The 54,092-nt window shown below is 62.4% G+C and carries 59 protein-coding genes (2 of these 59 cut by a window edge); 24 read left to right on the top strand and 35 right to left on the bottom strand.

From position 1 onward, the window contains the following. On the top strand, positions 1–476 hold the 3' portion of the coding sequence (locus tag ACX3VQ_RS04860; protein WP_462579810.1) for a VOC family protein. Its footprint begins 91 nt before the window's first position; only the last 476 of its 567 coding nucleotides appear in the window; the start codon falls outside the window, past its left edge; the stop codon is at positions 474–476. A gap of 12 nt (positions 477–488) precedes the next feature. Here the strand turns inward: ACX3VQ_RS04860 and hemN are convergent, their stop codons facing one another. The 10 genes from hemN to ACX3VQ_RS04810 all read right to left on the bottom strand — a co-directional run bounded on the left by hemN (position 489) and on the right by ACX3VQ_RS04810 (position 10,583). Then, positions 489–1,799, bottom strand: a complete 1,311-nt coding sequence (gene hemN / locus ACX3VQ_RS04855; protein WP_462580688.1) for an oxygen-independent coproporphyrinogen III oxidase — start codon at positions 1,797–1,799, stop codon at positions 489–491. A 244-nt stretch (positions 1,800–2,043) separates the two neighbouring features. After that, a complete protein-coding gene (gene ccoS / locus ACX3VQ_RS04850) occupies positions 2,044–2,211 on the bottom strand; it encodes a cbb3-type cytochrome oxidase assembly protein CcoS (protein WP_462571227.1) in 168 nt (55 codons plus the stop codon). After that, the gene (locus tag ACX3VQ_RS04845; protein ID WP_462571228.1) at positions 2,211–4,355 is read right to left on the bottom strand and encodes a heavy metal translocating P-type ATPase; all 2,145 of its coding nucleotides are present in this window, start codon (positions 4,353–4,355) and stop codon (positions 2,211–2,213) included. Before ACX3VQ_RS04845 ends, ccoS begins: the two co-directional genes overlap by 1 nt. After that, on the bottom strand, positions 4,328–4,777 hold the full coding sequence (locus tag ACX3VQ_RS04840; protein ID WP_462571229.1) for a FixH family protein: 450 nt from the start codon (positions 4,775–4,777) through the stop codon (positions 4,328–4,330). Before ACX3VQ_RS04840 ends, ACX3VQ_RS04845 begins: the two co-directional genes overlap by 28 nt. Then, complete coding sequence (gene ccoG, locus ACX3VQ_RS04835; protein ID WP_462579808.1) at positions 4,774–6,324, bottom strand: cytochrome c oxidase accessory protein CcoG; 1,551 nt, start codon at positions 6,322–6,324, stop codon at positions 4,774–4,776. The genes ACX3VQ_RS04840 and ccoG overlap by 4 nt, the downstream gene beginning before the upstream one ends. Further along, entirely contained in the window at positions 6,311–7,231 is a 921-nt protein-coding gene (ccoP, locus tag ACX3VQ_RS04830) for a cytochrome-c oxidase, cbb3-type subunit III (protein ID WP_462571231.1), read from the bottom strand. Before ccoP ends, ccoG begins: the two co-directional genes overlap by 14 nt. Next, positions 7,221–7,385, bottom strand: coding sequence for a cbb3-type cytochrome c oxidase subunit 3 (locus tag ACX3VQ_RS04825; protein WP_462571232.1), 165 nt, complete (start codon positions 7,383–7,385; stop codon positions 7,221–7,223). The genes ccoP and ACX3VQ_RS04825 overlap by 11 nt, the downstream gene beginning before the upstream one ends. Further along, the gene (gene ccoO / locus ACX3VQ_RS04820) at positions 7,382–8,143 is read right to left on the bottom strand and encodes a cytochrome-c oxidase, cbb3-type subunit II (RefSeq protein WP_462579807.1); all 762 of its coding nucleotides are present in this window, start codon (positions 8,141–8,143) and stop codon (positions 7,382–7,384) included. The genes ACX3VQ_RS04825 and ccoO overlap by 4 nt, the downstream gene beginning before the upstream one ends. Before the next feature lie 11 nt (positions 8,144–8,154). Then, positions 8,155–9,810, bottom strand: coding sequence for a cbb3-type cytochrome c oxidase subunit I (gene ccoN, locus ACX3VQ_RS04815; protein ID WP_462571235.1), 1,656 nt, complete (start codon positions 9,808–9,810; stop codon positions 8,155–8,157). 11 nt (positions 9,811–9,821) lie between these two features. Beyond that, positions 9,822–10,583, bottom strand: a complete 762-nt coding sequence (locus tag ACX3VQ_RS04810; RefSeq protein WP_462571236.1) for a Crp/Fnr family transcriptional regulator — start codon at positions 10,581–10,583, stop codon at positions 9,822–9,824. A 164-nt stretch (positions 10,584–10,747) separates the two neighbouring features. On the opposite strand from ACX3VQ_RS04810, the gene ACX3VQ_RS04805 reads away from it, so the two are divergent. After that, the gene (locus ACX3VQ_RS04805; RefSeq protein WP_462579806.1) at positions 10,748–11,425 is read left to right on the top strand and encodes an OmpW/AlkL family protein; all 678 of its coding nucleotides are present in this window, start codon (positions 10,748–10,750) and stop codon (positions 11,423–11,425) included. A gap of 18 nt (positions 11,426–11,443) precedes the next feature. On the opposite strand, the gene ACX3VQ_RS04800 is transcribed toward ACX3VQ_RS04805, so the two are convergent. After that, entirely contained in the window at positions 11,444–12,151 is a 708-nt protein-coding gene (locus ACX3VQ_RS04800; protein ID WP_462579805.1) for a Crp/Fnr family transcriptional regulator, read from the bottom strand. A gap of 122 nt (positions 12,152–12,273) precedes the next feature. Between ACX3VQ_RS04800 and acs the strand changes: the two genes are divergently transcribed. Continuing rightward, positions 12,274–14,211 (top strand): acetate--CoA ligase, encoded by a 1,938-nt coding sequence (gene acs, locus ACX3VQ_RS04795; protein ID WP_462579803.1) that lies wholly within the window; start codon positions 12,274–12,276, stop codon positions 14,209–14,211. Positions 14,212–14,285: 74 nt separating this feature from the next. Here acs and ACX3VQ_RS04790 read toward each other — a convergent pair whose 3' ends face one another. Both ACX3VQ_RS04790 and ACX3VQ_RS04785 read right to left on the bottom strand, forming a co-directional pair. After that, complete coding sequence (locus tag ACX3VQ_RS04790) at positions 14,286–15,422, bottom strand: M14 family metallopeptidase (RefSeq protein WP_462579802.1); 1,137 nt, start codon at positions 15,420–15,422, stop codon at positions 14,286–14,288. Beyond that, positions 15,419–16,039 (bottom strand): DUF4136 domain-containing protein, encoded by a 621-nt coding sequence (locus tag ACX3VQ_RS04785; RefSeq protein WP_462579801.1) that lies wholly within the window; start codon positions 16,037–16,039, stop codon positions 15,419–15,421. Before ACX3VQ_RS04785 ends, ACX3VQ_RS04790 begins: the two co-directional genes overlap by 4 nt. Before the next feature lie 141 nt (positions 16,040–16,180). Here ACX3VQ_RS04785 and galE point away from each other — a divergent pair, with 141 nt between their 5' ends. The 3 genes from galE to ACX3VQ_RS04770 all read left to right on the top strand — a co-directional run bounded on the left by galE (position 16,181) and on the right by ACX3VQ_RS04770 (position 18,123). After that, positions 16,181–17,194 (top strand): UDP-glucose 4-epimerase GalE, encoded by a 1,014-nt coding sequence (galE, locus tag ACX3VQ_RS04780; RefSeq protein ID WP_462579800.1) that lies wholly within the window; start codon positions 16,181–16,183, stop codon positions 17,192–17,194. Between the two features lie 85 nt (positions 17,195–17,279). Beyond that, positions 17,280–17,405: a type B 50S ribosomal protein L36 gene (gene ykgO / locus ACX3VQ_RS04775; RefSeq protein ID WP_007165381.1), complete on the top strand. Its 126-nt coding sequence runs from the start codon at positions 17,280–17,282 to the stop codon at positions 17,403–17,405. Between the two features lie 100 nt (positions 17,406–17,505). After that, positions 17,506–18,123 (top strand): HAD family hydrolase, encoded by a 618-nt coding sequence (locus tag ACX3VQ_RS04770; RefSeq protein ID WP_462579799.1) that lies wholly within the window; start codon positions 17,506–17,508, stop codon positions 18,121–18,123. A 106-nt stretch (positions 18,124–18,229) separates the two neighbouring features. On the opposite strand, the gene ACX3VQ_RS04765 is transcribed toward ACX3VQ_RS04770, so the two are convergent. Beyond that, positions 18,230–18,574, bottom strand: a complete 345-nt coding sequence (locus tag ACX3VQ_RS04765) for a CC_3452 family protein (protein WP_462571244.1) — start codon at positions 18,572–18,574, stop codon at positions 18,230–18,232. Between the two features lie 166 nt (positions 18,575–18,740). Between ACX3VQ_RS04765 and ACX3VQ_RS04760 the strand changes: the two genes are divergently transcribed. Continuing rightward, entirely contained in the window at positions 18,741–19,292 is a 552-nt protein-coding gene (locus ACX3VQ_RS04760) for a winged helix-turn-helix transcriptional regulator (RefSeq protein ID WP_462571246.1), read from the top strand. 35 nt (positions 19,293–19,327) lie between these two features. Here the strand turns inward: ACX3VQ_RS04760 and ACX3VQ_RS04755 are convergent, their stop codons facing one another. Both ACX3VQ_RS04755 and ACX3VQ_RS04750 read right to left on the bottom strand, forming a co-directional pair. Beyond that, positions 19,328–19,777: a hypothetical protein gene (locus ACX3VQ_RS04755; protein WP_462579797.1), complete on the bottom strand. Its 450-nt coding sequence runs from the start codon at positions 19,775–19,777 to the stop codon at positions 19,328–19,330. 62 nt (positions 19,778–19,839) lie between these two features. Beyond that, entirely contained in the window at positions 19,840–21,348 is a 1,509-nt protein-coding gene (locus ACX3VQ_RS04750) for a YifB family Mg chelatase-like AAA ATPase (protein WP_462579796.1), read from the bottom strand. A gap of 233 nt (positions 21,349–21,581) precedes the next feature. Here ACX3VQ_RS04750 and rpmH point away from each other — a divergent pair, with 233 nt between their 5' ends. From rpmH to yihA, 5 genes are read left to right on the top strand one after another with little or no spacing between them, the layout of a single operon-like run. Next, positions 21,582–21,716 carry a 50S ribosomal protein L34 gene (gene rpmH / locus ACX3VQ_RS04745; RefSeq protein ID WP_119514694.1) on the top strand — a complete coding sequence of 45 codons (135 nt, stop codon included), beginning with the start codon at positions 21,582–21,584 and terminating at the stop codon, positions 21,714–21,716. A gap of 32 nt (positions 21,717–21,748) precedes the next feature. Continuing rightward, positions 21,749–22,144 carry a ribonuclease P protein component gene (gene rnpA, locus ACX3VQ_RS04740; protein ID WP_462571249.1) on the top strand — a complete coding sequence of 132 codons (396 nt, stop codon included), beginning with the start codon at positions 21,749–21,751 and terminating at the stop codon, positions 22,142–22,144. Then, positions 22,141–22,350 (top strand): membrane protein insertion efficiency factor YidD, encoded by a 210-nt coding sequence (gene yidD, locus ACX3VQ_RS04735; RefSeq protein ID WP_462571250.1) that lies wholly within the window; start codon positions 22,141–22,143, stop codon positions 22,348–22,350. The genes rnpA and yidD overlap by 4 nt, the downstream gene beginning before the upstream one ends. Positions 22,351–22,410: 60 nt before the next feature. Continuing rightward, positions 22,411–24,177, top strand: coding sequence for a membrane protein insertase YidC (yidC, locus tag ACX3VQ_RS04730; RefSeq protein WP_462579795.1), 1,767 nt, complete (start codon positions 22,411–22,413; stop codon positions 24,175–24,177). 8 nt (positions 24,178–24,185) lie between these two features. Next, a complete protein-coding gene (gene yihA, locus ACX3VQ_RS04725; protein ID WP_462579794.1) occupies positions 24,186–24,857 on the top strand; it encodes a ribosome biogenesis GTP-binding protein YihA/YsxC in 672 nt (223 codons plus the stop codon). A 151-nt stretch (positions 24,858–25,008) separates the two neighbouring features. Here the strand turns inward: yihA and ACX3VQ_RS04720 are convergent, their stop codons facing one another. From ACX3VQ_RS04720 to ACX3VQ_RS04710, 3 genes are read right to left on the bottom strand one after another with little or no spacing between them, the layout of a single operon-like run. Further along, positions 25,009–25,314: a GIY-YIG nuclease family protein gene (locus tag ACX3VQ_RS04720; protein ID WP_462579793.1), complete on the bottom strand. Its 306-nt coding sequence runs from the start codon at positions 25,312–25,314 to the stop codon at positions 25,009–25,011. Between the two features lie 41 nt (positions 25,315–25,355). After that, a complete protein-coding gene (locus tag ACX3VQ_RS04715; protein WP_462579792.1) occupies positions 25,356–25,775 on the bottom strand; it encodes a VOC family protein in 420 nt (139 codons plus the stop codon). A gap of 50 nt (positions 25,776–25,825) precedes the next feature. Further along, positions 25,826–27,094, bottom strand: a complete 1,269-nt coding sequence (locus tag ACX3VQ_RS04710; protein WP_462579791.1) for an OmpP1/FadL family transporter — start codon at positions 27,092–27,094, stop codon at positions 25,826–25,828. A gap of 193 nt (positions 27,095–27,287) precedes the next feature. Between ACX3VQ_RS04710 and ACX3VQ_RS04705 the strand changes: the two genes are divergently transcribed. Next, positions 27,288–27,953, top strand: coding sequence for a glutathione S-transferase family protein (locus ACX3VQ_RS04705; protein WP_462579790.1), 666 nt, complete (start codon positions 27,288–27,290; stop codon positions 27,951–27,953). Continuing rightward, on the top strand, positions 27,953–28,834 hold the full coding sequence (locus ACX3VQ_RS04700; RefSeq protein ID WP_462571260.1) for a S1/P1 nuclease: 882 nt from the start codon (positions 27,953–27,955) through the stop codon (positions 28,832–28,834). The genes ACX3VQ_RS04705 and ACX3VQ_RS04700 overlap by 1 nt, the downstream gene beginning before the upstream one ends. On the opposite strand, the gene ACX3VQ_RS04695 is transcribed toward ACX3VQ_RS04700, so the two are convergent. Next, positions 28,831–29,298, bottom strand: a complete 468-nt coding sequence (locus tag ACX3VQ_RS04695; RefSeq protein WP_462579788.1) for a cupin domain-containing protein — start codon at positions 29,296–29,298, stop codon at positions 28,831–28,833. The genes ACX3VQ_RS04700 and ACX3VQ_RS04695 overlap by 4 nt on opposite strands. 29 nt (positions 29,299–29,327) lie before the next feature. On the opposite strand from ACX3VQ_RS04695, the gene dapE reads away from it, so the two are divergent. Further along, positions 29,328–30,476: a succinyl-diaminopimelate desuccinylase gene (dapE, locus tag ACX3VQ_RS04690; RefSeq protein WP_462579787.1), complete on the top strand. Its 1,149-nt coding sequence runs from the start codon at positions 29,328–29,330 to the stop codon at positions 30,474–30,476. Between the two features lie 131 nt (positions 30,477–30,607). Then, on the top strand, positions 30,608–31,843 hold the full coding sequence (locus ACX3VQ_RS04685) for a dicarboxylate/amino acid:cation symporter (RefSeq protein WP_462579785.1): 1,236 nt from the start codon (positions 30,608–30,610) through the stop codon (positions 31,841–31,843). Positions 31,844–31,882: 39 nt separating this feature from the next. On the opposite strand, the gene ACX3VQ_RS04680 is transcribed toward ACX3VQ_RS04685, so the two are convergent. Genes ACX3VQ_RS04680 through dapB form a run of 3 tightly spaced genes read right to left on the bottom strand, consistent with a single transcriptional unit; the run spans position 31,883 to position 33,731 of the window. Further along, positions 31,883–32,287 carry a hypothetical protein gene (locus tag ACX3VQ_RS04680; protein ID WP_462571266.1) on the bottom strand — a complete coding sequence of 135 codons (405 nt, stop codon included), beginning with the start codon at positions 32,285–32,287 and terminating at the stop codon, positions 31,883–31,885. Between the two features lie 33 nt (positions 32,288–32,320). After that, entirely contained in the window at positions 32,321–32,992 is a 672-nt protein-coding gene (gene nth / locus ACX3VQ_RS04675; protein ID WP_462579784.1) for an endonuclease III, read from the bottom strand. 10 nt (positions 32,993–33,002) lie between these two features. Continuing rightward, on the bottom strand, positions 33,003–33,731 hold the full coding sequence (gene dapB, locus ACX3VQ_RS04670) for a 4-hydroxy-tetrahydrodipicolinate reductase (protein WP_462579783.1): 729 nt from the start codon (positions 33,729–33,731) through the stop codon (positions 33,003–33,005). Between the two features lie 97 nt (positions 33,732–33,828). Between dapB and ACX3VQ_RS04665 the strand changes: the two genes are divergently transcribed. Beyond that, complete coding sequence (locus ACX3VQ_RS04665; protein WP_462579782.1) at positions 33,829–34,524, top strand: NAD-dependent deacylase; 696 nt, start codon at positions 33,829–33,831, stop codon at positions 34,522–34,524. On the opposite strand, the gene ACX3VQ_RS04660 is transcribed toward ACX3VQ_RS04665, so the two are convergent. The 4 genes from ACX3VQ_RS04660 to mutM all read right to left on the bottom strand — a co-directional run bounded on the left by ACX3VQ_RS04660 (position 34,521) and on the right by mutM (position 38,489). Continuing rightward, positions 34,521–35,288, bottom strand: coding sequence for a HesA/MoeB/ThiF family protein (locus ACX3VQ_RS04660; RefSeq protein ID WP_462579780.1), 768 nt, complete (start codon positions 35,286–35,288; stop codon positions 34,521–34,523). The two genes, ACX3VQ_RS04665 and ACX3VQ_RS04660, sit on opposite strands and share 4 nt — an antisense overlap. Positions 35,289–35,384: 96 nt before the next feature. Beyond that, positions 35,385–36,851 carry a chromosomal replication initiator protein DnaA gene (gene dnaA / locus ACX3VQ_RS04655; protein WP_462571273.1) on the bottom strand — a complete coding sequence of 489 codons (1,467 nt, stop codon included), beginning with the start codon at positions 36,849–36,851 and terminating at the stop codon, positions 35,385–35,387. A 433-nt stretch (positions 36,852–37,284) separates the two neighbouring features. Continuing rightward, complete coding sequence (gene rpsT / locus ACX3VQ_RS04650) at positions 37,285–37,545, bottom strand: 30S ribosomal protein S20 (RefSeq protein WP_462579779.1); 261 nt, start codon at positions 37,543–37,545, stop codon at positions 37,285–37,287. A 128-nt stretch (positions 37,546–37,673) separates the two neighbouring features. Then, the gene (gene mutM, locus ACX3VQ_RS04645; protein WP_462579778.1) at positions 37,674–38,489 is read right to left on the bottom strand and encodes a bifunctional DNA-formamidopyrimidine glycosylase/DNA-(apurinic or apyrimidinic site) lyase; all 816 of its coding nucleotides are present in this window, start codon (positions 38,487–38,489) and stop codon (positions 37,674–37,676) included. Positions 38,490–38,589: 100 nt separating this feature from the next. Between mutM and ACX3VQ_RS04640 the strand changes: the two genes are divergently transcribed. Together ACX3VQ_RS04640 and ubiB are read left to right on the top strand one after the other, a co-directional pair. Further along, a complete protein-coding gene (locus tag ACX3VQ_RS04640) occupies positions 38,590–39,321 on the top strand; it encodes a class I SAM-dependent methyltransferase (protein ID WP_462579777.1) in 732 nt (243 codons plus the stop codon). 1 nt (position 39,322) lies between these two features. After that, positions 39,323–40,882 carry a 2-polyprenylphenol 6-hydroxylase gene (gene ubiB / locus ACX3VQ_RS04635; RefSeq protein ID WP_462579776.1) on the top strand — a complete coding sequence of 520 codons (1,560 nt, stop codon included), beginning with the start codon at positions 39,323–39,325 and terminating at the stop codon, positions 40,880–40,882. Here the strand turns inward: ubiB and ACX3VQ_RS04630 are convergent. Next, entirely contained in the window at positions 40,879–41,274 is a 396-nt protein-coding gene (locus ACX3VQ_RS04630) for a DUF4345 family protein (RefSeq protein WP_462579774.1), read from the bottom strand. The two genes, ubiB and ACX3VQ_RS04630, sit on opposite strands and share 4 nt — an antisense overlap. 200 nt (positions 41,275–41,474) lie before the next feature. Between ACX3VQ_RS04630 and ACX3VQ_RS04625 the strand changes: the two genes are divergently transcribed. Continuing rightward, positions 41,475–43,196: a bifunctional phosphopantothenoylcysteine decarboxylase/phosphopantothenate synthase gene (locus ACX3VQ_RS04625; RefSeq protein WP_462579772.1), complete on the top strand. Its 1,722-nt coding sequence runs from the start codon at positions 41,475–41,477 to the stop codon at positions 43,194–43,196. Beyond that, on the top strand, positions 43,189–43,650 hold the full coding sequence (gene dut / locus ACX3VQ_RS04620) for a dUTP diphosphatase (RefSeq protein ID WP_462579771.1): 462 nt from the start codon (positions 43,189–43,191) through the stop codon (positions 43,648–43,650). Before ACX3VQ_RS04625 ends, dut begins: the two co-directional genes overlap by 8 nt. 18 nt (positions 43,651–43,668) lie before the next feature. Here dut and ACX3VQ_RS04615 read toward each other — a convergent pair whose 3' ends face one another. The 4 genes from ACX3VQ_RS04615 to secB all read right to left on the bottom strand — a co-directional run bounded on the left by ACX3VQ_RS04615 (position 43,669) and on the right by secB (position 47,676). Then, a complete protein-coding gene (locus tag ACX3VQ_RS04615) occupies positions 43,669–44,355 on the bottom strand; it encodes a DUF4136 domain-containing protein (RefSeq protein ID WP_462572553.1) in 687 nt (228 codons plus the stop codon). A gap of 148 nt (positions 44,356–44,503) precedes the next feature. Further along, positions 44,504–45,529, bottom strand: a complete 1,026-nt coding sequence (trpS, locus tag ACX3VQ_RS04610) for a tryptophan--tRNA ligase (protein WP_462579770.1) — start codon at positions 45,527–45,529, stop codon at positions 44,504–44,506. Between the two features lie 22 nt (positions 45,530–45,551). Then, complete coding sequence (gene murJ / locus ACX3VQ_RS04605) at positions 45,552–47,117, bottom strand: murein biosynthesis integral membrane protein MurJ (RefSeq protein ID WP_462579768.1); 1,566 nt, start codon at positions 47,115–47,117, stop codon at positions 45,552–45,554. A gap of 31 nt (positions 47,118–47,148) precedes the next feature. Further along, positions 47,149–47,676: a protein-export chaperone SecB gene (secB, locus tag ACX3VQ_RS04600; RefSeq protein WP_462571283.1), complete on the bottom strand. Its 528-nt coding sequence runs from the start codon at positions 47,674–47,676 to the stop codon at positions 47,149–47,151. A gap of 251 nt (positions 47,677–47,927) precedes the next feature. Between secB and ACX3VQ_RS04595 the strand changes: the two genes are divergently transcribed. From ACX3VQ_RS04595 to ACX3VQ_RS04585, 3 genes are read left to right on the top strand one after another with little or no spacing between them, the layout of a single operon-like run. Beyond that, positions 47,928–48,593: a Tim44/TimA family putative adaptor protein gene (locus ACX3VQ_RS04595; protein WP_462579766.1), complete on the top strand. Its 666-nt coding sequence runs from the start codon at positions 47,928–47,930 to the stop codon at positions 48,591–48,593. A gap of 34 nt (positions 48,594–48,627) precedes the next feature. Further along, complete coding sequence (gene mltA, locus ACX3VQ_RS04590) at positions 48,628–49,797, top strand: murein transglycosylase A (RefSeq protein WP_462579764.1); 1,170 nt, start codon at positions 48,628–48,630, stop codon at positions 49,795–49,797. Then, entirely contained in the window at positions 49,794–50,345 is a 552-nt protein-coding gene (locus ACX3VQ_RS04585; RefSeq protein ID WP_462579762.1) for a Smr/MutS family protein, read from the top strand. The genes mltA and ACX3VQ_RS04585 overlap by 4 nt, the downstream gene beginning before the upstream one ends. On the opposite strand, the gene ACX3VQ_RS04580 is transcribed toward ACX3VQ_RS04585, so the two are convergent. From ACX3VQ_RS04580 to aroC, 3 genes are all read right to left on the bottom strand, one after another. Continuing rightward, positions 50,329–50,946, bottom strand: a complete 618-nt coding sequence (locus ACX3VQ_RS04580) for a Pr6Pr family membrane protein (RefSeq protein WP_462579761.1) — start codon at positions 50,944–50,946, stop codon at positions 50,329–50,331. The two genes, ACX3VQ_RS04585 and ACX3VQ_RS04580, sit on opposite strands and share 17 nt — an antisense overlap. Before the next feature lie 122 nt (positions 50,947–51,068). Continuing rightward, entirely contained in the window at positions 51,069–53,276 is a 2,208-nt protein-coding gene (gene katG / locus ACX3VQ_RS04575) for a catalase/peroxidase HPI (protein WP_462579760.1), read from the bottom strand. Positions 53,277–53,448: 172 nt separating this feature from the next. Further along, a protein-coding gene (gene aroC / locus ACX3VQ_RS04570; RefSeq protein ID WP_462579758.1) for a chorismate synthase crosses the window boundary here: on the bottom strand, positions 53,449–54,092 show its 3' portion. It continues 439 nt past the right edge of the window; the window shows 644 of its 1,083 coding nt (coding positions 440–1,083); its start codon lies off the right edge, out of view — the gene reads right to left on this strand; it ends in the stop codon at positions 53,449–53,451.

The following is a 54,092-nucleotide window of genomic DNA, read 5'->3' as shown; positions in this document are numbered from 1 at the left end:
GCATGGAATACACCACTGCCTTTGCCGAGGATAATGTGCCCTCGACCGGCGAGTACGATCCTTACATGCATGTCTTCCTCGATGCGGGGAATGGCAACGTCCTCGCCTTTTTCGAGCTTCCGAACCAGCCGCAGATGGGGCGGGACGGAAACACGCCGCAATGGGTCCAGCACCTGGCCTTCCGGGTCGCGTCGGAAGACGAACTGCTGGCCGCCAAGGCGCATATCGAGGCCCAGGGCATCGATGTGCTCGGGCCGACTCACCACGGCATCTTCAAGTCGATCTATTTCTTCGATCCCAATGGCCACCGCATCGAACTCGCCGCCGATATTGGCACTGATGAGCAATATGCAGAGCTGAGGCGCGTTGCCCCGCTGATGCTCGAAGAATGGAGCCAGACGAAGAAGGCGCCGCGCCATGCCGACTGGCTGCACCAAATTGCTCGCGCCGAGCAAGGGCTGGAAAACCGCGACTAACCTCGCGGCGGTTTACACTGCCGAGCTGAAGCGCCGCTGCGAATCCTGGCGATAGGGATCGAACAGCGCGGCCACGCTGCGTGCATAGGGCAACCCGCCTGGTTCGATTTGCAGAATTGCGCCATCGAGTGAAGCCAGCCCCGCATCGAGGAACGGTGCGAGCCGCGGCTTCGCCTCGCGCAATAGCGCCTGTGGCAAGTCTGCCGCGCCTTGGCACAACAAGGCCTCGATCACCTTGCCGCGCGCCTGGCCATCGGCGCTGCGTTTGATCCCATGGGCGATCGGTAGACGGTCCTGCGACAATTGCATGCGATAGCGGCCGCTGTTCTTTTCATTCTGCACCAGAAGTTCGGGAAAGCTGCTGATCGCCGAGGCGCCAATCCCGATCAGCACCGGCGCCGTATCATCGGTGAAACCCTGGAAATTGCGCCGCAGCGAACCATCGCGTGCCGCGATTGCCAGCGGGTCTGCGGGCAGGGCGAAATGATCGAACCCCACCGGCGCATAACCACGCGCGGTAAGATATTCATATCCGCGTGCAGCCATTTCGAAGCGTGCATCGAGACCAGGCAAATCGTCCGCCGGGATCACCCGCTGACGCGGGATCAGATGCGGCACATGGGCATAGCCGAACAGTGCGATGCGGTCCGCACCCAAGGCGCAGCTGCGTTCCAGCGTGTCTTCCAGATCGCTCCACTCCTGGCCGGGCAGGCCATACATCAGGTCATAATTGAGCGAGGTTACCCCGGCCTTGCGCAGCCAGGCAGTGGTTTGTTCGATCATGTCGGGCGGCTGGACCCGGCCGATGGCAGCCTGGGTTTCGGGCGCAAAGGTTTGCACCCCCAGGCTGGCGCGGGTGATGCCCGAACTTCCGATAACTTCGGCCCATTCCCTGCTCATCGCGCGCGGATCGACTTCGATCGAAATATGCGGGCTGGCAAGCCGGAAATGGACCGTGAGGCAGCTTAACAGGCGTGCAAAATCGAGCGGCGATATGGCATTGGGGCTGCCTCCGCCAAAGGACAGGCGGCTGACCGCTACATTTGGCGGCAAATGGTCAGCCAGCAGTGCCGCTTCGCGCTGGAGCGCGTCGAGATAGGTTTCGAGCCGATGGCGCCGGCCTGCCGCGGCAGTGTTGCAGCCACAGTAATGGCAAATCTTCTCGCAGAACGGGATGTGGACATAGAGTGAGATCTCGCTTGCGACCTGTTCGAGTTGCTCGATGAAGAGGTGCGCGCTGACAGGGCCGAATTCCGCCGCCGTCGGAAAGCTGGTGTAACGCGGGACGGGCGTCGCAAGCAGTTCGGGATGATAGGGCCACATGCCGATCATGAATGGCAGATCGGCAAAGGAATTCATTGAGATCGATCAATTTGCTTTCGGCAAGTTCCGGCATGGCATGCCTTGGCTGGGCAGGGGACAGGCGGCTGGGGCTCCTCATCATCGCCCAGGGGGATCGCTATGCTGCTGCCGTCGCAGAGCCGGGCGGCGATCGTGGCACCTTGAGCGGAGGCCGGTTGCAACGGCAGCGTGCCGACCAGCAGCGCCAGGGCGGCGGTCCGCGCGATCAACATTTCTCGTCCTCATCCTGCTCTTCGTCTTCATCGATCAGAATGCGTTGGGCAGCGCCGTCGAGGTCTTCGAACTGGCCGTTCTTCATCGCCCAGAAAAACATGGCAAGGCCCAGCGCACCCATCCCCAGCGCTACCGGAATAAGGAACATCAGCCCCGTCATCAGGCGGCCCTTGCAAGTCGCAGCGAATTGCCGACCACGATCAGCGAACTCAGCGACATGGCGATGGCGGCGATCAGCGGGGTGACGAGGCCCGCCAGCGCCAGCGGCACGGCAAGGATGTTGTAGCCGATTGCGAGCGCGAAATTCTGCTTCACGATGCGCATCGTTGCTCGCGCCACTTGCACTGCCTTGGCGACCGGCATCAGGCGTTCGCCGATGAACACCGCATCGGCGGCCTGCTGGCTGGCATCGCTGGCACTGCCCGGTGCAATCGCGGCATGCGCGGCGGCGAGCGCTGGCCCATCGTTAAGCCCGTCACCCACCATCAAAGGGTAATGTCCGTCCGCTTTCAGGCGGTTGAGCAGGTCAAGCTTGTCAGCCGGTGAAAGCCCGCCTGCGCCGGGCAGATTGAATTGACGGGCCACGGCCTCGACAGCGTCCTTGCGGTCGCCCGACAGCAATTCGGCATGCAAGCCCATCAGCGCGAGTTGGTGCAGTGCTTCGGCAATATCCTCGCGCAGTGGGTCAGCGAAATGGATGGCGATTCGCCGATCGCCTATCCTCAACTCGCTCATCGGATGGTCCGAAGCCTCCGAGGGTCGGGCGAGCGCGACTTCGGAGCGGTCGAACAGTGCAAAGATGCCTTCGCCGGGGCGCTCTTCCACATCGGTAAGCGACGCGGGCACAACGCCATTGGCCAGCAGCGCCTGTGCCAGACCCTTGCTGAGCGGGTGACGCGAATTTTGTGCCAGTGCCAGCGCGATCGCCCTGGCCTCCTCATCGAGGCCGCGCAAATCCGGGCGCGGCTGGCCCAGCGTCAGCGTGCCGGTCTTGTCAAAGCGTACGCAATCGACTTCCGCCAGCCGCTCGAGCGCGGTGCCGTCTTTCACCAGCAGGCCCTGCCTGAGCAGCGCGTTGCTTGCCACCACTTGCGCAGCGGGAACCGCCAGCCCCAGCGCGCAAGGGCAAGTAATAATCAGCACCGCAATCGAGATCAGCAGCGCTTGATGCCAACCAGCGCCCGCCAGCATCCAGCCGACAAAGGCAAGCAGCGCCAGAGTGTGCACCGCCGGGGCGTAAATGCGCGATGCGCGATCTGCAATGCGGACATAGCGGCTGCGCGATTGGCCCGCTTCGTCCATGAGCCGCGCAATCTCGGCCAGCTTGGTATCGCTCGCCACGGCCTTGGCGCGCACGCGGATCGGGGCCATGACATTGATCGATCCGGCGTGAACTTCGCTGCCCGGTCCGGCGGATTCGAGCCGGCTTTCGCCGGTCAGCATCGAATTGTCGATCGCACTGGCGCCCTCGATCACTTCGCCGTCTGCGGCCAGCGATTCCCCGGCCGCGACCAGCATCACCATGCCCGGCCTGAGCTGTTCCGCCGCCATTCGCTCGATGGTGCCGTCTGCGCCAAGCACCGAAGCGCTCCTGCCCATGCGCCCAAGCAGTGCGCCGATCCCGGCGCGGGTCTTGCCGCGCATCATGGCATCAAGCGCGCGTCCGGTAAGCAGGAAGAACAGCAGCATGACCGCGCTGTCGAAATAGGCATGCGCCCCGCCGGTCAGCGTTTCGTAAAAACTTAGTGCTGTCGCCAGCAGCACGCCGATCGAAATCGGCACGTCCATATTGGTGCGGCGGTGGCTAAGCGCCATCCAGGCGGAAGCGAAGAACGGCCTGCCCGCATAGGCGATCACGGGGATGGCGATGATTGCCGAAAGCCAGTGGAACAGCTGCTTGGTGACGCCTCCCGCGCCCGACCACACGCTGACCGAGAGCAGCATGATATTCATCATGCCGAAGCCCGCCACCGCCAGCGCGCGCAGCAGCAGCCTGCGATCGGCATCGTCCTGACCCAGCGGATTGTCGGCGACCCGCTGCGCCTCGAAGCCCAGCGCTTCGATCGCTTCGATCAGCCGGTCTTCGTCAAGTTCCGGGACATGCCGCAGCGCCACCCGCTTTGCCGAGAAATTGACTCGCGCATCTTCGATACCCTGAACCTTGGGCAATTCGCGTTCAAGCTTGGCTATGCAGCCCGCGCAGCGCATCCCCGGCACGGTGAAGCGGGTATCGACCAGCTCCCGCGCTTCGTCGGCGGGGATGGTTTGCGGCGCATTCACGGCAAGTGCTCTTCCCGCCGCCATTCCTGCCCGCCGGCATCGATATACAGGCGAATGATCCAGCGCCCGTCAGCCACCGGTTCCGGCGTGGTAAAGGCATCGGCGCCGTCAGGGACCAGCTCAAGCTCGGCCAATTCCGGATCCCCCAGCGGGCGGCGGATGTCTGCGCGAAGCGTGGCAGAGGCCGGTACCCCGCTGGTTTCGACGCGCAAGCGGCCATCTTCCGCTCGGGCAAGCTTTGCCTCCCAGCCCAGCGCCTGCTGCCTTTCAGCCTGCGCCAGCCAGCCGTTGAAATGCTGGCTCGCGACATAGCTGTTTTCGACGACCACGCCGCTGAAACCGCGCGCGGCGAGGCTGGCCATGAAGAAGTTGACCGCCACCACCACGCCGAAGCCGGCGACCAGCACGATCAGCATATGCCGACCGGTGAATTCGCGCCTCATCATTGGCCTCCTGGAGCGTTGAAGAGGGTTTCCTCGCTGTCGCTCTCAGCCTGCTCGTCTTGCGAGGTCAGGACGAAAGTGAAGTTCTGCTCGCCGGTTCCCGCAGGCGCGGCGACATAGGCGCGCACTGTCTGCGTGAGATCGGCGGGAACTTTCACCACCTGGCTGCGCGCGGCCGAACCCTGCGGGATGGTGTCGGTCCACAGTACCGCGCCGGGCAGACCTTCAAGCGCGATTTCCATCGCGCGCGGGCGGCCTTCCATGTTGCGCAGCTTGAGCGTGTAGGCATTGCGAACCGAACCATCGCGCAGCAGCATGAAGGGTGGATTGCGATCGGGAGAGACTGTCAGATCGGTGCGGTTGCGTGTTCCGAGCGCAAACAGCAGTGCGAGGCCGATCGAACCCCATATAGTGAAGTAGACCAGAGTGCGCGGGTGGAGCAGCGCCTTCCACGCAGGGCGCGGGGGCTCGCCAGCCTGTTCGGCCTTGCAATCATCCAATGTAGCATAATCGATCAGCCCACGCGGCCGACCGATATCCTTCATCACCCGGTCGCAGGCGTCGATACACAGCGCGCAAGTGATGCAGCCGATCTGCGGGCCTTCGCGAATGTCGATCCCGGTTGGGCAGACCGCGACACATTGCAGGCAATCGATGCAATCGCCGAAGGCCTCGGGATTCTTCTCCGCCTTCTTCAAGCTGCCGCGTGGTTCGCCGCGCCAGTCCTTATAGGTGACGATCAGCGACTTCTCATCGAGCATCGCGGTCTGGATGCGCGGCCAGGGACACATATAGATGCATACCTGTTCGCGCATGAAGCCGCCCAGGGCAAATGTGGTCGCGGTCAGGATCGCTACCGTGCCATAGGCAACCGGCGCGGCCTGAAGGGTAAAAAAGTCCCGGAACAGAGTTGGCGCGTCAGCGAAATACAGGATCCAGGCGCCGCCGGTTGCAAAGGCGATGGCGAGATAGATGGACCATTTGAACAGCCGCCGCGCAAATTTTGATGCAGTCCAGGGCGCATTATCAAGCCGGATGCGGGCGTTTCGATCTCCGTCAATGAGCCGGTCGATATGCTGGAACAGGTCGGTCCACACGGTCTGCGGGCAAGCATAGCCGCACCATGCGCGGCCCACCGCACTGGTGACCAGGAACAGCCCGATCCCGGCCATGATCAGCAGGCCCGCGACGAAATAGAATTCGTGCGGCCAGATCTCGATCCCGAACATGTAGAAGCGGCGATTGGCGAGGTCGATCAACACTGCCTGGTCGGGTGCGTAGGGTCCACGATCCCAGCGGAGCCACGGCGTAACGTAGTATATGCCCAGAGTAATCAGCATCACCAACCACTTGAAGCGCCGGAATGGCCCGTCGATCCGCTTGTTATGGACGGTCTTGTGCTTCTCGTAGAGCTGGTCGGCGGCGGCGGGTGCGGATTTGCGCGGTGCAGATGTGTGGGGGGCTGCTGTTCCCCCACCACCGCCCGGTACCGCCTTGGCCCAGCGATCCTGTGTGCCGCTTGCCGATGGTCGATCGTCAGGGTTGGACATTATCTTCCGTTACCGGTTCCGGCGCCATCGCCGGCACCTGTTCGCCGCCGCCCAGCGAGTGGACATAGGCGGCCAGCATCTTGACTGTAACCGGATCGAGCCGATCCTGCCAGCCTGGCATTACTCCGTGGCGGGGCCTGAGGATCTGCGTGCGGATATTGGCTGCGTCGCTACCATAGAGCCAGATCGCGTCATTGAGCGCGGGCGCGCCCTGCAATCGGTCGCCGCCCCCGGCCGGGCCGTGGCAGGCAAGGCAGTTGTCAGCGTACAACTGCGCGCCAATTGCGTTCGATTCGCCTTGCCCACTGAGCGAGCGGACATGGCCTACAAGGCTGGTGACCTGGGCATCGCTGAAGATCCCGTCAAATCCAGGCATCAGGCTGGTGCGACTCTGGCTGTCACCGTCCCAGCGGATACCGTGCTTGATGGTGAACTCGATCGCTTCGATATCGCCGCCCCACAACCAGTCGTCATCATTGAGGTTGGGATATCCGGCAGAACCTGCCGCGCCAGAGCCGTGGCATTGTACGCAATTGACCTTGAAGGCCGCCGCGCCCCCGGCAACGGCTTTCTGCATCAATTCCGGATTGTCTTGCCACTTGATGATGTCAACGGCGGCCAGTTGTTCCTTGACCGTTTGATGGGCTGCATCGGCGGCGCCCATTTCCTCCATCAACTGGCCGCGGCTGGTCCAGCCCAGCACGCCCTCTGTGGCCCGGCTGAGCATCGGCCAGGCGGGATAGGCAACCGAATAGGCCAACGCCCAGACGACTGTGGCGTAGAAGGTCCAGAGCCACCATCGCGGCAGCGGTGTGTTGAGCTCTTCAATACCGTCCCATTCATGCCCGACGAATTCGGTGCCGGTGGGCTCGTCAATGCGATTGGGCGTGTTCGGATCATTCGCCATCGTCTTGGTCCTTCAGGATCGAGTGGGCGGCTTCATGGTTGCGAGCTCTTGCTCCGGGCCGGAAGGGCCAGGCGCACAGTGCCAGGAACAGCACGGTCATTGCCAGCAGCCCATAACTATCTGCGAAATGGCGCAAGGTGTCGTAATCGCTCATCGCCCCTTCTCCTCGGCCAGCTCCTGCTGCGCGGCAGCACTGCTGACATCAACCAACGTGCCCAGCATCTGGAGATAGGCAACCAGCGCGTCCATTTCGGTGACGCGCCTGGGATTGCCGTCGAAATCGCGGATCTGCGCCTTGGGATAGCGCATTGCCAGGTCGCCCGGATCGACATCGGGATTGGCCTGCGCGATGAGGTCCGCCTCGGCCATCTCGATATCGGTTTCACTATAGGGCACGCCGACCCGGCTGAGCGCGACAAGCGTGCCTGCCGCATCGGGCACATGCAGCGTGGTCTCTCCCAGGAAGCCGTATTGCGGCATGATGCTTTCAGGCACCACGCTTTGCGGATCGGTGAGGTGCTGGACATGCCATTCATCCGAATAGCGCCCACCAACCCGCGCCAGATCCGGCCCGGTGCGCTTCGATCCCCATTGGAACGGGTGGTCATACATGCTTTCCGCAGCCAGGCTGTATGGGCCATAACGCTCGACCTCGTCGCGGAATGGGCGGATCATCTGGCTGTGGCAGACATAGCAGCCTTCGCGGACATAGATGTCGCGCCCGGCTTGTTCGAGCGGGGTATAGGGGCGCATGCCCTCAACCTTCTCAATCGTGTTGTCGAGGTAGAACAGCGGGGTGAGCTGCACCAGCCCGCCGATCGCGACCGTTACCAGCGTGGCGACCGCCATCAGCGTGATATTGCGCTCCAGCTTCTGGTGGCGCGTCGAGGTTTGGTTGTTCGAGTTGCTCATGGATCGCGCTCCTATTCGGCCGGAACTGCGGCAATGGGACGGTCGGCAGCTTCATTATGCGGGGTCTCGGTCATCGGAGCTTCCTCGCGCAGATTGCCTGCGATCGTCATCCAGATGTTGTAGCTCATCACGACCGCGCCCGAGAGGTAGAGCAGGCCCCCGAAAGCGCGCAGGGCGAACATCGGCTTCAGCGCTGCGACAGTGTCGACGAAGCTGTTCACCAGATAGCCGTCAACTCCGTATTCACGCCACATCAGGCCCTGAGTGATCCCGGCCACCCACATGCTGCCCGCGTAGAAGACGATTCCCGCACTTGCCAGCCAGAAGTGCCAGTTGATCATCCGCAGCGAATACATCCGCTCGCGTTGCCACAAGCGCGGCACCAGGAAGTAGATGCAGGCAAAAGTGATCATTCCGTTCCAGCCCAGCGCGCCGGAGTGAACGTGGCCAATGGTCCAGTCGGTATAGTGGCTCAGGCTGTTGACCCATTTGATGCTCATCATCGGGCCTTCGAATGTGCTCATCCCGTAGAAGGCGAGCGCCATCACCATCATGCGGATGATCGGATCGGTACGGACCTTGTCCCATGCGCCATTGAGCGTCATCAGCCCGTTGATCATCCCGCCCCAGCTGGGCATCCACAGCATGATGCTGAAAACCATGCCCAACGTCTGCGCCCAGTCAGGCAGGGCGGTGTAGTGCAGGTGGTGCGGCCCGGCCCAGATATAGAGGAAGATCAGGCTCCAGAAGTGAATGATCGACAGGCGGTAGGAATAGACCGGCCGCTCGGCCTGCTTGGGCACGAAGTAGTACATCATCGCCAGGAAGCCAGCAGTGAGGAAGAAGCCCACCGCGTTGTGACCATACCACCACTGCGTCAGCGCATCCTGCACCCCGGAAAAGGCGCTGTAGCTCTTCGCGCCGAGGAAGCTGACGGGCACCGCCAGATTGTTGACGATGTGCAACATGGCAATGGTGATGATGAAGGCGAGGTAGAACCAGTTGGCGACATAGATATGCGGTTCATTCCGGCGCACGATCGTGCCCATGAACACGATGAAATAGGCGACCCAGACAATCGTCAACCACAAGTCGACATACCATTCCGGCTCGGCATATTCGCGCGACTGGGTAACACCCAGCAGATAGCCGGTGGCCGCCAGTACGATGAACAGCTGGTAGCCCCAGAACACGAACCGCGCGAGCGTGGGGAAGGCCAAAGTGGCGCGGCAGGTGCGCTGCACGACATAGAAACTGGTGGCGATCAGCGCATTGCCGCCAAAGGCGAAGATCACCGCTGAAGTGTGCAGCGGGCGTAGCCGGCCGAAATTGAGATAAGGCTCAAAATTGAGCTGGGGGAATACCATCTGCAGCGCGATGAACAGCCCCGCCGCGAAACCGGCCATGCCCCAGAATATGGTCGCAATCACGCCCCAGCGGATCGGATCATCATCATAGCGCGATGGCCCGGCTGGCATCCGGAACATGCTCTGCGCCTTGGCCAGCGGATCGTAATTTCTTGCGGTGAATACGATCAAGAGAAAGGCGGCGATCGCGACGATCGTCATGTGAACGGCAAAGACCGTGTCCTTCGCAGCCACAATCGCCATGATCGCGGCGAGCAGGACGACGGACCAGATGCCGATGCGGCCAAGTACTGCTTGCATTGTATGTTCCCCTAGTCTGCCGCTGCGATAGCGCCGGGCCGCAGGCCACTCTTTGATTCAGCGCAAATTTTGGCTTGTGTGTTTGAGCGCGAAACATGGCCCGCGCGCGTGGCCAGTTCGTCCAGATGGTGAAGCCGCACAATTGAGCGACCCGCAGTTGAAATCAAGTGCTCATTGCGCAACTCGGTGAACTGGCGGCTGACGGTTTCGATCGTCAGGCCCAGGCTGTTGCCGATGTCGCGGCGGGACATTGGCAAGTTGAGCCGGATCGAATCGCCATCGGGCACGCCAATCCGGTCAGCCATAGCCAGCAGGAAATCGGTTATCCTTTCTTGCGCAGACTTGCGGCCCAGCCGAATCGCCTTGTTGCGGCAGCGTTGCAGCGCCAGCAGTGTGCGGGCCAGGATGGTGCGCAGCACTGAAGGCTCTGCTTCCGCGATTTCGAGGAAGCTATTGGCGGGAAAGGCTATGGTACGGCAGTCTGCCAGGGCGAGCATGCTGATCGCGCCCTGTTCGGGCTGCGGTACATAGATCATGTCGCCGGGAAAGTGGAATGCCAGCACATGCTCGCTGGCATCCGGCATTCGAACAATCAGCTTGGTTGCCCCCTCGGCCAAGAACACCAGCTGATCTCCGGTCGCTGAAAGCACTATTCGTTCTGCCCGGCGTGTCTGCTGGAACTGACCGATTTCTGACAGGCGTTCGCTGACCTGCGCTGAATCGCAGCGCGTCAGGATCTGGCGGCGAAATCTGTCAAACGATTCCTTGGGCACGATCGCTCCGGATACGAGAACATGATCGCAATTACCCAGGTTGGCGATTTCGGTCTTTGATCAGGATCAATGAACCATCCTTTCCAACGGAGCAATTGCGACCTCAGGTTGCAAAAATCCTGGGCCGCAAGGGGCGGTCGCTGCAGCCACAGGGAAACCATGTGATGAAGATTCTATTGGCAGCTGCCACCGCCTCACTGGCGATGCTTGCCAGCCCCGCCGCCGCGCAGGACAATGATCGCACCGGCGACGTACAGGTCAAACTGCTGGGCACTGCCGTCTTGCCCGACGGAAAGATCACCGAACTCAGGGTTGATCCTGGTCTGCCTGCGGGCACTCAAACCAAGGCGAATGACAATTACGTCCCGACGATTGCGATCGAATATTTTTTCACCAACAATGTCTCGGTCGAAACGATCTGCTGCATGACGCAACATGATGTCGACGCCGTTTCCGGCCTGCCAGGGGCAGAGCTGGTATCGAACGCCCGCGTCATTCCCGCGACTTTCACGGCCAAGTATCATTTCGATGCGGGCGGTGCGAAGCCCTACATCGGCGCTGGTGCGACCTATTTCCTGTGGATCAATGACAAGCCGGGTGCGGCCACGACCCCGGCGCCGCTGAGCATCACCGATACCGATTTTTCGGACGAGTTCGGTTTCGTGCTGCAGGCGGGTATCGACATCCCCCTGTCGGACAAGGGCCTTGGCCTAAGCCTGGATGCCAAACGCTATTTCGTCGACACGACTGCGCGCTGGTTTGCCGGGGATGTGGTAGTGATCGAAACCGAACACAAGCTTGATCCCTGGGTGCTGAGTGCGGGTGTAACCTACACCTTCTGACGCGCGGGGTGCCGCAGGCTATTCGGCACGATCCTCGAGCGCTTCGCGGTCGAGGATCGCAACGGCCCTGCGCGAGGGCAGATCGATCAGCCCTTGCGACTTCATCTTTGTCATCTGGCGGCTGACGGTTTCGATCGTCAGCCCCAGAATGTCGGCAATCTGCTGGCGCGATAGTTGCAGGTCGAAGCTGCGCCCGTCGCCACCAGCCTCGCTGGCGCGGTCGGCAGCCTGAAGCAGGAAGCTGGCGAGCTTCTGTTCGGCGTTCATCCGGCCCAGCAGCAGCATCCATTTGCGCGTCCGGTCAAGTTCGGCCAGCGTGCGTTCGAGCAGCTTGTGTTCAAGCCGTGGATGCTCCTTGGCAAACCGGTCAAAATCCTTGCGCTCGAATACACATACCTGCGCGTCGGTAAGTGCTTCGACGCCATAGGGTGTCGATCCGCCAAAGGGGCGGCCAAGAAAATCCGATGGAAAGGCAATGCCCAGGATCTGTTCGCGCCCGTCAGACGTTGAGCTGGACAGCTTCAGCAGCCCCTCCACCACATTGGCGACCAGCACCGCCTCGTCGCCTTCCCAGATCAGCTGTTCGCCCGCGCTCAGCCTGCGTTGGCGCCCGATGCCATTGAGCACGGCCAGCTCATCACGCGACAAGTCTGAGCAGATCGCCCGATTGCGCACGGTGCAGGTGTCGCAAAATGATGCTGGTGCTGTGCTGCCAATCGCGTCCATAAACGCCACATACAGCAGCTTGGAAGGAGTTCAAACCTGCCATGACGCGATTTTGGCTAGCCGGGTGATGCACCAGGGAATGATTCGGGTATAAGGCGCGACAGAAGGGGAGAATGTTAGCGATGCAAACTGCGAGCGATGGATTTGTGCGGCGCCCTTACCAGGACCGGCCGACCCATTGTACAACCGAGCAATATGAAGCGATGTACCGGCGATCCATCGAGGATCCCGATGCGTTCTGGCTAGAGCAGGCGCAGCGGCTCGATTGGACCACGCCGCCCACCAAGGGCGGCGAGTGGTCATATGACCCGGTCGATATCAAGTGGTTCGCCGATGGCGCGCTCAATCTCTGCCACAATGCGGTCGATCGCCATCTGGCCGAGCGCGGCGATACCACCGCCCTGATCTTCGAGCCTGACGATCCCGCCTCGCCCGGCCGCAGCCTGACCTATCGCGAGCTTCATGCCGAAGTCCTGCGCATGGCCAATGCGCTCAAGGCACTGGGTGTCAGGAAAGGCGACCGGGTCACGATCTACATGCCGATGGTGATTGAAGGCGTGCTGGCGATGCTCGCTTGCGCGCGGATCGGCGCGGTGCATTCTGTAGTGTTCGGTGGCTTTTCGCCCGAGGCATTGAGTGGCCGTATCACCGATTGCGGCAGCCGTTTTGTGGTTACCGCCGATACCGGGCTGCGCGGCGGCAAATCTGTGCCGCTCAAGGCCAATGTCGATGCAGCGCTTGAGCTTCACGGGGTCGAAGTCGATGGCGTGCTGGTGGTGCGGCATACCGGTGCTGAAATCACCATGCGCGATGGGCGCGATCACTGGTTCGAAGACCTTGCATCCGATGCCGATTGCCCGTGCGAGGAGATGGGCGCGGAAGATCCGCTGTTCATCCTTTACACCTCGGGCTCGACCGGCAAGCCCAAGGGGGTGCTCCACACCACTGGCGGATATGGCGTTTGGACCGCCGCCACCTTCAATTACATCTTCGATTACCAGCCGGGCGAAGTGTTCTGGTGCACTGCCGATATCGGCTGGGTCACCGGGCACAGCTATGTCGTCTATGGCCCGCTGATGAACGGTGCGACTGCCGTAGTGTTCGAAGGCGTGCCCAACTATCCCGATCATGGCCGCTTCTGGGACGTGGTCGACAAGCATCAGGTAAACATCATCTACACCGCCCCCACCGCGATCCGGGCGCTGATGCGCGAAGGAGATCACTTCGTCACCAGCCGCAGCCGCAAATCGCTGCGCCTGCTCGGCACTGTGGGCGAGCCGATCAACCCCGAGGCCTGGCGCTGGTATTTCGACGTCGTGGGCGAAGGACGCTGCCCGATCATCGATACTTGGTGGCAAACCGAAACCGGCGGCTGCATGATCACAACCTTGCCCGGCGCGCATGACATGAAGCCGGGCAGCGCGGGCAAGCCCTTCTTCGGCGTGCGCCCGCAACTGGTGGGCAGCGAAGGCGAAGTGCTGGAAGGCCCGGCCAGCGGAAATCTGTGCCTCACCCATAGCTGGCCGGGGCAGGCGCGCACCGTCTACGGCGATCACGAGCGCTTCGTGCAGACCTATTTCAGCACCTACAAGGGCAAGTATTTCACCGGCGATGGCTGCCGCAGTGACGAAGACGGCTATTACTGGATCACCGGGCGGGTCGACGATGTGATCAATGTCTCGGGCCACCGCATGGGCACCGCCGAAGTTGAAAGCGCGCTGGTGCTGCATGCGCTGGTGGCCGAAGCGGCAGTGGTCGGTTATCCGCACGACATCAAGGGGCAGGGCATCTATTGCTATGTTACGCTGAACGCGGGCGAAGAAGGTTCGGCCGAGCTTTACACCGAGCTGCGCAATCACGTGCGCAAGGAAATCGGCCCGATTGCTTCACCTGATCACATCCATTTTACCGATGGCCTGCCCAAGACGCGCAGCGGCAAGATCATGCGCCGCATCCTGCGGAAGATCGCCGAGAACGAGTTCAGTTCGCTCGGCGATACCTCGACCCTGGCCGATCCTTCGCTGGTCGACCGGTTGATCGAAGGGCGAATGAACCGTTAGCCAGGCGAACCAGGGCACGGCGCCGCCCAGTGCAGGGTCCAGTGCCAGCCCAGTGCCAGGCCAGCGCAGGGCTGTCAGCGGATTTCGTCAAGCCATTCGAGCAGCGCGGCGAGGCAATCACGCGCCAGCAGCTTGCAGCGTTCAGGGCTCCAGCCCTGTTCAGGCTCGGGCGCATCGACGAGATCCTTGTAGGGCATTTCCAGCGTCATCGCGGTGCAGCCAAACCGGTGCGCTACCTGGTTCGTGCACATCGAGAGGTTGGCCTTGCCGGGCGCGGCCTTGGGATAGCCCAGCTTGGTCTGGAAATCGGGCGTGCGCCGGTCAAGTATTGCCTGGTAACGGTCATACCCTGCCTGGTGTTCAGGCGTGAGGCCGGGAATTCCGTGATAGCCGGCCAGGAACACCGCCGGGATCGCCTCATCGCCATGCACGTCTATGGCAAAGTCGCAGCCGGTTGCGTCCATATGGCCCAGGATAGCGAGAACTTCGGGCGATTTATCAGCCGTCGGGTTGTCCCATTCGCGGTTGAGATTGGTGCCTGCGGCATTGGTGCGCAGATGCCCGCGGCGCGAGCCGTCGGGATTGCAATTGGGCACGATGTGGAATCGGCAGCGTGCACGCAAGGCGCGCGCGACAGGATCGGCGGGATCGGTCAGGCATTCCAATGCGCCCTCGGCCCACCATTCGGCCTGCGTTTCACCCGGATGCTGGCGCGCGGTGATCCAGACCTGCGTGTCGCCTTCGCCCAGTTCGAGGCAGTCGAGCGGCTGCCCGTCGAGCGTGGTGCCGAGCCGCAGCAGCTCCACCCCTTCGCTGGCGGCAGCTTCGGCCACCAGATCGTGATGCCGCTCCATCGAATAGGGGGCGAAGTAGGCGAAAAAGGCGATGTTGCTGGCTGACGTATAGCTGATCGTCAGCGTGCCGCCTTCCTCGTCCTTGTCGAAGCGGCTTGCCGCGCGGGCCCAGTATTCGCGGTCTTCGGAAACGCAGGTGTCATAGCCTGGCCAGCCACCCGGATAGGCCGAGCTGTTCAGCCCGGTAATCTTGAGCTGCATTTCCTTGCCCGCCGCGCCGCAAACCCGAAAGTGAAACCACTGCGCGAACTCGCTTTGATGGTCTTTGCGGATCGTCAGCTTGGCGGTGCTGCCCGTAACGGAAAGGACTTCGATATTGCCGCTGTCAAAATTGGCATCGATCGCGATGTCGTTCACTCGGAAACCTTCACTTCTACAGTCTCACCATTGTTGCCGGGGAATTCGCGGAACAGGGCGTCGGCGATCACTTCGGCATTGCGTGCGGGAACGGCCAGTTCGGATTTGGGCGACACGGTGAAGCGCGCGCGGCCTTCCCATACGGTCTGCCCGCTAACCTTGTCGCGCAGCATCACGCCCAGTTCGGTGCCAAGCCGCTCGCTCGATCCGCCGCCGCCCAGGTTGAAGCCGATACCAAGGCCCACACCCGAGCCGTACGAGCCGGTGGAGCCACCCACTCCCACGCTCACCGGGCCGCGGCGCGAGCCGTCGCTGCCGATGCGGTAGCGTTCGAGCCGGACCTGCGCGACCAGCGCGGCAGCATCGCTGCCCGCTTCGCCATAGCCAAGTTGCGCCAGCTCCTGAGCGACCGCCGCCTTGTATGAGGCCAGTTCCAGGGTATCGGAACTGCTGCCCGGCGCGCTGGTGACAAAAACGGTGCCGCGCTCAGCCGCGCCCAATGCTGCCGCATTGTGGAAGCGCGTGACTTCGACCGGGCTTGGGGCCGGAACCGAAGCGCACCCGGCGAGCGCGGCAGCGGCGGCTATTGCAAACAGTAGATTGCGTGGATTGTTCATGGTTCTCTTCCTCTGCCCGGCTCTAGCGGTGCGGCACGCCAATGGCCAGCATGTCGCTGCCGCTACGGGTATTTAGTCCTAAAAACAGCCTGGCGGTTAATTTTCTGCGCATTCGCCTCAGGAACTTGCTAACGGCGCGGCATGACGACTGACAAACGCGTACCCGTGCTGGTGACCGGCGGCGCCGGTTATATCGGCAGTCATGCAGTGCTGGCGCTGCTCGATGCAGGCTGGCCGGTGGCGGTGATTGACAATCTTTCTACCGGCTTCCGCTTCGCCGTGCCCGATGGCGTGCCCTTTTACGAGGGCGATATCGCCGACATAGGCCTGCTGGCGCGCATCTTTGCCGAGCAGGGCACGCGCGCAATCATGCATTTTGCGGGCTCGATCATCGTGCCCGAATCGGTCGAGAACCCGCTCAAATATTATCACAACAACACCGCCAACAGCCGCACGCTGATCGAATCTGCGCTGGCGGGCGGTGTTCGCCATGTGATCTTTTCCTCGACTGCTACGGTCTATGGCGAGCCCGAGGTCAAGCCGTTGACCGAGGAAGACCCGCTGCAGCCGGTCAATCCCTACGGCATGAGCAAGCTGATGACGGAGCGTATTCTGGCCGATGTCAGCAAGGCGCATCCGCTGAACCACTGCGTGCTGCGGTATTTCAATGTGTGCGGCGCTGATCCGCAGGGTCGCAGCGGGCAGGCGACCATTGGCGCAACGCATCTTATCAAGGTCGCTGTCGAGGCGGCGCTGGGCAAGCGCGATCATGTCGCCATTTTCGGTGACGACTATCCGACACCTGATGGAACGGGCATGCGCGACTATATCCACGTCAGCGATCTGGCATCGGCGCATGTGCTGGCGCTTGAGGCACTGATTGACGATCCGGATCGATCGATGACGATGAATGTCGGCTATGGCCGCGGGTTTTCCGTGCTCGAAGTGCTCGATGCAGTAGACCGGGTGACGAACCAGCCTGTCGAGCGCCGCCAGATGCCGCGCCGCGCAGGCGATGTTGCTTCGCTCGTCTCCGATCCTTCGCTGGTGCGGGCAACCATCCACTGGCAACCGCAATTTGATGACCTCGACACGATCATTGCTCACGCCTTGCAGTGGGAGCGGAAACTGTCCGATCTCCGCGGAGGCGCTTGACCCGAATCTGTTCCCGCGCTAACGGCGCGCTTCGAATTTGCCGCGTCGGGGGCAGCTCCGGCGCGTTTACTTTTGGAAAAGAACCATGAAGATCCGTAACAGCCTCAAGTCGCTGAAGAACCGTCACCGCGATTGCCGCGTCATCCGCCGCCGTGGCCGGACCTATGTGATCAACAAGACCAACCGCCGATTCAAGGCCCGCCAGGGCTGATTCGCGCCGCATGGCGGGCCGTCCCTGGGGCGGCTGCGCAGCGTTACCGGCCCGCCTCCCCCGTGGAGCGCGGGCCGTTGCTGTTTCAGGAGCAGGCAAAATGACTCGGCAGGTGCAGGCGGTGGTGTTCGATGTCGGGCGGGTGATCGTGCAATGGGATCTGCGCCACCTGTTCGCGCAATTGATCGATGACCCGGCTGAGCTTGACTGGTTCTGCACCCATGTCGTGACCGAGGAATGGCATTTCCAGCACGATGCCGGGGTTCCGCTTGACGAGATGCTGCCCGTGCGCAAGGCGCAATTTCCAGAGCATGCGCATTTGATCGATGCCTATCGGAACCGCTTTCTCGATACGATCCCGGGGCCGGTTCCGGGCACTGCCGGGCTGATCGAACATCTGGCAAAGCGCGAGGTGCCGCTATTCGCGATCACCAATTTCGGGGCGGAGTTCTGGGAGCAGTTCTTTCCGAGCGAACCGGTGTTGTCGCATTTCCGCGACATTGTGGTTTCGGGTCAGGAGCAGATCGCCAAGCCCGATCCGGCAATTTTCAAGCTGGCTGAACGCAGATTTGGCTACCGGGCAGGTGAGATGCTGTTCGTGGATGACAATGCGGCCAATATTGCCGCCGCGCGTGCGCTTGACTGGCAAGTGCACCATTTTCGTGATGCGGGCGAACTGGAACGTGATCTGGCCGGGCGCGGCCTGTTGCCACGCTGAACGAGGCTGTGCCTTCCCTAAACGAGAAGGTCCCCGGCGAGGGGGCGCCGGGGACCTTGGGGTTTGCCGGGATTTTGGAGAGAAGCCGGCAAAGTGGGTTATCGGCTCAATTGCCGTTGCACTGCGCCAGTTTTTCGTCGGCCAGCGCTTCGCCTTTGCTGGTGAAGCTGGTCACGTCGCCAAATTCACGGGCGAGGCCGCGGCAAATGCGCAGCGGGCTGGACGTGCCTTTCGCGGCTTTGCAGGTGGTGCCTTCGCAGAACCACGCCACGCCGCCCGCCACGGTGCGGGCATCGCTGGCAGGCGCAGCGAGTTCGGCGATATAATAGGGGCCGCTGGATGCGGCATAGCCTGGGGCAGGTGCGGTAAGCGCACCGAAGGTAATGACGGTATAGGCGAGTGCCAGAACGAGAGTACCGAGACGACCGGTGTTGGACAGGGAGAGGGTCATGGTCGTTTCCTTTCTTTGGTTGGATTAAACGGCATAAGGTTTCGAATCAAAACCAGTTGCTAATCACTACCTAATGGGCTAGAATGTAAGTTGCAACTAAAAACTGAAAAAATTTTGCGAGGCGGTAAAACCCGCGCTAGGCAGGTTGCAGAGAGAGGACTGATTTATGGGCGATTTGAGAGAACCACTGCGCGATCTGATCGAATGCGGTTTGCCGCAAGCGCTTGAGGTGATGGGCGAACGCTGGTCATTCATGATCCTGCGGGCGAGCTTCAACGGGGTGCATCATTTCGAGGAATTCCTCAGCGAGCTGGGAATTGCGCGCAATATCCTCTCGAACCGGCTCGCCAAGCTGGTTGAGCACGGCATCCTCAAGCGTGAACCATGCGCCGATGATCGCCGGAAAATCGAATATCGGCTCACCGAAAAGGGCTTCGACCTGCTGCCTGCAATGATCGCGCTGCGCCAATGGGGCCAGAAATACGGTGCCGAAGTGGTTGAGGATCCGGTGCTGGTGGACGAGGTTGATCGCCTGCCGATCGGCCCGGTGTCGATCCTGTCGCACGATGGCCGCATATTGGGTCCGAAAGACCTGTGGCTGGCCAAGCGTGAGAATGTCGGCATCCGCGCCGATGGCACGCAGGCAAAGGCACACGGCAGCGTCAATCGCGGCGATGTCGTCGACCTTGAAGAGCTAAAGCGACGCGCCGCAGGCTGAGCGATTAGCGCCCGCTAACGACCCCCTTGCGGACATTAGCTTTCAGGACGGCACGGCCACGCACCAGCCTCAACAGCGGCGACCACTTCCCCAACCGTAACAGGGACCGTCCTGTCAGGGGGTCCCCATCGCCGCAATGCCCAGAGCGCCGCCGCGAGCAGAGGCACGGTTATGACAAATCCCCAGAGTGCCGATAGGCCAGCCATGCTAGCCACTGCGCCTCCAATGACGGCAGCAGGGATAATAGCCAGTCCATACCAGCACGAAAACCCCTCCGGTCCGAAGTAGTGGCTCCATTGCTCGTGGAGGTGCGTCAAGTCGGTCCCGAACCGCTCATGCACGCTGTTGAAGAAGTCCACGGCATCGTCGCCATCCATGCCAAGGTCATGAAGCAGTCGGTCTGAAAGGTGCACCTTTTCACGGGGCAGGCCACGCTCGTGAGCAACGAGGCCCATGATTTCGTATTGTTGGTCGCGGCTTTCCATTACTTACCCTGGCCCATTTGATAGTGATTTGGCAATGTCCGCTCCCCACCTAAACTCGGACATCACGCCCGCGGCGCCTGCCGGCGGTAACTCAAAGCCTCGGCGATATGTATCCGTCCGACGCCTTCCGAACCCGCCAGATCGGCGATGGTCCGCGCGACCCTGAGCATCCGCGTATAGCCGCGCGCTGACAGGCGCATCGCTTCGGCGGCCTGTAGCAGCAGCTTTTGGCCCGCCTCGTCGGGAGAAGCCCATTTTTCCAGCGCATCGCCATTGAGCTCGGCATTGCTGCGCGCGCCTGTTTCCTTGGCGCGCGAGGTCTGGATATGGCGCGCAGCCGCCACCCGTGCTGCGACCTGCGCTGAACCTTCGGCTGGCGGGGGCAGCGCCATATCTGCCGAACTCACAGGATCGACCTCTACATGCAGATCAATCCGGTCGAGCATCGGGCCCGAAACCCTGCTCTGGTAATCTGCGGCACAGCGCGGCGCGCGCGAGCAGGCCAGCGCCGGATCGCCCAGATGCCCGCAGCGGCACGGGTTCATCGCCGCCACCAGTTGAACCCGTGCCGGAAAGGTGACGTGCGCATTGGCGCGCGCAACATCGACGCTGCCAGTTTCGAGCGGCTGGCGCAGCGAATCGAGCACCGGCCGCTGGAATTCGGGCAGTTCGTCCAGGAACAGCACGCCCAGATGCGCCAGGCTTACTTCGCCGGGGCGCACTTTCAGGCCTCCACCCGTGAGCGCTGCCATGCTGGCCGAATGGTGCGGCGCGCGGAACGGCCGAGCGCGGCTGATTCGCCCGCCCTCAAGCGTGCCTGCAACCGAGGCAACCATCGACACTTCCAGCGCCTCGGCTGGCGTGAGCTCGGGCAATATTCCCGGCAGGCAGCTCGCCAGCAAGCTCTTGCCTGCGCCCGGAGGGCCGATCATCAGCAGATTGTGCCCGCCCGCTGCCGCGATCTCCAGCGCGCGTTTGGCAGCCTCCTGTCCTTTCACTTGCTTGAGGTCAGCGACCGGCACGGCCCGCTCTACCTCGCCGCGCGGCGGCTCAGGCAGGGCCTGCGTGCCCTTCAGGTGATTGAGCAGGCTGACCAGATTGGGCGCGGCCAGCACGGGTACGCCGCTTGCCCAACGCGCTTCGGAACCCTGCGCGGCAGGGCAGATCAGCCCTGTTTCGCTCTCGCTGGCGTGCAGCGCGGCCAGCAATACGCCCGGTGAAGGCACGATCCGGCCATCGAGCGCCAGTTCACCCACCGCGATCCAGTCAACCAGCTGTTCGGCGTCGGTCACGCCCATCGCTGCCAGCAATGCCAGCGCAACCGGCAGGTCATAATGCGAGCCGTCCTTGGGCAGATCGGCGGGAGAGAGGTTGATGGTGATGCGCTTGGGGGGAAGTGCCAGGCCCATTGCCGCCAGCGCCGATTGCACGCGTTCGCGGCTCTCGCTCACCGCCTTGTCGGGCAATCCGACAATTGCAAAGCGCGGCAGACCCGGCGCGACCTGGCATTGAACTTCGACACTTCTGGCTTCCAGCCCCAAATAGGCGACTGTCTTGACTAGTGCGACCACTGGCGACCCTTTGAAATCCAGTGCAATTGATGACTAGTGACTGTTTTTACTGTATATGTCGAGGGACATGGCCAGGTTCGAGCGCGGCTATCCGCCACGCGCTATATCTTGACTCGGGTTCCAGCTTGGCTTAACGGGCCGCGGCAATGGCGGTCGCCTTTTGCAGGCGGCCCTTTTTGTTGGTGTCACTTCGGATTTCCCGCAGGACACGTAAAATTGATTTCGAGGACGATATGAAGCGGACTTTTCAGCCCAGCAATCTCGTGCGTGCCCGCCGTCATGGCTTTTTCGCGCGCAAGGCGACCCCGGGTGGTCGCAAGGTCCTGCGTGCACGCCGCAAGCGTGGCCGCAAGACGCTTTGTGCGTAAGCGCAACACCTGACACACATGACATCGCGGTGATGCGTCGCCGCGCTGACTTTATTGCTGCGAACCGGGGCCTGCGCGTGGCGCGCCCCGGTTTCGTGCTTTTGGCGCACCCCAACCAGGGCCGAGGCAAGCGATACGGCATCACCGTAACCAAGAAGGTCGGCAATGCCGTGGTCCGCAACCGGATCAAGCGCCGGTTTCGTGAATTGCTGCGCGCCGCCCTGCCCGAAGCCGGCCTGCCCGATCACGATCACGTGCTGATTGCGCGCGACGGCGCGATCGAGCGTAACTTTGCCGCGCTGCAAGGCGAACTGGCTGGGGCGCTTGCCCGTGCGGCAGCGGGGCAAGGCGATCCGCCCAGAGGCTCAAGGACCCGCAGGCCGCGCAAGGGCAATCGCGGCGAAATGGGCCAGGGAGGGCGAAAATGAAGCATGTTCTGATCTTCATTGCGCGCCTGTGGCAATGGGGACCAAGCCGGATTCTGCCGCCGACCTGCCGCTATGCACCGTCCTGCAGTCAGTACGCGGTTGAGGCGCTGGGCAAATATGGTGCGATCAAGGGTGGATGGATGGCGATTAAGCGGCTAATGCGCTGCCACCCTTGGGGTGGGCACGGTCACGATCCCGTGCCTTGACATGTGTCTTGTTATTATAAGACACCACCCCAGATAGTCTGAAAAACGAAGAGAACGATCTTGGACAATCAGCGCAATCTCCTGCTCGCCGTGGCGCTTTCCGGCCTACTTATCCTGGGCTGGGATATGGCGATACGGTTCTTCTATCCGCAGGCTTCGATCACTGGTCAGGTTGAGCAGACGGAATCGGTGGCGGCTACTGCGGCACCGGCAAGCAGCGGCAAAATCGATCCCCAGACCGGCGCAAGCGCTGGGCCTGTCGATCTTGAAAGCGCGCTTGCCGCACCCGAGCGGGTGCGCATCGACGCCCCCAGGATCGAAGGATCGATCAATCTGGTTGGCGCGCGGATCGACGATATCGAACTGAAGGATCACCGCGAAAGCGTGGACAAGGACAGCCGCCCGGTCCAGCTGCTGGCCCCGGCAGGCACCGAAGGCCAATATTTCGCGCAGTTCGGCTGGATCGGGCAGGGGGTTGCCCTGCCAACTGCGGACACGTTGTGGCAGGCTGACCGCACGCAGTTGACCCGGCAAGCTCCGGTAACGCTGAGCCATGACAATGGCGAAGGTCAGATATTCACCATCGAGCTTTCGGTCGATGACAATTACATGCTCACGGCGCGCCAGACGGTGCGCAACCAGGCTGCAGGGCCGGTGGTAGTGCAACCCTTTGGCCTGATCACCCGCACTTCGAAAAATGCCAGTGTCAGCCAGTTCATTTCGCATGCCGGCCCCATGGGTGCGTTTGGCGACACGGTCGAATACGGCCCGGATTATGAAGACCTGGATGAAGCCCGTGCCTATACGCCCGAAGGCGGCGCACCTGACTGGCTGGGCTTCAGCGACACCTATTGGCTTTCCGCGCTGATCCCGCAGCAGGGCGCACAGGCGACCCCCGGCTTTCGCGCGTTGGGCGACAAGCTCTATCGCGCCGACCTGATCTATGCGCCGGAGACGGTTGCCGCAGGCGGCAGTGCAACACGCGAGACGCAGCTTTTCGCCGGTGCCAAGGAAAGCGCGCTGCTCAACCAGTATCGCGACGGCGGCGTCGAGAATTTGGGCAAGGCAATCGATTGGGGTTGGTTCGAATGGTTCGTGAAGCCAATGATGTGGCTGCTGCGCACGCTTTATGAATTTGTCGGCAATTTCGGCGTTGCGATCATCCTGCTCACCGTCATCATTCGCGGGTTGATGTTCCCGATTGCACAAAAGCAGTTTGCCAGCATGGCAGCGATGAAGGCAGTCCAGCCGAAGATGAAGGCGATCCAGGAACGCTACAAGGACGACAAGCAGAAGCAGCAGCAGGAGGTCATGAAGCTCTACAAGGACGAGGGGGTCAACCCGCTCGCCGGGTGCTTGCCGCTGCTGTTGCAGATCCCGATCTTCTTCGCGTTATACAAGGCGCTGATGCTGTCGATCGACATGCGCCACAAGCCCTTCGTGCTCTGGATCAACGATCTTTCCGCGCCCGATCCGGCCAAGATCCTCAACCTGTTCGGGCTACTGCCGTTCGATCCGCCGGGCTTCCTTGGCATCGGCATATTGGCGGTGTTGCTGGGTGTGACCATGTGGCTGACCTTCAGGCTGAATCCCACCGCAATGGACCCGGTACAGCAGCAGATATTCCAGTTCATGCCCTGGATATTGATGTTCGTGATGGCGCCGTTTGCAGCGGGCCTGCTGCTCTACTGGGTAACCTCGAACCTGCTCACGCTCGCGCAGCAGACCTATCTCTATTCGAAGCATCCGCAGTTGAAGGCGGCGGCTGAGAAGGAAAAGGCTGACCAATCGGCGGTTGCTGCGCGCGACGATAAGCGCAAGGGCTGAGGCTGGCCGTGACACCCGAGGAAGAGCGCGAACAGAACGCCCGCGAAGAGGCCGCATCCAGGCTGTTCTCCGGCCGAGTGGACTTCCTGCTGTCCGCGCCGCAGCTCAAGTTCCTGCCCGACCCCACCGTGCCGGAGATCGCCTTTTGCGGGCGCTCGAATGTCGGCAAGAGCTCGCTGCTGAACGCGCTGACCGGGCGCAAGGCGATTGCGCGCGCTTCGGTGACGCCGGGCCGCACGCAGGAACTCAACTTTTTCGAGGTGGGCGAGCCCACGCTGTTCCGGCTGGTCGATATGCCCGGCTATGGCTTTGCCAAGGCCCCGCCCAAGGTGGTCGAGAAGTGGAAGCGGCTGGTGCGCGATTACCTGCGCGGGCGCCAGACGCTCCACCGCACGCTGGTGCTGGTGGATAGCCGGCACGGGCCCAAGGAAGTCGACCGCGAGATGATGAAAATGCTCGACGAGGCGGCAGCCAGCTATCGCATAGTCCTGACCAAGGCGGACAAGGTCAAGGCCAGCGAACTCGACAAGGTGGTGGCGGCAACCGCCGAAGAGGCGCGCAAACACTCCGCCGCTTTTCCAGAGCTGCATGTAACAAGCGCGGAAAAGGGCATGGGCATCGCCGCGCTCAGGGCGGCGGTGGTGCAGGACGCGCTGGGGCCTGGCGGGCTTTCGGAGTAAGTGGCGACCGCTTGAGGACGACGCAATTGAACGCCCGAACGGCGGGAATTGGGTCTTTGCCGGCTCTGGAATTGGCGCCTTTCGCAAGTCTGTCGTTACACCGTCATTGCGAGCGAAGCGAAGCAATCCACGAAGCTGCGTTGCGACCATCTCAGCCGAGAAGGGCTTCGTACGAGTCCTGCCATTCCGGATTGTCATTCTCGATCAAGGCAATCTTCTTGGCTCTCGATCCGGCCTTCAGCTGCTTCTCGCGCAGGATCGCGTGTTCCATTGTTCCGCACAACTCGAACCAGACCAGCCTCTTGCAGCCGTAGCGCCTGGTGAAACCGTCCAGCGCGCCTTCCCGATGTTGCCAGGCTCGCTGGACGAGGTTCGAGGTAACGCCGATGTAGATCGTGCCGCGCTTGTGGTTCGCCATCATGTAGACGACCGGTTGAAAGACCTCGCGCTGGACCATGGATTGCTTCGTCGCTTCGCTCCTCGCAATGACGTAATGCCTTACGTCGCGAACAGGCTGTCGAGGTTTTCGAACGCCTTCATCTCGATCGCATTGCCGGCGGGGTCGCGAAAGAACATCGTCGCCTGCTCGCCCGGCTGCCCCTTGAAGCGGATGGTCGGCTCGATCACGAATTGGGTGCCCGCCGCAGTCAGCCGGTCAGCCAGCTCCTGCCAATCGTCCATATTGAGCACGATGCCGAAATGCGGCACCGGCACGCCGTGCCCATCGACATGGTTGCTGGCACGGTCCCCGGCACCACCGGGCGCAAGATGGGTCACGATCTGGTGGCCGTAGAAGTCGAAGTCGATCCACTCGTCTGACGAACGGCCTTCGGCACAGCCCATCACCCCGCCATAGAAGGCGCGCGCGGCGGCAAGGTCATCGACGGGGAAGGCGAGGTGGAAGGGGCGCAGGCTCATGCCCCTTGCTTACACCAGCCGGCAAGGGTTGGGAAAGGGCCCGCATGCGCTCAGAAGCTGACACCTGCCGCAATCCCGAACGAGGTTTCGCTGAGCCGTATGTCGGCTTCGCCGCCGCCGAAGTTCATTGGGATCGAGCCCTCGCCGCGCACCGTGTTGCGCGGGGCGTGCATGGCATAGGCGCTGAATTCCAGCTTGGAACCGGTCTTGAGCGATGCACCTGCGGTGAAGTGCTCCTTGACGACGCCAGGGGCTAGGATGTTGAGCAGGGTTTCCGATTGCGGCACCGGATTGCCGCCAATGCTATAGCCAGCGCGCAGGGTAAGCCTCTCATTCGCCGTGTAGACCGCGCCGAATTTGCCCACCGAGATATCGCGCCAGCCAAAGCCGGGTGCATCTTCCACACCGAAGGGGATGCCCTGGAACAGCGGGGCCAGCGGATTGCCCACCGATTGGACATCGGAATATTCAATGCGCTTGAAGTCTGCCGCCAGCGTCAGCCGGTCGCTGGGCTTCACGGCTATCCCGCCGCCCCATGATGCGGGCACGTCGAAGCCGCCCTCTTGAGCGAACAGCCCGGAATAGCGCCCAAACTTGCCTGCCCACACCTTTGATTTGTAAAACGCACCCAAGCTTATTTCGTCGGTAATGCGACCAAGATAGCCCACTTGCACGCCCGAGCCGAAGGCCACACTGGTGCCGCGATTGGTAAAATTGGCCGGGTCCGCCGATGCGCCAGAGAAGGGCGCTATCCCGCGTGCGCGAAAGCCCTGTACAACCCCGATCACCGAAATGCCCAGCGAATGGCCCGGGGCGATCCGTGCCGCGACAGTGGGGGTGATGAAGACCTGTTTCAGGTCAACGCCGGTCTGGCCGGTTTCACCAAAGGCCGCAAAGGGGCTTTCGCGATAGGTCGTGTTCATCCCGCCATGGGCGTAGATGGCAAGGCCGATCGAGACATTGTCCGACACCGGCCGGACATAGCCGAATTCGGGCATCACGAACGGATTCGCGCCATTGCCGCTGTAATCTCCGTCAAGCCCCGCAGCGTTGCCGCTGATGCTGGCTCCGCGACGCGGAATGAAGATATCGACCCCGCCGTCGATGCGGTGGCCCAGCTCTGTCGCCGAAGCCGGGTTGGCAGCGATCGAAAGCGCATCCTGCGGCAGGGCGATGGCAACGCCCCCGGCGCCCTTTGACTTGGCGCCCACACCGTTCAGGAAATATCCGTCCGTCGCATGCGCGGCAGGCGCCAGCATGGTTGCGGCCAGCGGCAGTATGGCGAGGGAGGATAGACGGCGGATTGCAGGGAGGGACATGACGGTTCCGGTTGTTATGACTTGTTCAGACAGCCCAATTAGTCCGCACCCCCATGATAAACAGGCACATTCCGTTTCCGGTTGCGTAGAAAAACTAACCCACGGCAGCTGGATTGACGCCGAAAAACCCGTTCATGCTCGACTTCGCTTTCCTGAACTTCTAGGTGATGGGCAAGCAAGGTGGAGCGCGTGCATGAAGCTGATCATCGGCAACAAGAACTATTCGAGCTGGTCGATGCGCGGCTGGCTCGCGGCCAAACAGTCAGGGCTTCATTTCGAAGAGCTGATCGTGAATATCGATGGCGACGAATGGGGGCATCGCAAGCAGGCGATGGGCGAAGTCCAGCCCTCATCAGGCAAGGTTCCGATCCTGTGGGATGGCGAAACCGTGGTGTGGGACAGCCTGGCGATCATGGAATATCTGGCCGACAAGGTCGGGCGTGAACGCTTCTGGCCCAAGGAAGAGGGCGCCCGCGGAATGGCCCGCGCCATGGTGGCTGAAATGCACAGCGGTTTCCTGCCATTGCGGCGCGAGCTGCCGATGAATGTGCGCCGCCGGGTCCAGCTGCCATCGGTCTCGGATGAGGCAAAGCACGGCATCGTGCGTGTGCTGAGCCTGTGGGCGGAGGCGCGCGCGCGCTTCGGCAACAGTGGCCCCTTCCTGTTTGGCACTTTCGGCGCGGCAGACATTTTCTATGCGCCAGTTGTGTCGCGCTTTGTCACTTATGGCATCGCCGTGCCGGGCTTCGCCCAGGCTTATATGGAAGCGATCTGGGAGCATGACTGGATGCAGGAATGGATCACCGCCTCGGAGGATGAAGAGTGGGTGATCGAACAATTCGAGAAGGAACCGGCCTGATGTTGCGACATCTGGCGGGCCTGATCGCCGCTCTGGCAATCCTGTTGCCCGCCCCGGCGCAGGCCTGGGGCTTTTACGCCCACCAGGTGACGGGCGAGATCGCGCTCGCCAATATTCGCCCCGAAACGCGCTCAGCGATGGAGCGGCTTTTCCGGGCCGAGGCGCTGATCGGCACGCCCGATTGCCGCCTGCGCAGCCTGCCCGATGCGACCGTGTGGCCCGATTGCCTGCGCCGCGACGGCTGGCGCTGGGGCTATACCTTCGCCTGGCACTATCGCACTGCGCCGATTGGCGAGCCTTACAGCCCGCGCAGCAATTGCAGCGGGGGCAATTGCATTCTGGCGCAGATCGAGCGCAACCAGCGTATCCTTGCCGACGAAAGCCTGCCCGCCAATATCCGGTTGGAGGCGCTGGCCTTCATGGTCCACTTCGTTGGCGATGTGCACATGCCGCTCCATTCGGGCGATCACAACGATCGCGGCGGCAATGACCGCGTGACCGATTACGGTATCGTGCCCGGCCTGAACCTGCACTGGATCTGGGACGGGCCGCTGGCCGAACGCGCAATCTCTTCAGCGCAGCCGTCGCTGGTGCGCCGCTATACCGCAGCCGAACGGGCCGAGCTGGCTGGCGGCGATGCGGCGGAATGGGGCCGCGAAAGCTGGGAGATTGCCCGGACCTTTGTCTATCCCAACGCCTTTGATTGCGAGGACTGCACCGGCGAACTGCCATCACAAACCGCGCTGACACAGGAAGATATTGTCGCCGCCATCCCCGTAAGCCAGCGCCGCGTGACGCAGGCCGGCCTGCGCATGGCGCAGATGCTGGACGAGGCGTTTGCACCGGGGCCGCTGCCGGTGCCTGAACGGGAACGCCGCTAGGGAATGCGGTTGGTTTCGTATCGCGTCCCGTCCTTGCGGGCATAGCCATCCGGGTCGAACACCATGTCGATATCGGGATATTCGCCCGAATCGGCATCGGGGTCACCGCCGCTGATGGCGACGAATATGCAGTCTTCCGTTGAGCGGTTCTGGAGATGATGGCCATTGGCTTTGCCGGCAGCCCAAGCCAGAATGTCGCCCGCGCGCACCGTGGTTTCGCCGTCGTCCTCGACCAGCACCGCCTCGCCCGTCAGTATGATCACCAGTTCGTCCTCACCGCGATGCCAATGGCGCTGCGACGACCAACCGCCCGGTTTGAGCACGACATGGCTGGCGCCGAGCAGGGTAAGCCCGGCGACAGGTGCGAGGCGGCGATACCATCGGCCTTGCACCGGCTCATCATAAGGTGACGGATAGCCGGTCACATTGGTTTGCGGGATGGCATCAATATCAAGCTTGGGCATTCGCGAAAACTCCTGCTAATCGCGGCATAATGAACTTCGCTGCTGAGCTCGCCAAGCGTTTGATCGCCGCCCCCAGTGTTACGCCTGCCACCGGCGAGGTGTTCGATGTGCTTGAAGGCATGCTTGCGCCGCTAGGCTTTGCGGTCCACCGCTTCACGCGCGGCGAGGGCGAAGAAGGCAGTGATGAGGCACCGGTAGAGAACCTGTTTGCCGTTCGCAAGGGACCGGAGGGCTCACGACACTTCGCGTTCGCGGGCCATCTTGATGTCGTTCCTCCGGGCGAGGGCTGGGCCAGCGCGCCGTTTGAGCCTGAGGTGCGGCCAAGTCCGGGAGGCGAGCTGCTCTACGGGCGCGGCGCGGTGGACATGAAAGGCGCGATCGCGGCGATGGTCGACGCGGCATCACATGTGCCCGTTGATGCTGGCACGATCAGCTTTATCATCACCGGCGATGAGGAAGGGCCGGCCTTGCATGGCACGCGCGCGCTGATCGATTTCATGCGCGAGCACGGCCACCAGCCAGATCTGTGCCTGGTGGGTGAACCGACCAGCGTTCACCGGCTGGGCGACATGATGAAGATCGGGCGGCGCGGGTCGGTCAATGTCTGGCTGGAGGTCGAGGGGACGCAGGGCCATGTCGCCTATCCGCATCTGGCGGACAATCCGCTGCCGCGCATGGTGGCGATGCTGAGTGAACTCAACGGTCTCCACCTCGATGACGGCACCGAATGGTTCCAGCCCAGCAATCTCGAGATCACCGAAATCGACATTGCCAACCGTGCACACAATGTGATTCCCGCCAAAGCCAAGGCGCGTATTTCGATTCGTTTCAACGATCGCCATTCGGGCGCCTCGCTTGCACGGCAGGTGATCGAAATTGCCGAGAGGCACGGCGGCAGCGCGCGCCCGGTGATTTCGGGTGAACCCTTCCTTACACCGCCCGGCAGGTTCTCGCAGATCATTGCCGATGCAGTGAAAGCGGAAACTGGGCTCGATCCCGAGGCATCGACAAGCGGCGGCACGTCCGATGCGCGCTTCCTGCGCGCGGTGTGTCCGGTGATCGAATTCGGCCTATGCAACGCGACGATGCATAAGCGCGATGAAGCGGTTGTGGTGGCCGATCTCGATACGTTGAGCCGCATTTATGCGCGCGTGGCCAAGGCTGCGCTCGCTGCATGAATTTATCTTGTCATTGCGAGGAGGCCCCAACTTGTTTCGGGGCGACGCGGCAATCCACAGCTGTTCTGCGTGACGCCCCTGGATTGCTTCGCTACGCTCGCAATGACGATAGAGTGTGAGGGGACGCTGACGTGAAGACATGGTTCAGAATTCCACTGTGGCAGCGCGTGATCGCCGCGCTGGTGCTGGGCGTTGCGCTCGGTCTGGTCTGGGGGCCCGAAGCGGAAAGCATCAAGTTCATCGGCGATATCTTCGTCGCTTTCATCAAGATGCTGGTGGTGCCGCTGATCTTCTTCAGCCTGGTTGCCGGCGTTGCCAGCATCGGCGATCTGCGCAAGCTCGGCAGTGTCGGCTGGCGGGCCTTGCTGCTGTTTGTGGTCAGCGGCCAGATTGCTGTGTGGCTGGGGCTTGGCCTCGGCACCTTGGTCCAGCCCGGCATTGGCGTCGATACCTCGATGATCGAAATGGGCGCCGTGCCCGAGCCAAGCGAAACCACGTGGCGCGGAATGTTGCTGGGCATGATTCCGCAAAGCCCGGTGCAGGTCATGGCGGACGTCAACGTGCTGCCGCTGATCATCTTCTCGCTGCTGATGGGCATCGGCATATTGATGGCCAAGGAAGAGGGCGAGCCAGTCCTGAAGATTTTCGATTCGGGCGCGGTGGTGATGCAGAAAGTCACCATGGTGGTGATGGAGCTGACCCCCTTCGGCGTGTTCGCGCTGATGGCGTGGGTGGCGGGCACGCTGGGGCTTGATGCGCTGGCGGCGCTGGGCAAGCTGGTGTTCCTCAACTACCTCGGCTGCCTGCTGATCATCGGAGTGATGTATTCGGCGATGATCAAGTTCATCGCCCGGCTGCCTGTGATCGGGTTCTTCCGCGGGATCGTGGACGCGATTGCGGTGAGCTATTCCACCGCTTCCTCCAATGCCACGCTGCCGGTCACGCTGCGCTGCGCCGAACGCAACCTGGGCATCAGCAATTCGGTGGCGAGCTTCGTGATCTCATTGGGCGCGACGATCAACATGAACGGCACCGCGATGTATCTGGGCCTGGCGACGTTGTTCGGCGCGCAGGTCTTCGGCGTAGATCTTTCGATGGGCGATTATTTCCTGATCTCGATCCTCGCCACGCTCGGCGCGGTGGGCGCGGCGGGCATACCGGGCGCGGGCCTCATCATGATGGCGCTGGTGTTCGGCGCGGTGGGCGTGCCGCTGGAAACGATCGCCTTTGTTGCGGGCGTGGACCGGATCATGGACATGATGCGCACCACCACCAATGTCACCGGCGATGCGGCGGTGGCGACCGCCGTTGCCGCGCTGACCGGCGAAATCGACCGGGCCGAGATGATCAGCGCGGATGATGTTTAGAGCCCTGACGCTGGTGACAGGTTCCTGCGGGCCTTGATCCTAGCTGCCATCATCCTGATCGACATATTCGACCGGGATAAATTTCCCCAGCCCGCAGCCTGCCCCGCGGCGCAGGTCGCCGCCGAAATTCTCAAGCACATAGATGATATCGGTGCTGCATAACTGGGTCAGCGATGTCTCGTAAGTGAAGGCTTCTTCAAATCCCAGCCGCGGGCAGGTGTTCGGCAGGGTGTTGCGATAAACCCTGTTGCCGTTCATCTCGAAGTCGATCGTGCGATCGTCGTGCACTCGCGAATTGCGGATCTGGCTTAGCGGAATGCAGCTTTGTGCCTCGCCAACTACCCGCACTGGCGGCCCGTCGCTGACGAATTCTTCGTCGGTTTCAATCGGGGCGCAGCCAAGCGCCAGCAATGGCAGGCTTGCAGTCAAGATTGATCGAAGCATCTAAGGCACTCCTTTCCCAACCGCGCCAAAGATTCAGGCGCGTTTGGCTTTGGTGGTTCCCCTGTCGGGTCTTTCTAACACTTTTTCGCGGAAACTGCACAAATCCGCCACCTTGCAGCGCCAGCACTCGGGCGTGCGCGCCTTGCAGACATAGCGGCCATGCAGGATCAACCAGTGATGCGCGCCGAGGCGGAAGGGTTGCGGCACGCGCTTTTCCAGCTTGGCTTCGACCGCTTCGGGCGTCTTGCCCTTGGCGAGGCCGGTGCGGTTGCCGACGCGCAGGATATGGGTGTCGACCGCGAAAGTTTCCTCGCCGAACCAGCAATTGAGCACGACATTGGCGGTCTTGCGGCCCACGCCGGGCAGCGCGGTCAGCGCCTCGCGGGTGCCGGGCACCTCGCCGCCGTGGTGCTCCACCAGCAACCTCGACAGTGCGATCACGTTCTTCGCCTTGGAGTTGAATAGCCCAATGGTCTTGATGTGCTCCTTGAGGCCTTCCTCGCCCAGATCGAGCATATCCTGCGGCGTCTTGACACGCGCGAACAGCGCGCGCGTCGCCTTGTTCACCCCCACATCGGTTGCCTGCGCGGATAGCACCACCGCGACCAGCAGCTGATAGCAATTGCCATATTCAAGCTCGGTCTCGGGCGCGGGGTTATCCTCGGCCAGCCGCCGGAAAAATTCGAAAATCTGGTCGCGGGTCACGAATTGAAACTCACAGGCCGAGCACGTCCTGCATGGTATAGCGCCCCGGCGCCTTGCCGATCAGCCATTCGGCAGCCCTGACCGCGCCGCGCGCGAAGATCATGCGGTTTTCGGCCGAGTGCGACAGCGTGATCCGCTCTTCATTGCCCGCCAGGATGACGCTGTGCTCGCCCGCCACGGTGCCGCCGCGCAGGCTCGCAAAGCCGATCGCGCCCGGTTTGCGCGCGCCGGTCTTCCCGTCACGCCCGCTTTCGGTGTTCGCTCCAAGTTCGATCCCGCGCCCTTCGGCGGCGGCTTTGCCCAGCAACAGCGCGGTGCCAGACGGCGCATCCACCTTCATCCGGTGGTGCATTTCGACGATTTCGATGTCCCAATCGGGGCCTAGCTTGCTGGCCGCCTCGCGCACCAGATGCGCCAGCAGCGTCACGCCCAGCGATGTATTACCGGTCTGCAATATCGGTATAGCGTGCGCGGCATCGTCGATCATGCGGTGGTGTTCTTCGGCAAGCCCGGTTGTGCCGATCACAAGCGGCACGCCCGCCACGCGCGCCGCATCGAGATTGGCCTTGAGCGCACCAGGTGCGGAAAAATCCACCAGTACACGGCAGCGCGTTGCCAGCGGGCCGGGCTGCTCGCCCGCATCGACCCCGCCCGAAACCTCATGACCGGCTTCGGCAATCGCCTTCATCAGCGCCTGGCCCATCCGGCCTTTGTGTCCGATTATTCCGAATTGCGCCATATCTGTCCCCGTTCAGGCTGAACTTGTCGAAGCCCTGCACTTTCTTCAAGTAGAAGAACAGCCTTTCGACAGGCTCAAGGCGAACGGAAGCGAGGAAATGCCCCAGAACATCGTCATTCTCACCGGCGCGGGGATCAGCGCGGAAAGCGGAATCGATACTTTTCGTGACGCGGGCGGGCTGTGGGAGCGGCACCGGGTTGAGGACGTCGCCACGCCCGAAGGCTTCGCGCGCGATCCAGAACTTGTGCTGGGCTTTTACGACATGCGGCGCGAGGCATTGCGCAGCAAGCAACCCAATGCGGCGCACCAGGCACTGGCGCGGCTCGATGCAGGATGGGGCGGTGAGTTGCTGATCGTGACGCAGAATGTCGACGATTTGCACGAGCGCGCTGGCGCCAGCCGCGTGCTGCACATGCATGGCGAGCTGAAAAGCGCGCTGTGCACCTCATGCGAAATGCGTTCGCCGTGGGACGCGCCGCTAAGTGACTGCCCCCCTTGCCCGGTGTGCCAGGCGCGCACCCTGCGTCCCGATGTCGTATGGTTCGGCGAGATGCCTTACCAGATGGACCGGATCTATGGCGCGCTGCGCGACGCGGATCTGTTTGTCAGCATCGGCACCTCTGGCGCAGTCTATCCGGCAGCGGGCTTCGTGCGCGATGCGCGCGACCTTGGTGTGCTCACACTTGAACTGAATCTTGAGCGCAGCGAAGGCTCACACTGGTTCCACGAATCGCGCCAGGGCAAGGCGGGAGAGCTGGTGCTACAGTGGGTGGATGAGTTGCTAGAGGGTTAGTGGGCGCATCCCTTGCACGCCGGGTCTTTGGCGATGGTGAGTGCGCGCATGCCCGGCTGCATCCCGTCGAGCAGGTGCAGCCTGCCCCATTGCGGATCGCCAAAGGCGCTTACCCCGGCCAGCAGCAGGCGCACCGCCTGCATGGCGGCGAAGGTGCCCACCCATCCCGCCATCGCGCCCAGCATTCCGTCTTCGGCGCAGGTGTCGCAATCCTCGGCATCGAAAGCATCGCCCACGAAGCAGCGATAGCAGGGCTGGTCCGGCAAATGCCCGGCGAAGGCACCCACCTGCCCCTGGAACCGGCCAACTGCGGCTGACAGCAGCGGCACGCCTGACGCTACGCAGGCATCCGATACCGCCAGGCGGGTGGCGAAATTGTCCGTCCCGTCAAGCACAAGATCGGCATCCTTGATCAAGGCGGGAGCATTTTCCACCGTGATCCGGGCGTCGCTGATTTCGACCTGCAGTGCCTCGTCGAAATTGGCCAGCCAGCGCCGCGCAGAGGTCGCCTTGCCATGCCCCACGTCACGTTGGGTGAAAATTGTCTGACGCTGCAGATTGCTGGTGTCGACTGCGTCGTCATCGACCAGCGTAAAGCGCCCGATGCCCGCAGCGGCGAGATATTGTAGCGCGGGCGAACCGATCCCGCCCAGGCCGATCACCGCGACATGCTTTTCGCTTAGTGCAACCTGCCCCGCGCCGCCGATTTCCGGCAGCACGATGTGGCGGGCAAAACGGTCAAGCCGGGCAGGGGATAATGTCATGGAACAGCTGTTTACAGCCTGTGCACAGCCTGTCGACAGGGCTGTTCATAGCCCTGTCGATCACTGTGTTCATCGCTTGTGGAAATTATGTGTGAATTAACTTTCCAGCTGCCGCAGCAGGCTGCGCACATCGCCGTCCATATCGGCATCGCGTTTCCTGAGGTCTTCGATCAGCCGCACGGCGTGGATAACTGTCGAGTGGTCCCGCCCGCCAAACTTGCGCCCGATTTCAGGGTAGCTGCGCGGGGTCAGCACCTTGGCCAGATACATCGCCACCTGACGCGGGCGCACCACGGCGCGCGCGCGGCGTTTTGACGACATTTCGCTGCGATCAATCCGGTAGAATTGGCACACGGTGCGCTGGATCTCGTCAATCGTGATCCTGCGGCGGTTGGCCGAGAGAATATCGGTCAGCTGTTCTTCAGCGAGCTGAAGCGAAACCTCTTGCCCGGTCAGCTGGGCATAAGCGATCAGCTTGTTGAGACCGCCCACCAGCTCGCGCACATTGCGGGTAATCGTGCGGGCAAGGAAATCGATCACATCATCGGGCACATCGAGCGGGGCAAAGCGAGTCAGCTTCGATTCGAGGATCGACCGACGCAGTTCGATGTCGGCGGGCTGGATATCAGCCACCAGCCCCATCGACAACCGGCTGAGCAGGCGCGGCTCGACCCCGTCGAGCGCTTGCGGCGCGCGGTCGGCGGCGAACACCAGTCGCTTGCCTTCGGCCAGCAGCGCGTCAATCGTGTAAAGCAGCTCTTCCTGCGCGCTCGCCTTGCCAATGATGAACTGGATGTCATCGACCAGCAGCAAATCGAAACTGCGCAAACGGGCCTTGAATTCGATCATCTGGTTGGCTTTGAGCGCCTGGACGAATTCGACCATGAAACGTTCTGCGCTGCAGTAGAAGATGCGTGCACGCGGATGCGCCGAAAGATAGGTATGGCCGATCGCGTGGAGCAGGTGGGTCTTGCCCTGGCCGGTTGCCGCCTTGAGGTAGAGCGGCGAAAACTGTGGCTGTTCGGTGGCTGCCATGCGCTCTGCCGCGTTTTTGGCAAGCACATTGGCTTCGCCGGTTACAAAGGCGGCAAAGGTAAGCGAGGGGTCAAGCCCCACCGAACTGGTGAAGCCGGCATCGCCGATCGTGCCGGCGGCTACCGTTATCGCGCTGCCATCGCCGCCGTCATTGGCCGGGCGGCGACCACTGCCGAGCATCAGTTCAGGCAGTTGGCGGCGTCCCGGATGGACCGAGATGCGCACCTTGCGCACTTCGCTGCGCATGATCTTCCAGGCCAGCTGCAGCCGGTCATGGAACCGGTCGTTGACCCAATTGGCGGAAAATTCGGTTGGCAGATACAGATCCAGGGTGCCGGAATCCTTGCAGATACCGCCAAGCTGAATCGGTTTGATCCACTGGCTGTGGAGCTGGTGGCCCAGATCCTTGCGCAGGCCCTGGCTGATATCGGCCCAGTCGGCGGCGAGATTTACGGCTTCGGCGTCTTCCATCAGATCTTCGTCGATTGCCCGCTTTGCTGCTCGCGCCTTGTCATGATTCTGGACCATTCCCCAAAAAATCCTATCTCGACCCCGGTCACGCGCCGGAGTGATTTATTCGAACCAACGATAGGCAAAGCTTCGCCACCGCGCGAAATCGTGATTCCGCGCTTCCCCCCATCGCTTCAGCTTGTAAAAACCCGGACTGTCCCGCCCCAAGCACCAACGTTTTATCTACGCCTTTTTATTTCACGCAAGGGGGATGGGTGTAAAAAATCAGAAATATTTTGATTGACTCGCCTTAAACCCGCAGACTTGCGTTGAAGTGGTTGAATCGGCTTCAAAATACCCTTCAAGCCAATGCGAATCGCGGGAAAACCTAGGGTTTCGTGCCGAACCCTATGCTTCAGGGATAAAACAAAAGGGCCGCACCCAAACAGGGCCGGCCCTTATGTGCTGGAGTGCGCCATGCGGCAGCGGCGCGAAGCCGCTGAAACGCGAATCAGAGCGAAGCGACTCGCTTCGTCAGGCGCGACATCTTGCGGGCAACGGTGTTCTTGTGGAGCACGCCGCGGGCCACGCCGCGAGCGAGTTCAGGCTGCGCAGCCTTGAGCGCGTCAGCAGCAGCGGCCTTGTCACCGGTTTCGCATGCGGCTTCGACCTTTTTCACGAAGCTGCGGATGCGGCTCATGCGTGCACCGTTGATTTCGGCGCGGCGGTTGTTGCGGCGGATGCGCTTTTTGGCTTGCGGCGTATTGGCCATGTCTGTCCTTGTCTCTCGACCGCCCTGTGCGGCCGGATAAATCACTATTTAGGTTGCACGAAAAACGGCGATTCCTCGCCGCAAAGCGCGCCACATAGTCGCGACTCGCCAAATCGTCAAGGAAAGGCTCACCTCTGGCACGTCGCGCAAAACCAGCTGCTGCGCCCGCCCTGCGCGAAGCGGCGGATCACTCCCCCATCATCACGGTGGCAGGCTTCGCCCTCTCGGCCATAAACATCGAACGAGCAAGCGAAATAGCCCAGCGCACCATCGGGCGCGGCATAGTCACGCAGGGTGGAACCGCCGTCGCGGATCGATTGCTCGAGCACTAGGCGGATCGCGGGCACCAGCCGTTCAAGCTGCGGACGCGTGACCTTGGCGCCGGCCTTGCGTGGGTGGATGCCCGCACGCCACAGCGCCTCGCAGACATAGATATTGCCGAGCCCGGCGACGATGCGCTGGTCGAGCAGGCACAGCTTGATCGCCTGCTTGCGCCCGATGAGCGCGGATTTGAGATAGGTCGCGCTGAATTCATCACCCAGCGGCTCCGGCCCCAGCGCGGCAAAGGGCGCCCAGCGGTCGAGTGCGGCGGTCTGGACCAGATCGACCGAGCCGAACCGGCGCGGATCGCATAGCGCAAAGCGGTTGTGCGCGGTTTCAAGCACCAGATGGTCATGCCGGTCCGCGTCGGCGGGATCGATCCGCCACCTCCCGCTCATACCCAGATGGAACACCATGGTCTGGTCGCGGTCGGTGTGGATCAGGCCGTATTTGGCGCGGCGCCCCAGCCCCGTCACTTGCGCACCGGTGAGCACCTGCACCAGCTCGGGCGGGAAGGGGCGGCGCAAATCGGCCCGGTTTACGCGCACGCGGGTGATCCGTTCCCCGTCAAGGAACCGCGCGAGCCCGCGAACCGTTGTCTCAACTTCTGGAAGTTCTGGCATGGTTTCTTCTGATTGACGGAACCGGCTGGCGCTCAGCCCAACAAGGACGTTCCTTTAACACCCTTTGCCACGCCCGCAATTCATCCTAAGGCGCCTCGCGATGACGGATAAAGTTTCCTTTGGCTATGAAGATGTAGCCCCCGAAGAAAAGACCCGCCGCGTCGGCGCTGTGTTTTCCAATGTCGCGCGCAAATATGACGTGATGAACGATGCCATGTCGGGGGGGATGCACCGGCTGTGGAAGGATCGTTTCGTGCGCCGGGTAAAACCGCAGCCGCATGAGGCGATCCTGGATATGGCCGGCGGCACGGGCGACATCGCCTTCCGCCTGGCAGCGCGTTGGGCCGAAGTGGTGGTGGCTGACATCAACCAGGACATGCTCGATGTAGGGATCGAGCGCGCCATGGAACGCGGGATAGATGGCCTGTCATGGTCATGCCAGAATGCTGAAACGCTCACATACCCGTCAAACACCTTTGATGCCTACACCATTGCTTTCGGGATCAGGAACGTCACCGATATTCCCAGGGCACTGCGCGAGGCGCACCGGGTGCTGAGGCCCGGCGGGCGCTTTTTCTGCCTCGAATTCTCGACCACCGAATGGCCCGGCTTCAAGGAAATCTATGACCTTTATTCGCACAGGCTGGTGCCCGCGATCGGCAAGGCGATTGCCGATGACGAGGATTCCTATCGCTACCTGATAGAATCGATCCGCCGGTTTCCCGATATGCCGAGCTTTGAACGGATGATCCGCGAGGCAGGCTTTGTGAACACGCGGGTCGAACCGATCATGGGCGGGCTGGTCGCGATCCATTCGGGTTGGAAGATTTAGGTTGCCACGTCCGGCCACGCATGTCTGGCGGCTGCTCAAATGGGGCCGCACGCTGGCGCGGCATGGTGCGCTGCGCGGGATCGAACGCGATCCCAACACCCCGCTGCCGGTCAAGCGGCTGGCGCGCATCGCCCGATTGGGCACTTTTCAGCCAGCGGTTCCCGATTATGCCGGTGCGTTCACGGACATCGGCCCTGCCGCGATCAAGCTGGGCCAGACGCTGGCAACGCGGCCAGATCTGGTCGGGGTTGAGGCCGCGCACAATCTGCTGACCTTGCAGGACAGCCTTCCGCCGGTGCCCTTTGCCGAGATCGAGGCATCGATTACCGCGACTTTCGACAAGCCACTGAGCGAGCTGTTCCAGCATATCGATCCGGTTCCGGTTGGTGCAGCCTCGATCGCGCAGGTCCACCGCGCGGTGACGAGCGACGGGCGCCAGGTGGCGGTGAAGGTGCTGCGCCCCGGCATCCGCGAACGCTTTGCGAGCGACATTGGCACCTATGAATGGGCCGCTGCGCATCTTGAGGCGTTGGGCAGTGACGAGGCACGCCGGCTCCGCCCGCGGCTGACCATCGCCAATTTCAAGCGCTGGACCAATCGCGAGCTGGACTTGCGGCGCGAGGCGGCATCGGCCTCTGAACTGGCAGAATCGATGAAGGGTTTTGTCGGCTACCGCATTCCGGAGGTCGACTGGGATCGAACCAATGGCCGGGTGATGACGATCGAATGGGTCGACGGCATCAAGATCAGCAAGGTCGACGAGCTCAGGGCCAAGGGACATGACCTGCCCGAACTGGCCAATCGGCTGGTGCTCGCATTCCTGACGCAGGCAATCTCGGGCGGTTATTTCCACGCCGATATGCACCAGGGCAATCTGTTCGTGGAGGATGATGGCACGATCGCCGCGATCGATTTCGGCATCATGGGGCGGATCGATCGGCGTGCGCGGGTGTGGCTGGCAGAAATCCTCTATGGCCTCACCACCGGCAATTACCGCCGCGTGGCAGAGATCCATTTCGAGGCGCAATATGTGCCGAGCTATCACTCGGTCGATGAATTCGCGACCGCGCTGCGAGCCGTGGGCGAGCCGATGCGCGGCAAACCGGTGAGCGAACTCAGCGTGGGCCAGATGCTCGACGGCTTGTTTGCGATCACCCGCGATTTCGACATGCAGACCCAGCCGCATTTGCTGTTGTTACAGAAAACCATGGTCATGGTCGAAGGCATTGCGACCCAGCTCAACCCCCAGATCAACATGTGGGACACGTCTGCGCCCTATGTGCGCAGCTGGGTGCGTGACGAGCTGGGCCCCGAGGCGGCCTTGGCCGATGCGATTCGGGAGAATGTTTCGACCTTGCTGCGCTTGCCCGGCCTTGTCCGGCGGCTGGAGGAGAAATTCCCGCCCAGGGGCGGCGCGCCCGAACCGCCGCCATTGCCTGACGTCGAACTGATCGTTGGCCCTGGCACAGGAAAACAGCGCAGCTGGCCAGGCTATTTGCTTGCTGCGGCGCTGGGCGCAGCGGCGCTCTACGGCGCCCTGGCGCTGGGCTGGATCGGCTAGTCTTCGCCTTCGAAAGCATGGTGCGGCAACATGCGGCTGCCGATCAGCGCGATGACCACGATGACCGCTTCAACCAACATTGGCTGCCAGAACCCTTGATAGGGGCCGTCGGTCATCAGCGTCACGATCCGCCCGATCAGCGCGATTGCCATCAGCGCGGCTGAAACCAGCAAGGGATCGCCCTTGCGCGACCAGCCGCCCCAGATCAGACATCCGCCAGCGACCACGAAAAACGCAGTCATATCGGCCCTGATTGTGGCCAGGCCCATTACGCCCTGCGGGGCAAGGCCGAAGCCGGCGGCCGAGCCGACTGGGGTCAGCAGGAAGCCAATTCCCATCGCTACGAAGAACAGACCGCCAACGAAAAGCAGCGCGCGTAACACCAAAATCATGGAAATATCCCCTCAGAACTCGCAGCGATGTTAGCTGCATGTTAGGAAAGCGCTAGGTAAAACTTAACCACTATGTCGCAGGGTTGGCCTTGCAGGGTTGGCTGGGGCTGGCTGTGCGGCTAAGCGTGACGCGGATCAACCAAGGGGGAGCTCAACGCAATTATGAGTGTGTCGCTGGGCGCTGACACGGGAATTCGCTCGTGAGCGGTGCTGGACCGAAAATTCTGCTCGTCGTGGGCGGCGGTATCGCTGCCTATAAATCGTGCGAGCTGGTCCGCCTCATCCGCAAGGGTGGGGGCGATGTCACTTGCGTGCTGACCGCAGGCGGCCAGCAGTTCGTCACACCCATGGCGCTGGCAGCGCTGAGCGAGAACCAGGTCCATACGACCTTGTGGGATCTCAAGAACGAAGCCGAGATGGGCCATATCCAGCTCAGCCGGGAGGCGGACCTGGTGGTGGTGTGCCCGGCAACGGCTGACCTGATGGCCAAGATGGCGGCGGGGATTGCCGATGATCTGGCCACCACGCTGATACTGGCGACCGACAAGCCGGTGATCGCGGTCCCGGCGATGAATGTGCGCATGTGGGAACATGAAGCGACGCAGCGCAATCTTGCCTGGCTGCGGGAAGCGGGCGTGACAGTGCTAGATCCGGATCAGGGCGCGATGGCCTGCGGAGAATTCGGCTATGGCCGCCTGCCAGAGCCGGAAGTTATCTGGGCCGAAATTGCGGGCCGCTTCGGAATCGAAGTTGAATTGCCTGTGGGGGCCACGCCGGTCGCCGCTCCAGCAATCGAGCCGGACGAAGAAGCCGAATCCGAAGATGTCGTTGAAGCGATCGAGCCTGAGGTTGCGCCCAAGGGCGGCGGGCTGGGCGGATTGCTGGCTTCGATCATCCCGCGCTCGACTCCCAAGCGTACCGCCGAGGATATCGAGGCTGAATTCCTTGCCGAAGAGGAAGCCGCGATGCTGGCGGCCGAAGCCGAGAATGATGAGGCTTTGCCCGCAGGCGAAGAGGCGGGCGAAGGCGAGTTGCCGGTTGAAGGCGGCCCGATTCTGGCTAAGAAGGGCGGGGCAAGTTCCGCCCCGCCAACCGATCCCGAAGCGATGAACCATACCGTCAAGGAGGGGGCCGCAGAGCCTGAACCCTTGGAAGGCGAAATGCCCGCACCGGCACCTGAAGCAAGAGATGTCGAGGCCGCCGAGGAAGACGCGCTGGGCGGCGGCGAATTCAAGGTCGCAGCCGGGCATCGCCCGCTCAAAGGCAAGCATGTGCTGATCACCGCCGGGCCGACATGGGAAGCGATCGATCCGGTCCGCTACATTGCTAACCGGTCCTCTGGCAAACAGGGCTTTACCATTGCCGCAGCCGCCGCTGCTTTGGGAGCCAAGGTCACTCTGGTGTCCGGCCCGGTCTCGCTCAAGACGCCCGAAGGGGTTAAGCGGGTCGATGTCGAAAGCGCGATGCAGATGTCGGAAGCGGTCAAGCAGGCCATGCCGGCAGATGTCGCGGTGATGGTGGCTGCGGTCGCTGACTGGCGCCCCAAGGATTTCAAACCCGAAAAGATGAAAAAGCGGGGCTCTGCTCCGCCCGCGCTGGTGCTGACGGAGAACCCCGATATTCTCACCAACGTCGCAGCAGCAACTGACCGGCCCAAGCTGGTGATCGGCTTTGCCGCCGAGACCGAGGATGTGATCGACAACGCCAAGAAGAAGCGCAAGCGCAAGGCGGCTGACTGGATCATTGCCAATGATGTTTCTGGCCCCAAGGGCGAGAGCGTGATGGGCGGGGACACCAACCGGGTGCACATCATCAATGATGCGGGCGTCGAGAGCCTGGAAGAAATGCCCAAGCTCGAAGTGGCGTTGGCGCTGGTGCAGCGGATGGCAGAGGCGCTGGCAGAAAAGGAAGCCAATGGCTGATCAGGTTGCGGTGCAGGTCAAACGCCTGCCCAATGGCGTGGGTCTGGAATTGCCGCGTTACGCCACCGACGGGGCAGCCGGGATGGACGTGGTTTCCGCCGAAACCGTCACGCTTGCCCCTGGTGCGCGGTATGCCGTGGCGACCGGGCTGGCGATGGCGATCCCTCAGGGTTACGAAATTCAGGTTCGTCCGCGCAGCGGCCTTGCGCTGAAACACGGCATCACCGTACCCAACACGCCGGGCACTATCGACAGCGATTATCGCGGCGAGCTCAAAATCATCCTGATCAACCACGGCCCCGAACCGTTCCCGATTGCACGCGGAGACCGCGTGGCGCAGCTGGTGCTGGCGCCGGTTATTCAGGCGGCTTGGGACGAAGTCGAGGAACTGAGCGAAACCTCGCGCGGCACCGGCGGCTTTGGCTCAACCGGTGGGCACGTGAAGCTGGTCTGATCGTCTACCGGCAGTTGATCAGTTATCGAGCCGGCGGACCTTGTTCTCTTCGGGCTTGATCGTAATCCGCAGTGTCTCGCCCGAATTTCCGGGGAAATCGACGAACATCGCCTCGACCAGATTGGGCACGAGATATTGCAGGCGGTTCGAGGAAGAGACCGCCTGCGCCTTGCCTTCGAACAGCCGTTCGCCAGTTCCCGTATCGTCGATCTTCAAGTCGATCCCGCTGGTATAGACGGTGTAGCTGCGTACATCCGGACCGCCGAACCACGGATCGTAGAAGCCATAACCCCAGGCGCCGTATGGGCGATGGAACCCGCTGCGGTAATAGCCGCGATACCACGGGCTCCAGAACGGATCATACGCACCCGCCCCGGTCGAGCGCACCTTTTCGCGGCCGTTGTCGACGCCATAGTCAAAGCGCACAAGCAGGCCGGCATTTTCTGGATTGGACTGGGTATAGCCCAGCCGTTCCATCTGGGCTTCGACCATATCGGCATAGAGCGCGAATTCGAGCCCACCGGCAAGCGCCGGATCGTCTGCCACTACGGCAAAAGTCTCGCCTGCGGGTGCGGGCAATGTTGCCTGGAAGCGCGACACATCGGCTTTGAAGCCGGGTGAAGCGCAGGCCGCCAGCCCTGCCAGCAAGATGGGCACGGACGCAATCCTGAGCGCGCGGGCGCTGAAACGGCTTGTCTTGGTCATATCGCCACCTTCAATCTGGTTTGCGCCGAAAGGACGCTCATATTGCTGCGCCTCGACGACGCAAGCTGTCATTTAAGTGCTGCGAAGTAAACCAAAAGGGGTGAACGGGAATTGAATGCATTTGCCCCGTGCAATTCTACCCTCCCCCTCAGCCGCGTGCGCGCACCAGCCCCAGCGCCTTGTAGGCGGCATCGAGAGTGGGGGTGCCCAGCTCGCGGGCGCACGCTGCGCCGCGTGCCAGAATCGCGTCGAGCGTTTCGCGGTCATCCTTGAGCTCTCGAAATCGTACGCCGATCGGCGCCAGAGTTTCGACCAGCAATTCGCCCAGGGCGGGCTTGAACACGCCGAAGCCTTGCCCGCCGAATTCACTCAGCACGGCATCCGTGCCTTGGCCTGAAAGCGCGCCATAGATCCCGACGAGGTTCAATGCTTCGGGCCGGCCTTCCAGCCCCTTGGCCTCGCTCGGCAGCGGTTCAGGATCGGTTTTGGCCTTCTTGACCTTCTTCATGATCTCGTCGGCATCGTCAGCCAGATTGATGCGGCTCATGTCGCTGGGATCGGACTTGCTCATCTTGGCGCTGCCATCGCGCAGGCTCATGATCCGTGCCGCTTCGGGCGGGATGATCGGATCGGGCAGGGTGAACACGGGCGCCTCATCGGAAGCGAAATCATTGTTGAATTTCTGCGCGATGTCGCGCGCCAGCTCCAGGTGCTGCTTCTGGTCCTCGCCTACCGGCACATGCGTCGCCTGGTACAGCAGTACGTCCGCTGCTTGCAGCACCGGATAAGTGAACAGCGCAACCGAGGCCCCCTCGCGGTTCTTGCCAGCCTTGTCCTTCCACTGGGTCATGCGGTTCAGCCAACCCATTCGCGCCGTGCCGCCTAGCAACCATTGCAGTTCGGCATGCGCGGGCACCTGCGCCTGGTTGAACAGGATCGCCTTGTCGGTATCGAGACCGCAGGCGACCAGCGTGGCAACCAGCTCAAGGGTGGAGGAATGCAGTTCCCGCGGATCATGCTGCATCGAAATGGCGTGCAGATCGGCAATGAAGATCAGGCACTCGCCGCCTGCTGCCACGGCATCGTGCTGCAGTTTCACATAATTGCGGATCGCACCGAGGTAATTGCCGAGGTGGGGCTTGCCGGTGGGCTGGATGCCGGAAACAACGCGCATGGAAGATTCTCTGAACTGGTACTTAGGCCTGGCGGCGCATTAGGCGCTGGACCGCCGCCTTGTCGAGCACCCCAAGCAACACGGCGAAAATCGCATAAGTGGCGATGCCGATAAGCATCAGCGCCATGATCGACAGCCCGCGTTCGATTGTCGAGCCGCTGAAATAGGGGTCGCCATAGATCATCGCCAGCCACAGCGCCGCACCCATCGGCAGGGCGGCAAGGGTGATGCGCGCCAGCCGGCCCGTGACGCGTGCGGTCAAACGGAAAAACCCGCGCCGCACCAATATGCCATAGAGCATCGCTGTGTTGACCCAGGCCCCCGCTGCGCCCGCCACGGCGAGCGAAAGTACGCCGATGCGCGGCACGAAATAGAGATTGAGCGCCACCGCCACCGTCAGGCTGATCGCGGCGGTGATCACCGGGGTGCGAGTATCCTTGCGGGCGAAGAAATTGGGGGTCAGCACCTTGACCAGCACATAGGCCGGCAGGCCAATGACCAGGCCGGAAACCAGCATCCCCGTGATCGCGGCATCTTCAGGCGTGAATGCTCCGGCCTGCATGAACACCCGCACAAAAGCGCTGCCGGTTACGAACAACGCCACGGCGGCGGGCACGGTGAGCAGCATCGACAGTTCGATCGCGTTGGATTGCAGGCGCTGCGCTTCCTCGCCCTCCTCACGCGCGATGAAGCGGCTCAGCGCGGGCAGTATAGCGGTGCCCAGCGCGATACCGATGATTCCCAGCGGCAGCTGGTTCCAGCGGTCAGCCATGGCCATATAGGTCAGGCTGCCATCGGGCAGCACGCGGATGAAGGCCAGATCGATGAAGCGGCTGATCTGGTAAACGCCGGCGCCGAACACGGCGGGCACGATCAGGATGAACATTTCCTTCACCTGCCGGGTGAGGCGCGGGCGGCGCAGCGGGATCGAAAAGCCCGCCCTGCGCATCCAGTAGCCGAGCCAGGCGAGCTGGAGCAGCCCGCTAACCGAGACTGCAACCGCCAGGTAAAGCCCTACCTGCTGGCGTGTCGCCTCACCGCTCGGCTGGGCCGCCCCCCAGAACAGCGCCACCAGCAGGCAGATATTGAGCAGGATCGGAGCTGCTGCCGCTGCGGCAAAGCGCGACAGCGAGTTGAGAACCGCCGCAGTCAGCGTGGCGAGGCTCATGAACAGCAGATAGGGGAAGGCAATCTGCCCCATCTTGACCGCCTGCGCATAGGTTCCAGGGTCTGCACGCAACTGGGCATTGGCGAACAGCCACAGCACCCACGGCATGGCCAACATCATAATGGCGCCGAACAGCACCAGTATCGGAAGCAGGATTGCCAGCACTTCGCTGGCAAAGCGGCGGGCCTCGCTTTCGCCTTCGGCCATGTGACGGTTGAATAGCGGCACGAAGGCACTGGCAAAGGCACCTTCGGCGAAAAGTCTGCGGAACAGGTTGGGCAGCTGGAAGGCAAGCTGCCAGGCGTCGGCCACGCCGCCCGCGCCCAGTACGCGGGCCAGCATGATGTCGCGGACAAAGCCGAACACGCGGCTGACGGCGGTCAGCCCACCGATCGTTCCCACGTTCTTGACCAGGCTCATGTCAGAACCGCCCGATCAAACCGAGGCTCGCTCAGGCCTCGCTGGCGGGCGATTCGGCAGCCGCCGCTTCCTGCTCGCGCTTGGCTTGCAGCTGCTGGATGTAGAGCCCGTTGAAATCGATCGGGTCGATCATCAATGGCTGGAACCCGGCGTCACGTACTGCGTCGGCCACAACTGCGCGGGCGAAAGGGAACAGCAGGCGTGGCGCTTCGGCAAAAAGGAAGGCATGCGCCTGGTCCTCGGGCACATTACGGATGCCGATAAGTCCGCAATAAGCCAGCTCGACCAGGTAGGCGTTGCCCTGCGATGACTTGGCGGTGACATTCACCTTGAGCTCGACCTCGGTCACTTCATCGCTGATCTTGTTTGCGCCGATGTTGAACTGCAAGTCGATCTGCGGTTGTTCCTTCCACTGGAACACCTCGGGCGCATTGGGATTCTCAACCGAAAGATCTTTGACATATTGCGTGATAATTCCGGCGGACGGCAGTGTATCTGCGCCATTGCCCTGCGGTGGGGTTGGATTGAGATCGGTCAGGATATCGCCTTCGTCGGCCATTGTTCGGTGCTCTTTCACGTGTTTGTTTGTGAGGAATATACGATCGGGATGCCACCTGCGTGGTGGTTTGGCGCGCCGCCTAGCATCCAAGCGCGGTTCCCGCAACCGATGCGACTATACCATGGCATCAGAAAAAAGGGACCGAATCTCCCGATCCGCCGTTGTCGAGGGGCCTCTAAAGTCCTATCTGTCGTCAAAGGGGCAAAAGAAGGCGCGGCTGTTCCGCGCTTGCCAACCGCTGGATAGATCAAGTGATTGTTGAAATTGTCATTCTCGCCATGATTGCGGCCTTTCTTGGCCTCAGGCTCTATTCCGTGCTTGGCCAGCGTGCCGAACATGAAGAAGAGTCGATTCCGCATCGCTTCGGGGCAGGTGATGAGGATCGTGCCCAGGCCGCCGCCCCGAAACCTGCCGCACAAACGGTTGTCCAGATTGCTCCACAGAACCGGCTTGATGGCCTGGTGCCGGCGGTTGAGCGGGGCGTGCGCGAGATTGCCGCGGCTGACCCGCGATTTGATATCACCGCCTTTCTCGCGGGTGCCAAGGGCGCTTATGAGATGGTGCTGGAAGCCTTCTGGAACGGTGATCGCGAGACGCTGAAGGAACTGTGCGATGACGATGTCTACGCCGGTTTCAGCGGCGCGATCGACGCGCGGGAAGCGGCTCGGCAGACGCTCGACAACAAGTTGATCCGGATAGAGGACACCCGCATACATTCGGCTGTGCTTGACGGGCGAATGGCGCGTGTTGCGGTGCTGTTCGTGTCGGATATCGCTGCGGTCACGCGCGACAAGGAAGGCAATGTCATCGCCGGATCGCTCGACGATGCGGTGGAAAGCCGCGATGTCTGGACCTTCTCGCGCGATGTCACGTCCGCGGCGCCTGACTGGTTGCTTGACGAGACCGACGAGGGCTGAGCGCCTCGCCGCATTCCTATTGAGGAGAACCGCCATGAACCGGCGCAGATCGAGATCCGCGTCGGTTGTTGTGGCTGTGCTGGCGCTGGCGGCTTGCGCCCGCGTGAGCTCGCCCCCGCCGCCCACCAGCGCGCTGATGGCCGGGGTGACCGCCGGGGCTGAGTTGGCCGCGCTGGGTATGGAAGAGGTCGATGCCGCAGCTGCGCTGGCTAGCTTTGCCGAATCCTGCCCCAAACTGCTCGCGCGTGATGACCAGAGCGGTTTGACCCGGGCGAGCGACTGGCAGGCCGCTTGTGACGCCGCGCCCGGCTGGACCTATGGCAATGCGCGCGGTTTTTTCGAAAGCTTTTTCAGTGCGGTTCGCGTGGCTGACGGCGCGGCCTTTGCGACCGGTTATTTCGAGCCCGAGATTGCCGGATGCCGCATCCGCCAGCCGGGCTGCGAAGTGCCTGTCTACTCCATGCCGCCCGAGCTTGTTCGGGCATGGCCAGCAGATGTCCCCGAGGCTGAACGCAGCGGCCGCCCGCCGCTTGGCCGATATGACGCCAGCGGCGCCTTCATCCCCTATTACACCCGCGGCGAAATCGACGATGGTGCGCTGGCCGGGCGCGGGCTTGAGCTTGCATGGGCAGCCGATCAGGTTGAATTCTTTTTCCTCCAGATCCAGGGTTCGGGCCTGCTTAGGACGCCCGATGGCCATGTCACTCGCATCGGCTATGCCGGGCAGAACGGTCACGAATATGTCGCGATCGGGCGAGTGCTGCGCGAGCGCGGCTATCTGGGCGAGGGACCGGGGCAATATCCGCTGTCAATGCAGGGGATTGTGGCCTGGCTGCGCGACAACCCGGCAGAAGGGCAAGAGGTCATGCGGATGAACCCCAGCTGGGTGTTCTTCCGCGAACTTGAGGGAGACGGGCCGCTGGGCGCGCTCGAAGTGCCGGTGCGGCGCGAAAGCTCGGTCGCAGCGGACCCGCGCTTCGTGCCGCTGGGGGCTCCGGTTTGGCTCGACATGGAGCGCGACGAGGCCGACGGACTGTGGATCGCGCAGGACACCGGCGGCGCGATCAAGGGCGCCAACCGCTTCGATACATTCTGGGGGGCGGGCGATGATGCCCGCGAAATTGCAGGCGGGATGAGCGCATCGGGCAGTGCGCTGGTGCTGCTGCCCAAACCTTCCGTCGAACGGCTCGTGGGCGAACCATGAGTGTCCCGCGCGGCCTTTCTGCCGAAGAACAAGCAGCCTGGGCGAAACTGGCCGCCAGCGTGACCCCGCTAGAGGGGCGCAAGCGGCCCAAGGTGCCAAACAATGCAGCACCGCATGGCGACACGCTGCTGCGCCCCGCCCCCAAACCCGTGATGCCTGCGGCAAAGCCAGCGATTGCGGTGCGCCACGCGCCACCTGCGTCGCCGGGGCTCGACTCGCATTGGGATCGCCGGTTCAAGGTCGGCATGGTCCAGCCCGATTTCACGCTCGACCTGCACGGCCACACGCTCGAAACTGCCTATGACAGGCTGATGGCGGGGCTCGACCAGGCGCGCACGATGGACGCGCGCGTGGTGCTGCTGATCGCGGGCCGCGAACGGCCGGTCGATCCCGCAGACCGCCAGCATCGCCGCGGCGCGATCCGGGCGAAGCTGCTCGACTGGCTGGCCGCCAGCCGCCATTCCGGTGCGATCTCTGCGGTGCGCAAGGCGCATATCCGCCATGGCGGCGAAGGCGCGATCTACCTGGTGCTCAAACGCGCGCGCTAGGCAACAGTCGCCTCAGGCCCAGCAGGATTGCGCCCATCGCCACAAAGAACAGCGCCAACCCGGTGATGTTGAACAGCAATTGCAGCCATCCGACACTTGGCAAATCGAGGAAGAAATAGGGATAGAAGCCGCTTGCCGCGCCATAGAGCAGCGCGAAAATGGTGTAGGCGACCGGTGCCGGCGTCACCAATGGCAGCGAGCGCCAGGTCAGCTGCGCCCGGTCGGACCAGGCGATCCACCAGAAGATGGTGGCTGCCGGGACCACAGTATGGAAGGCGAGATTGGTCCACCAGTCGAGCCCGACCGGATCATGATCGGCTGCGAGGAGTGCGTGATAGACCAGGGCCACCACGCCAAGCGCGGTCGCCAGCCCGAACGGCACCCGCTCGCCGATGCCCTTTCCGGCTGCGACCCACAGCAGGATCAGTCCGGCTGCAAGATTGCTCCAGATGGTGAAGAACCTTAGCAGCAGCGCGAAAGACACCAGCGGCGAACCATCACTCTCGAGATTGATGGTGGTCTGCAGTGCAAGGCTGGCCAATGCGAGCATCCCGATGGCTGCGGCAATAAGGCGGGCAGTGCGTGAGAGAGGCTGGTTCATTTCCTGCGCTCTAGTCCCAAGCGCCACCTGTGCCTAGCTGCCAACGCAAAACCCCCGGCCGGATGGCCGGGGGCTCTGTTGCGGCCCCTTGAGGGCGTCGGGTCACGAGGGTCAGATGCCGCTCAGCTATGGTACTTGGCGTGGGTGATGTCGAAGCGGTCAGCATCCATCACCTTGGTCCAGGCCCTGGCGAAATCGCGCACCAGGCGTTCCTCGCCGCCGGCTTCGGCATAGGTTTCCGCCACTGCACGCAGCTGCGAGTTCGAACCGAACACCAGATCGGTGCGGGTGGCGCGCCATTTTTCCGCGCCGCTCTTGCGATCGCGGCCGATGAATTCCTCATCGCCCGAGCCTTCCGCCGCTTCCCACTTGGTGCCCATGTCGAGCAGGTTGACGAAGAAGTCGTTCGACAAGGTGCCAACCCGATTGGTCAGGACGCCGTGGCCGGTATTGCCGCTGATGGCGCCCAGCGCCCGCATGCCGCCCACCAGCGCCGTCATTTCCGGGATCGACAGGCCCAGCAGGTGCGCCCTGTCGACCAGCATGTCCTCGGTCTTCACGCTTGCCTTGGTGCGCAGGTAATTGCGGAACCCGTCAGCGAAGGGTTCGAGCGGCTCGAAGCTTTCGGCATCGGTCTGCTCCTGGCTGGTATCGCCGCGCCCGGTGGTCACATCGACGCTGACCGAATGGCCGCCATCCTTCGCCGCCTTTTCGACCGCGGCGGCGCCCGCCAGCACGATCGCATCGGCCATCGAGATATCGCCGCGCAATTCGTCGAGCTTGGCAAGGACCTTGGCCAGTTCGTCGGGATCGTTGGCCGCCCAGCCCTTTTGCGGGGCAAGCCGCAAGCGCGCCCCATTGGCTCCGCCGCGATTGTCCGAATTGCGATAGGTCGAGGCTGAAGCCCAGGCTGCCTTGACCAGTTCGCTGACGGTGAGCCCGCTTGCCAGAACTGCCGATTTGAATTGCGCGACAGCGCTGTCCGAAGGCGTGCTGCCGGCCGGGACCGGATCCTGCCAGATCAGATCTTCCGCCGGCACTTCGGGGCCAAGGTAACGCACCTTGGGGCCCATGTCGCGGTGGCACAGCTTGAACCATGCGCGGGCAAAGGCATCGTCGAGCGCGGCCTGATCATCGCGGAAGCGTTCGGAAATCTTGCGGTATTCCGGATCGCGCTTCAGCGCCATGTCCGCCGTGGTCATCATGGTCGGGACCTTTTTCGACGGATCGCGCGCATCGGGCGCCATGTCCTCTTCCGATTGTCCGATCGGCTGCCACTGAAACGCGCCCGCAGGCGATTTCACCAGCTCGTATTCATATTTGAACAGCAGGCGGAAGTAATCGCCACCCCACTGGGTGGGGTTGTTCGACCATGCCCCTTCGATGCCCGAAGTGGTGATGTTGCCCTTGGCGATTTCCTCGGGATCGTTGAGCCAGCCAAAGCCCTGCAATTCCAGCGTTTCGCTTTCCGGAGCGCCGCCGAACGTATCTGCCGGGTGGGCGCCGTGGGCCTTACCAAACGCGTGGCCCCCGGCGGTAAGCGCAACCGTCTCCTCGTCGTTCATCGCCATGCGGGCAAAGGTTTCGCGGATGTCGCGCGCCATGCCCTCGGGATCGTGCGGGTTGCCGCCCGGCCCTTCGGGATTGACGTATATCAGGCCCATCTGGATTGCCGCCAACGGGTTTTCCAGCGCCTTGCCTTCATCGGGCAGGATGCGGGTGGCAACGCCTTCGTTGACCCATTGTTCTTCGGTGCCCCAATACACCGTCTCCGGCTCGAACACGTCCTTGCGGCCGCCGCCAAAGCCGAACACCGGGCCGCCCATCGATTCGATGGCGACATTGCCGGTGAGGATGAACAGATCGGCCCAGCTGATGTGCTTGCCGTATTTCTGCTTGATCGGCCACAGCAGGCGGCGCGCCTTGTCGAGATTGCCATTGTCGGGCCAGCTGTTGAGCGGAGCAAAGCGCTGCTGCCCGCTGCCCGCGCCGCCGCGCCCGTCACCAGTGCGATAGGTGCCTGCCGCGTGCCACGCCATACGGATGAAGAAGGGGCCGTAATGGCCATAATCGGCTGGCCACCAGTCCTGGCTGTCGGTCATCAGCGCGGTCAGGTCAGCCTTCAGCGCCTTGTAGTCGAGCGCGTTGAAGGCTTCGCAATAATCGAAGTCATCGCCCATCGGGTCAGGGTTCTTGCCCGATTGGGTCAGGATATCGAGTTGCAGCTGGTCGGGCCACCAATCCTTATTGGTGCGGCCCAGCAGCGATCGAGCTACGCCATCACCGTTGAAGGGACAGCCGCCGCTCATTTCTCCGGTCTTCGCGTCCATCTGGAATTTCTCCTCTTGCTAGGGGACTCGGACGATAGCCGAGCTTTATAGCCATAGGATGCGCTTCTGGGCGTGAACTGTCCAATCGATTAAAATGCGCTGATTGATCGAATGAAGCGATTTCAGCCAGGCGCTATTGCAAAGGCCGGAGGGCGCTTCTGCCGCGCTGTCGCTACCCTGTCTGCGCCCGGTGCAGCAGCTTGTGGTCAGCCAGCACCAGCGCCATCATCGCCGCGACCACCGGGGTGCCGCGAATGCCCACGCACGGATCATGCCGTCCCTTGGTGCGGATTTCGGTAGCTTCGCCGTCTGACGTGATCGTTTCAACCGGGGTGAGGATCGAGCTGGTGGGCTTGAACGCCACCCGGCACACTACTGGCTGGCCGGTCGAGATCCCGCCCGCCGTGCCGCCGGCATGGTTGGCAGTGAAGCGCGGCTTGCCATCGTTGCTTCCCGGCTCTGGGGGCCGCATCGGATCGGCATTTTCCTCGCCCGTCAATCGCGCAGCGGCGAAACCGTCACCGATCTCGATGCCCTTGACCGCATTGATGCTCATCATCGCGGCGGCGAGATCGCTGTCGAGCTTGGCATAGACCGGCGCGCCCCAGCCGGCGGGCACACCCGTTGCCACGCATTCGACCACCGCGCCCAATGAACTGCCTGCCTTGCGCGCGGCATCGACCTTTTCCTCCCAGCGCTTCGCCGCTGCCGGATCGGGGCAGAAGAAGGCATTGTTGCCAATCTCTTCCATGTCGATCGCCTCGCGGTCGATCGCATCGCCGCCCAGTTCGCAGACATAGGCCATGATGCTCACTT

It is taken from the genome of Altererythrobacter chaiwopuensis, from assembly GCF_054957735.1.
The sequence above is the reverse complement of the archived record's forward strand: the minus strand, read 5'-3'. Positions and strand labels throughout refer to the sequence as shown.

Excerpts from the sequence above, each read along its gene's own strand:
- galE (WP_462579800.1), top strand. The coding sequence starts at position 16,181 with ATGACGACTGACAAACGCGTACCCGTGCTGGTGACCGGCGGCGCCGGT.
- ACX3VQ_RS04615 (WP_462572553.1), bottom strand. The coding sequence starts at position 44,355 with ATGACCAAGACAAGCCGTTTCAGCGCCCGCGCGCTCAGGATTGCGTCC.
- ACX3VQ_RS04580 (WP_462579761.1), bottom strand. The coding sequence starts at position 50,946 with ATGAACCAGCCTCTCTCACGCACTGCCCGCCTTATTGCCGCAGCCATC.
- mltA (WP_462579764.1), top strand. The coding sequence starts at position 48,628 with ATGAACCGGCGCAGATCGAGATCCGCGTCGGTTGTTGTGGCTGTGCTG.
- hemN (WP_462580688.1), bottom strand. The coding sequence starts at position 1,799 with ATGTGGCCCTATCATCCCGAACTGCTTGCGACGCCCGTCCCGCGTTAC.
- ACX3VQ_RS04825 (WP_462571232.1), bottom strand. The coding sequence starts at position 7,385 with ATGAGCGATTACGACACCTTGCGCCATTTCGCAGATAGTTATGGGCTG.
- rnpA (WP_462571249.1), top strand. The coding sequence starts at position 21,749 with ATGCGTCGCCGCGCTGACTTTATTGCTGCGAACCGGGGCCTGCGCGTG.
- ACX3VQ_RS04715 (WP_462579792.1), bottom strand. The coding sequence starts at position 25,775 with ATGAGCCTGCGCCCCTTCCACCTCGCCTTCCCCGTCGATGACCTTGCC.
- dapB (WP_462579783.1), bottom strand. The coding sequence starts at position 33,731 with ATGGCGCAATTCGGAATAATCGGACACAAAGGCCGGATGGGCCAGGCG.
- ACX3VQ_RS04755 (WP_462579797.1), bottom strand. The coding sequence starts at position 19,777 with ATGGAAAGCCGCGACCAACAATACGAAATCATGGGCCTCGTTGCTCAC.
- ACX3VQ_RS04710 (WP_462579791.1), bottom strand. The coding sequence starts at position 27,094 with ATGTCCCTCCCTGCAATCCGCCGTCTATCCTCCCTCGCCATACTGCCG.
- ACX3VQ_RS04760 (WP_462571246.1), top strand. The coding sequence starts at position 18,741 with ATGGGCGATTTGAGAGAACCACTGCGCGATCTGATCGAATGCGGTTTG.
- secB (WP_462571283.1), bottom strand. The coding sequence starts at position 47,676 with ATGGCCGACGAAGGCGATATCCTGACCGATCTCAATCCAACCCCACCG.
- trpS (WP_462579770.1), bottom strand. The coding sequence starts at position 45,529 with ATGCGCGTTGTTTCCGGCATCCAGCCCACCGGCAAGCCCCACCTCGGC.
- murJ (WP_462579768.1), bottom strand. The coding sequence starts at position 47,117 with ATGAGCCTGGTCAAGAACGTGGGAACGATCGGTGGGCTGACCGCCGTC.
- ACX3VQ_RS04785 (WP_462579801.1), bottom strand. The coding sequence starts at position 16,039 with ATGAACAATCCACGCAATCTACTGTTTGCAATAGCCGCCGCTGCCGCG.
- ccoO (WP_462579807.1), bottom strand. The coding sequence starts at position 8,143 with ATGAGCAACTCGAACAACCAAACCTCGACGCGCCACCAGAAGCTGGAG.
- ACX3VQ_RS04705 (WP_462579790.1), top strand. The coding sequence starts at position 27,288 with ATGAAGCTGATCATCGGCAACAAGAACTATTCGAGCTGGTCGATGCGC.
- ACX3VQ_RS04840 (WP_462571229.1), bottom strand. The coding sequence starts at position 4,777 with ATGATGAGGCGCGAATTCACCGGTCGGCATATGCTGATCGTGCTGGTC.
- ACX3VQ_RS04585 (WP_462579762.1), top strand. The coding sequence starts at position 49,794 with ATGAGTGTCCCGCGCGGCCTTTCTGCCGAAGAACAAGCAGCCTGGGCG.
- ccoG (WP_462579808.1), bottom strand. The coding sequence starts at position 6,324 with ATGTCCAACCCTGACGATCGACCATCGGCAAGCGGCACACAGGATCGC.
- ACX3VQ_RS04660 (WP_462579780.1), bottom strand. The coding sequence starts at position 35,288 with ATGACATTATCCCCTGCCCGGCTTGACCGTTTTGCCCGCCACATCGTG.
- ACX3VQ_RS04720 (WP_462579793.1), bottom strand. The coding sequence starts at position 25,314 with ATGGTCCAGCGCGAGGTCTTTCAACCGGTCGTCTACATGATGGCGAAC.
- ACX3VQ_RS04765 (WP_462571244.1), bottom strand. The coding sequence starts at position 18,574 with ATGACCCTCTCCCTGTCCAACACCGGTCGTCTCGGTACTCTCGTTCTG.
- mutM (WP_462579778.1), bottom strand. The coding sequence starts at position 38,489 with ATGCCAGAACTTCCAGAAGTTGAGACAACGGTTCGCGGGCTCGCGCGG.
- ACX3VQ_RS04800 (WP_462579805.1), bottom strand. The coding sequence starts at position 12,151 with ATGGACGCGATTGGCAGCACAGCACCAGCATCATTTTGCGACACCTGC.
- ccoS (WP_462571227.1), bottom strand. The coding sequence starts at position 2,211 with ATGACGGGGCTGATGTTCCTTATTCCGGTAGCGCTGGGGATGGGTGCG.
- ACX3VQ_RS04680 (WP_462571266.1), bottom strand. The coding sequence starts at position 32,287 with ATGCTTCGATCAATCTTGACTGCAAGCCTGCCATTGCTGGCGCTTGGC.
- ACX3VQ_RS04770 (WP_462579799.1), top strand. The coding sequence starts at position 17,506 with ATGACTCGGCAGGTGCAGGCGGTGGTGTTCGATGTCGGGCGGGTGATC.
- rpmH (WP_119514694.1), top strand. The coding sequence starts at position 21,582 with ATGAAGCGGACTTTTCAGCCCAGCAATCTCGTGCGTGCCCGCCGTCAT.
- ACX3VQ_RS04700 (WP_462571260.1), top strand. The coding sequence starts at position 27,953 with ATGTTGCGACATCTGGCGGGCCTGATCGCCGCTCTGGCAATCCTGTTG.
- ACX3VQ_RS04640 (WP_462579777.1), top strand. The coding sequence starts at position 38,590 with ATGACGGATAAAGTTTCCTTTGGCTATGAAGATGTAGCCCCCGAAGAA.
- dnaA (WP_462571273.1), bottom strand. The coding sequence starts at position 36,851 with ATGGTCCAGAATCATGACAAGGCGCGAGCAGCAAAGCGGGCAATCGAC.
- ccoN (WP_462571235.1), bottom strand. The coding sequence starts at position 9,810 with ATGCAAGCAGTACTTGGCCGCATCGGCATCTGGTCCGTCGTCCTGCTC.
- ccoP (WP_462571231.1), bottom strand. The coding sequence starts at position 7,231 with ATGGCGAATGATCCGAACACGCCCAATCGCATTGACGAGCCCACCGGC.
- yidD (WP_462571250.1), top strand. The coding sequence starts at position 22,141 with ATGAAGCATGTTCTGATCTTCATTGCGCGCCTGTGGCAATGGGGACCA.
- ACX3VQ_RS04805 (WP_462579806.1), top strand. The coding sequence starts at position 10,748 with ATGAAGATTCTATTGGCAGCTGCCACCGCCTCACTGGCGATGCTTGCC.
- ACX3VQ_RS04695 (WP_462579788.1), bottom strand. The coding sequence starts at position 29,298 with ATGCCCAAGCTTGATATTGATGCCATCCCGCAAACCAATGTGACCGGC.
- ACX3VQ_RS04665 (WP_462579782.1), top strand. The coding sequence starts at position 33,829 with ATGCCCCAGAACATCGTCATTCTCACCGGCGCGGGGATCAGCGCGGAA.
- rpsT (WP_462579779.1), bottom strand. The coding sequence starts at position 37,545 with ATGGCCAATACGCCGCAAGCCAAAAAGCGCATCCGCCGCAACAACCGC.
- ACX3VQ_RS04630 (WP_462579774.1), bottom strand. The coding sequence starts at position 41,274 with ATGATTTTGGTGTTACGCGCGCTGCTTTTCGTTGGCGGTCTGTTCTTC.
- dapE (WP_462579787.1), top strand. The coding sequence starts at position 29,328 with ATGAACTTCGCTGCTGAGCTCGCCAAGCGTTTGATCGCCGCCCCCAGT.
- ACX3VQ_RS04845 (WP_462571228.1), bottom strand. The coding sequence starts at position 4,355 with ATGGCGGCGGGAAGAGCACTTGCCGTGAATGCGCCGCAAACCATCCCC.
- dut (WP_462579771.1), top strand. The coding sequence starts at position 43,189 with ATGGCTGATCAGGTTGCGGTGCAGGTCAAACGCCTGCCCAATGGCGTG.
- ykgO (WP_007165381.1), top strand. The coding sequence starts at position 17,280 with ATGAAGATCCGTAACAGCCTCAAGTCGCTGAAGAACCGTCACCGCGAT.
- acs (WP_462579803.1), top strand. The coding sequence starts at position 12,274 with ATGCAAACTGCGAGCGATGGATTTGTGCGGCGCCCTTACCAGGACCGG.
- katG (WP_462579760.1), bottom strand. The coding sequence starts at position 53,276 with ATGGACGCGAAGACCGGAGAAATGAGCGGCGGCTGTCCCTTCAACGGT.